Here is a 49,352-nt window from a genome sequence, read left to right on the forward strand (position 1 = left end):
GATGCGGGTCTGCTCAAATACACCGATACGGTCAATGTCGGCGTGCAGAAGAAGCAGGTGCTCTCGGCGCGGGCGGGTATGCCGTTCGAGAAGCAGCTCAAGAGCACCCTGCTGACACTGCGTCTGAGCCGGCGGCTGCGCATTCGCTGACCGGCGCACCGGTACTCGAAGGGCCCGTTCGCCCCCCACGTCGAACGGGCCCTTCGTCTCCCCGCACCTCGCTGTGCCGGGCGTCCTGCGCCGATCGCTCCGGTTTACTTCACGCCGATCGGCTTGCCGAAGAACGACGCGAAGGTCTCACCGAAGGTCGAGGCCAGCATCTGGAAACCGTTGGGGTCCAGCAACAACCATCCGGCATCGGCGGTGTGGCACCCGGGCTGGGCCGGCACGCCGTCGAGCCGGTCGCGCAACCACAGCATCGCTGCCCCGCCGCCGGAGATCTCGGTGGCCACGTGTTCGGCGAAGTGTTCCCTGGTGTATTGCACTGTGGCGGAGGGGTTTCGGCAGTAACTGTCGACGAGGGTGTTCACCTGGCCGACCGGGATGATCTCGTCCGGATTGCCCTGCCAGATGTACATCGGCATATCCGGCACCGATCGACCCATCCGGGTCTCGTCGAGCACGGCGGCCACCGCGGGCTGCTGCATCGGATCACCCGGAACCCGCAGCATCCCTTTCAGATTCAGGAACGGCAGCAGCGCGCTGACATACTGCACGCACAATCCGCTCTGCAGCGTGGTCAGGCCCTTGCCCAGCGGGTCCATATGCTCGTCGACGAAGCGGGCGAACTCCGGATACTCGCGCGTCAGGCCCATCACCGCGGCAAGAACCAGGCCCGACGTCGCTTGTCCGTTGGCCACGTTCAGTGTCATGCCGAGATCCGCGGGCACACCGCCCTCGGCCGCGCCGACGATATTCAGATCCGGGGCGTAGCTGCTTTTCAGTTCGGCGGCGTGGCCGGTCGCGATCGCGCCGCCGGAGTAGCCGTAGAGACCGATCCTGGTCTGCGGGCTCAACCGCATCGGCTCGAAGTCGCGGGCCGCGCGAATGCCGTCGAGGGTGATCCGGCCGGCGAGCGGACCCGCGGCGTAGGCGTTGTTCGGTCCCTCGTGATCGGGAATCACCACCGCCCAGCCCTGCTGCAACGCCCCCTGGGCGATGACGAACTCGGCCGGGGCGACGATCTGGCCCAGGAACGGACCGGCCGAGAAGTGCTGGATCGCGTAGGAGGGTGCGCAGTAGCCGGCCAGGGAGTCCTCGGCGATCTGCATGGAGACAAGTTTGTCCGGCGCCGAACCACGTGGTTTCAGAACTGTCGCCACCGCCGGAATCGGTTGGTCCCGGCTGTCGTTCGACCGGTAGGAGATCTGCCATGCGTCGACGTTGACCGGTATCAGCCCCAGATTGGCCACCCGCACCTGCCGCGCGGCGATGATCTCGCCGGGCTGTTTCGCCGCGACGATCTCCGCCGCGGGGTGATAGAAGCCCGGATCCAGCTCGGGCGGCAGGGGAATCGGGGCCGCGGGTGCGACCGGCGCGGGTTCGGCGGTGGCGCTGGGCGGATGGGCCACCACCGCGGCCAGGACGGTCAGCGCCGTCGCCGCGGCGAGTACGCAGGTCGTCCGGCGGATGCGGCGCGTCCAAGGTTCGGTCACACTCGGCTCCTTCACTAATGCGAGACTGCTCCGTCTCACATATGCAGCGAACTATGGCACAGGTGTGATCGCCGTCGCAAGAATTTCGGTCGTCGGCCGCCGATTGTGTGCGGCTCGACGAGATGCGGTTCGAACGGTCAGGCCGATTCTTCGGTCGGCGCGGGCGCCCAGCGCTCGTCCACCTTCGCCAGCCGCCAGTAGGCGACCGCGACAATCCAGGCGAGGACGAACAATCCGACGATCGCGAATCCCGCGTTGTTGAGGTCGATGCCGGCGATCCACTCCGCCACCGGACCGCCGAATCCGGTGTCGTCGTGCAGCACCTTGATCAGCTCGATCGAGCCGATGAACAGGGCCACCGCGATCGACAGACCGGTGATGGCCAGGTTGTAGAAGATCTTGCGCACCGGATCGGAGAACGCCCAGTCGTAAGCGACGTTCATGAACAGGCCGTCGATCGTGTCCATCACGCTCATCCCGGCGGCGAACAGCAGCGGCAGCACCACGATCGCGTACCAGGGCAGTCCGGCCGCCGCGCCGGACCCGGCGAGTGCGAGCAGCGCCACCTCGGTCGCGGTGTCGAACCCCAGGCCGAACAGCACACCGACCGGATAGACGTGCACCGGCCGCCCCACCATCCGCATCACCGGCGCCAGCAGGCGTGCCAGGAATCCGCGCGAATCGAGCGCCGCCTCCAGTTCCGCGCGATCGTAGTGCCCGCTGTCGCGCAGCCGGCGGAACACGCGCCAGATACCGATCAGCGCAACCACATTGAGCAAACCGATCAGATACAGGAACGAGCCGGAGGCCACGGTCGAGATGGTGCCGAGTGTCTTGCGGGTCGAGGAGTCCTCGTCGACCAGTGTGCCCACCACGTGCGCACCGGCCACCACCAGCGCGGCGAGGACGAACACGATCGTGGAATGTCCCATCGCGAACCAGAATCCGACCGACTTGGGGCGTTTGCCGTCGCTCATCAGCTTGCGCGTGGTGTTGTCGATGGCGGCGATGTGGTCGGCGTCGAAGGCGTGACGCAGCCCGAAGGTGTAGGCGGTGATGCCCAGCCCGATGCCGAAGACCTCGGTGCCGATGTGATAACCGTGCGGGGCGATCGCACCGAACAGCAGGCCGAATCCGATCAGATGCATCAGCGCGACCACGCCGAGCAGCACCCCGGCCTCCAGCCAGTCGCGCCGGGACCAGTCCCGCAGGACATCGCGAAGTAGACGGCGACGAGAGGACATGGGCCCCAACCCTTCTGGGGAACCCGCGTCCCCGTCCGTGCGCAGCGACGAAAGGGGTCTGGCTGACAGCATGGGCTGAACACAGTGGCGCGACCGCACCGGATTGACACCGGTTTCCCGTTCCCATCGCGAGAACTCTGCGGACTATACCAACGACCGGCGCCCGTGCGACCACGGTCATCGCAGGTCGCGACGACGGGGCGAGCGGATCTCCGCGCGATGAAATGTCGGGTATGCGCCCGTAAGCCCAGGAAATAGGGGAGACTCGGCGTAACACAGTCTGTAGTGCGACGGCTGTGTGCCGGGTACCAGTTCCACAGGGTCAGCGTTTCAGCAATGCCGTTTCAGCAATGCCAGGGGAGCCTTCATGTCGCAGTCTTCTGCCGCGTACCCGAGTGTGGTGCCGGTCGGGGTGGATACCGCTCGTGCCAGTATCGCGCGCGTCTACGATGCCGCCCTGAACGGCAAGGACAACTTCGAAGTCGACCGTGAAGTGCTCGCCCAGGTGCGTGCCGTGGCCCCGCAGGTGAACGATCTGGCCTGGGCCAACCGCGACTTCCTGATCAGAGCGTGCCGCTTCCTGGCCGCGCAGGCCGGGATCGACCAGTACCTCGACCTGGGGTCGGGGCTGCCGACGGCGGAGAACACCCATCAGGTGGTGCAGCGGATCCGGCCGGAGGCCCGGGTGGTCTACGTCGACAACGATCCGATGGTGCTGGCGCACGCACGGGCGCTGCTCGAGTCGAATTCGCAGACCAGCATCGTCGCCTGCGACATCTTCCGCCCGCACGAGGTGCTCACCGACCCGACGGTGCGCGACGACCTCGACTTCTCCCGGCCGCTGGCGCTGTTTCAGATCGGGACCCTGCAGCACTATCTCGATGACGACGCCTCGGCCCTGATGCGGACCTATATCGACGCGCTGCCCTCCGGTTCGTACGTGGCGATCGCGCACTTCTACGATCCGGAGGACTCCGGGCCGAGCGAACTGGCCCGCAAGATGGAGGACAGGTTCGTCCACAGTCCGATGGGCAGCGGGCGATTCCGCACCCGGGAGGAGATTCAGGCCCTGTTCGGCGGCTTGAAGATGGTCGAACCGGGGCTCGTACTGTGCGACGACTGGTGGCCGGACGGACCGCGGCTCACACCGCTGTCGGACGTGCGCCGGTGCATCCTGGGCGGCGTCGGCCGCAAGCCGTGAGTCAATACACCCGCGCGGGTGCGCTCGGGGTGATGCCGTGATGGAGTTCGGCGACGTCCGGATGCGCCCGGATGCGTGATTTCCAGGCGTTCTGCCCGTACGTCTCGAAAATCGGATTGTCCGGGTCGGCGGTGACTCCGCGTGCGTCCGCGGCGAGGTTCGGTGGCAGTGGTAGCAGCGGTATGCGGGCGTTCAGCGCCGGATTCAGGAAATACGGGACGGAGATGCGGTCGGTGCCCGGTTCCGGGGCGAGTACGCGGTGCCGGGTGGCACGCAGATAGCCGCCGCTGGCCACCTCGAGCAATTCGCCGATATTCACGATGAAGGCGCCCGGCAGCGGCGGCGCGTCCACCCAATCGCCGGACGACAGCTCCACCTGCAGACCGTGCGAATCCGGTTCCACCAGCAGGAGTGTGAGCACACCGGAATCCTTGTGCGCGCCGACGCCCTGGGGATTGTCCGGGTTACCGGGATAGCGGACCACCTTGATCAGGGTGGCCGGGCGGTCCGCGAACGCGGGATCGAAGATGTTCTCCGGCGCACCGAGTGCCGCGGCCCAGTGCCGCAGCAGGGCACGCCCGACCCGAGCGAGAGATTCGTCCCAATCACGCAGTGCGGGACGTAGTTCCGGAAGTGCCGTCGGCCAGAGATTGGGGCCCTGCAATCGCCAGTACCCCTCCGCCCCGGCGATCGCCTCGGCCTCCGGCCCGATATCGATCTGCTCGCGCCAGTCGACCCGGCCGTTGGTCAGCTCGCCGCCGAGTCGCGAATAGCCGCGGAACTGCGGGCTGCGCAACTGACTGATCTCCTGCTTGGCCGCCTCCGGCAGCGCGAAGAACCGCCGCGCCAAGGCGAGCAGTTCGGCGCCGCGCTCGGGTGCGACGCCGTGACCGACCAGATAGAAGAAACCGAATTCGTGTGTGGCCTCGCGTAATTCGTTGCGGAACCGCAGTGGATCGGAATCCGCGGTCGTCAGATCGAGTACCGGGAGTACGCGGTCGGTCATCGCACATCCTCATCCTCGTTCGCGGGCGGTAATCCCCAGATCTACCGCATTCGCGCAGGTGTCCGAAAGGGTTGGACTCGCCCGGAATGCAATCGCTCCAACCGAATCGTCGTGATTCAAAGGGGAGGCTTCGTAATTCGCACCACCTAGGCTCGGCCGGGCCGACGCGCACCACCGTGCCGCCGTGCGCAGTGTCGAGAGGAATTACCTGATGTCCGGACGTATCCGCACCGCATTATCCATTTTCGCAGCCGGTACGGCTGCCGCTGTGCTGCTCACCGCGTGCGGCAGCGGAGGGTCCGCCCACACCGAGAACGGGGTGACCTCGCTGCGGTATCTGGGCTGGACCGATCAGGTCACGCTTCCGGAGGTCGCGGAGAACCTCGGATTCTTCGACGGCAAGATCAAACTCGACTACGTCGGCAACACCATCAGCGGTCCGCAGGAAATCCAGACCGCCGCGACCGGGCAGATCGACTTCGGCGGGGCATTCGCCGGTGCGGTCGCCAAGCTGGCCGGCGCCGGGGCGCCCATCACCGCGGTGGTCAACTACTACGGGTCGGACGAAAAGTCCTTCCAGGGTTATTACACGCTCGACAACAGCCCGATTCGTACGGCCGCCGATCTGGTCGGCAAGAAGGTCGGCGTGAATACGCTCGGTGGCCAGAACGAGGCCGATATCCACGATGCGTTGAAAAAGGCCGGACTGAGCGTCGACCAGATCAAATCGGTGCAATTGGTGGCGCTGCCGCCGCCGAATATCGAACAGGCGCTGCGTCAGGGACAGATCGACGCCGCGGCATTGAACGGCCAGTTCCAGCAGCGTGCGGTGGCCAACGGCGGGGTGCGTCCGATCTTCACCGAACTCGACGAATACGGCGGCCCGATCAACGGCGGCCCCTACGTCTTCCGCAACGACTTCATCGCGAAGAACCCCGACGTGGTCCGCGCCTTCACCACCGGCGTCGCGAAGGCGATCGAGTGGGAGCGCAGCACGCCGCGCGACCAGGTGATCGCGAAATTCACCGACATCATCAACGCCCGCCACCGCGCCGGTGAGGACACCTCGACGCTGAAATACTGGCTGTCCGTGGGTGTTCCGGCCCGCTACGGCAAACTGTCGGACGGGGACTTCACCCGTTGGCAGAGCTGGCTCGAGGACACCGGGGCCATCGATCACAAGCTGGATCCGAGCAAGTTCTACACGAACAAGTTCAACTCGCTGCTGCAGTCCTCGGACGCGTCCGGGAAGTAGCGCCGCACGCACATCGTGCCCCGGCGGGTCGGTAGCGGCGAGCCGACCCGCCGGTACGGCATCATCGGTGCCCATGAGCGACTCCGCGACCACCGGCGGCGCCCGCGGACCGGCGCACCGCCGCATCCCGATGACCGGCCGCGATCCCGACGAACCCGGACGCGTGTCCTCACCGCTGGAGCTGCTGTTCGATCTGACCTTCGTGGTCGCGGTCGGCACCTCGGCGTCGTATTTCGCCGAGATGGTGGCCGACGGGCACGCGGGCAAGGCGGTGGTCGCCTTCGTGCTGGCGATGTTCGCGATCGTCAACGCCTGGATCAATTTCAGCTGGTTCGCCTCGGCGTTCGACACCGACGACTGGCTGTACCGCGTGCTCACCATGGTGGTGATGATCGGCGTCGTGGTCTTCGCCCTCGGCCTGCCCGCGATGTTCCACTCGGTCGACGTGGGCGATCACCTCGACGTGCGGGTGATGGTCGTCGGCTACATCGTGATGCGGATCGCGATGGTGCTGCAGTGGTGGCGCGCCGGGCGGGAGTCGCCCTCCTTCCGGCACGTCGGCTACGGGAGTATCCGCTGGACGATCATCGCCCAAATCGGTTGGGTGATCATCGCATTCGTCCCCATGCCGCTGCTCGTCGCCGGTGTGGGATGCGTGCTGCTCGGCGTGCTGGAACTGCTCGTACCGGTGCTGACCCAGGGCCGCGCGAGCGGCACCCCGTGGCATCCGCACCACGTCGCCGAACGCTACAGCCTGTTCGCCATCATCGCCCTCGGTGAGGGCGTGGTCGGCACGGTCGCCTCCTCGGGCGGGCTGCTCGGCGGCAGCGACGGTGCGGACTGGAGTGCCGACGCGATCGCGATCGTGGTCGCCGGCGTGGGCCTGACCTTCGGCATGTGGTGGGTGTACTTCACCACCCCGTTCGGCGAGATCCTCGTGCACCGCCGCAACCGCGGCTACCTGTTCGGATACGGCCACATCCCGCTCTACATGGGTATCGCCGGCGCCGGCGCGGGCCTGCACGTCGCGGGCCTGTCACTCGAGCACCACTCCCATATCGGCCCGGTCGCGGTGGTCCTGGCCTTGGCGCTGCCGGTCGGCGTCTACCTGCTGATGGTCTACCTGCTGCACACGCTGCTGCTGTCGGCGCCCGACCCGTTCCACATCCTGCTGCTGACCCTCACGGCCCTGGTGCTGGCCCTCGCGGTGATCCTCGCCGCGTTCGGCGTCTCGATCTCCGTCTGCCTGCTGGTCGTGATGATCTCCCCGTTCATCACCGTGGTCGGCTACGAAACCATCGGGTATCGGCACCAGCGCGAGATGCTCGCGAATCTGGAGTGAGTAGGGCGCGGCCGGCGCCTCGGGCCCTCGCCGGTCTATCGCGGTCCGGACGACCAATACGGCGTCTGCGGCTGCTGAGCCGAACTCTGCTGAGCCGAATTCTGCTGCGGCGGGCTCCACAGCGGGACGTCCTGCTTCTGCGGAGGCGTCCACAGCGGGACATCCTGGTGCTGCGGCGGGGTCCACATCGGCAGATCCTGGTGCTGCGGCGGGGTCCACATCGGCAGATCCTGATTCTGCGGCGCGACCGGCGCCGCACCACCCTGGCGCCGCCCGGACGACTTGACCAGACTGACGACCAACAGAACCGCTCCCGCAATGAGGATGATGATCCCCAGAATCGCCACCAAGCCGATGAGTGCCGCCACGAACAAAGTTGTAGCACAGGGAATTCCGATGGTCCCGGAAATGGGAAGGGAGCTCGCCCGGCGGACGGGTCACCGATGTGTCGGCGCGTGTGCGCCACGTGGCACAGCGTTGTCGTCGAGGTATCGAAGCCGCGTGCGTCAGGGCTCCGGTGCGGGGATGTGGTCGAGTGGTGCGCCGGCGGGGATGAGCGGTTCGCGGGCCAGGGATTCCCGGTAGGCGCCGAGGACGCGAGTCATGTGGGTGACGACCCAGGTGTGGAGGTATCGGTAGTTGAACGGTTCTCGTTCCTGAGGGTCGGTGACCAGGTTGATCAGGTGTGGGCTGGGCAGGTTTTCGACGGCGTCGGTGGAGTATTTCTGTTGCTTGAACACGAGTTTGAAGTTCCGCCATTTGATGCCGTAGAGCTGATCGCCCTGCCAGTAGGGGTAACCGTCGCGGGCTGATTCGTCGTGTCGTGCGGTGAGCCAGGCCAATTGGTCGATGCCGTCGATGACGCGGTCGTCGGGGACCGGTGCGCCGACCGCGGTCAGAAGGGTGGTGAACCAGTCGGTGACGTGCATGACGTCGTCGCTGACCACGCCGGTTGGGATGTGGCCGGGCCAGCGGACGATGCAGGGGGTGCGGAGGTTTCCTTCGCCGCCGGCGAAGTAGGAGCCTTCCCAATAACCGGGGGTACCGCGCCACGGCAGCATTTCCTCCGGTCCGTTGTCTCCGGCGAATACCACCACCGTGTCGCCGCCGATGCCGAGTTCGTCGAGCAGGTCGAGCACCGTACCGAAGTCGGTGTCGAGTTCGAGCAGGGCGTCGGCCCAGTCGCCGTTGCCGGTGCGACCGGCGAAGTCGAGGCGAGGTAGGACGGGCATGTGCATCAGTGAGTGGTTGAAGTAGACGAAGAACGGTTGCCCGGCGGCGGTGGCGGCGCGGATGAATCGTGCTGTGCGAGTGAGGTAGTCGAGGTCGACATCGCGGCGCACGTCGAGGGTGAGTTGTTCGCCCGCTGTGACATCGGAGTCGCCGGCACGGGCGGTGACCATGCGGGAGACGGGATCTCGGTTCGGGTCGTACCAGGGATCCTCGGGCCACAGGGCTTCGTCGTAGGTGCGTGGCGGGCCGGACCATTCGCTGAATCCGTGGTCGGTCGGCCAGCGGCCTCGCCCTTCGCCGACGTGCCATTTGCCGTAGACGGCGCATGCATAACCGTGGTCGGACAAGATGTCGCCGAGCGTGCGCTCCCAGGCGACCAATCCCCACCCCTGGGGCGCGCCCAGGGGGACGGAATGGTTGCCGGTGCGGATGGCGTAGCGGCCGGTCAGCAATGCGGTCCGGGTCGGCGTGCACTGAGCTTCGGGGGCGTAGTTGGTGAGCCGGAAGCCTTCACCGGCGAATCGGTCGATGCGTTCGGTCCACAGGCCGCGAAACGGTCCGCCGCTGTAGCAGGACAATTCCCCCGCACCGAGGTTGTCGACATGGAAGAACACGATGTTCGGTCGGGACGAACGCGGTGAACTCATCTGCGGCCTGCTTTCGTCGACATCCCCTCCGTCGATCGACAGTGTCGGCCTCCCTGCGCGGGTGCGCATTCACCCACCGAGGATGAGATTCGCAGCGGGGTGATCGGCAAAGCAAGAGGCCCTGACCAGTGGATTGGTCAGGGCCTCTGCCGTGTCTCCACACACGAGTCGGGGTGACAGGATTTGAACCTGCGACCTCTTCGTCCCGAACGAAGCGCGCTACCAAGCTGCGCCACACCCCGTGAGTTGAGCCTGTCGTAGCTTACAGCAGGGGGGAGCGGATCATTAAATCCGCAGGTCAGCGGGCAGGCAGGGGGCGGATGGTGGAGAGGATGCGCTTGGCGGTTTCCTTGTCCACGGACTTGTCGACGCCGGTGTCGGCGGCGACGGTCATGACGAAGTTCCCGTTCTCGCTGGGGAAGGCGAAGGTATAGACCGCGAAGGTCGTGGCGCAGCCGGGGGCCGGCGGGGGCGCGCTGCCGGTGGTCTCCACGAAGGCGCCGTGCAGCTGCCCGTCCAGCGAAACCATCGGCTGGGCGGGGGCCGGGGCGGCGACGGTGGCGTTCGACCAGCCGAACTTGGCCATCCGGGCCCCGATATCCGCGGCGGCCGCGGCCGGGTCCGCCTGCGGAGACATGGTGAGGAAGGCGTTGGTCCGCGTGTAGTTCGGGCAGTAGTTCTTGCCGTCCTGTGCCAAGCCGGCGATCTCCAGCGGGTTCGATCCCGAACCCCAGGCGGCGGTACCGATCGGATCGACCTTCCACTCCGCGGGGGCGTCGTAGGCCGCACCCCGATCCAGAATCTGAACGACCTGGTAGCCCGGAACCATCGGCGGGGGCGCGGGGCCGGGCTGCGGTTTCGGCGCAGACTGCTGCGGCGCGGTCTGCTGCGGCCGCGACGGCGGTGGGGGAGGCTGGTTTTCGCTACTGAGCGCACTGACCATGGAGGGCTTGCCGGGACCCGCGGCGGTCGGCGAGTCGGAATGCCGGCTCGCGACCACCGCCACCGTCGCGCCGATCGCCACGACGACCAGCACTCCGATTCCGCTGAGCAGCAGAGTTTTTCGCCGCCGCTGCTGCTCGGGGGCCTGTAGCAGCGCGGTGTGCGGATGCTGGGCTGTCGGCGGTCCCCAGGACGCCTGCTGCGGCGCGGGATGTGATCCGACCCCCAATTGCCAATCCGGCTCGGGGCGCCCGTTACCGTGCGGTGCCGAGAACTGTTGCTGGGAAGCACTATTCGTGCCCGGTATCGCGCTGCCCGGCCACTGCGGCGTCCCGGGTTGGGCCCCGAAGGCGGTGGTGGGCGCATCGGATCCGCCCGGCCCCGACCGTGCGCCCGGCGCACCGGAATTCCACTGCCCGCCGAAGGGATTCGGGTTGTGCGGCGTACCGGGCCCGCCCGGGGCGGCGAAACCGTGCGGCGACGGAGCGAAGCCCGGCGGCATGCCCTGCGATGTCGAAGGAGCGTCGGGATGGTGGGGTCCGGGGCCCGCATTCGTGCCGCGAGAGGCGTCTCCGCTCGCGCCGCCCTGCGGCGACCACGGATGGGCCGGCCCGGATTGTCCTCCGGCAGTGTCGTTCCCGACCAACAGCGATCCAGGGGACCGGCCGGCGTCCGGCGCCGCGGGCTCGGCCGGGGAGCCGGATCGCGCGGGTTCGGACGCGCTGCCGGGAGCGGTAGGGATCGACCCCGGCCGAGCCCACGGAGATCCTTGTGACACAGGGAAAGTCGCGCCCGGCACCCGCCGGATCGCCAGTGTCGGCGGGGTCTCGTTCGAGTCGGGAGTGGGTTCTCGTCGCGCGGTCGGGTCGTCGTTCCGCTCGAACCCACTGTTCACCGTGTACCCCTGCCTGATGTCGTGCCTCGGCACGCCACCCTAGCGCGCCACGGCCTCCGATTCCGAGACGCCATGGCCACTGTCGGCGATGGGGCCTTTCGGCGGGGCAGCCACCAGCGTCAGCAGGGTCGCCTCGGGGCGGCAGCAGAAGCGGTACGGCGCCCACGGCGAGGTGCCCAGACCCGCGGACACGTGCAGCCGCGTGTGCGCACCCCAGCGCGACGGCCCCTTCACCCGGGACCGATCGATACCGCAGTTGGTGACCAGCGCGCCGAATCCTGGCAGACACAGCTGCCCGCCGTGGGTGTGACCGGCCAGCACCAGGTCGTACCCGTCACCGGCGAACCGATCGAGCACCCGCGGTTCGGGCGAATGGGTGAGTCCGATGCTCAGATCGGCCAGGGGGTTCGGCGAGCCGGCGACCGTGTCGTAGCGATCGCGAGCCAGATGCGGGTCGTCGACGCCGGCCGTGGAGATCTTGATTCCGGCGACCTCGAGATCGCGCCGCACATGCGTCAGATCCAGCCAGCCGCGTTCGGTGAACGCCGCGCGCAGATCCTGCCAGGGCAGCGGATCGCCGTGCACGCGCTTGTGGTTCTTGTCGAAGTATTTGAGCGGGTTCTTCGGCACGGGCGCGAAGTAGTCGTTACTGCCGAACACAAAGATGCCCGGACGGGAGAGCAACGCCGTCAGCGACTGCACCACCGCGGGCACAGCCTTCGGATGCGCGAGATTGTCGCCGGTGTTGACGATCAGGTCCGGTTCCAGGGCGGCGAGTTCGCGAACCCAGGCTTGTTTGAGTTTCTGGCCGGGCGTCATGTGCAGGTCGCTGATGTGCAGCACACGCAGGCTCGACGAGCCCGGCTGCAGCACCGGCATCGTGGCCTCGCGCAGGACGAAGGCATTGCGTTCGATCAGCGAGGCATAGCCGATTCCGGCCACTGCGGTACCGGCGGCCGCGGCGGCGACCTTAGCTCCGGAGCCCAGCGCTGCTCGTCGAAGTGTGGGGGACGAGAATACGGGCATCAGCCCAGAATAGGCGACCACTGTGACGAATACCGAGTGTGATTCCGCACAGGCATCCGGTTTGTGGGGCGTCGGCGTGCCCGTCCACCCGGCTCGACACGCGGAAATGCGGTGGGAGGGTCCGCCCGCAACGGCTAGCGTGTGGCGCATGTCGGAACTCAAATCGAAGTTGCGCGCCGATCTGACCGCGGCGATGAAGGCCAAGGACACGTTGCGCCTCAGCACGCTGCGCATGCTGCTGGCAGCCGTGCAGAACGCCGAGGTCGCCGGTACCGAGGCGAAGGAGCTCTCCGATGCCGAGGTCATCGCGGTCCTCGGCAAGGAGGCCAAGAAGCGCAATGAGGCGGCCGTCGTCTACGAACAGAACGGTCGCGGCGAGCTGGCCGCCAACGAGCGCGCCGAGCAGGAGATCATCGACGAATATCTGCCGACCCCGCTCACCGAAGCCGAGGTCGCCGACATCGCCGACACCGCCATCGCCGATGTGGCCGAGCAGCTCGGCGAGCGCCCGGGCGTGAAGCAGATGGGCCAGGTCATGAAGGTCGCGACGGCGCTGGCCGCGGGCCGGGCCGATGGTTCGCGGATCTCGGCCGCGGTCAAAGCCCGGTTGTAGGGCCGCTACCCGGACAAAGCAGGAGGCCGGCGAATGTGTCGCACATTCGCCGGCCTCTCGCGTATCGCTACCGGGGGATCGGAATCGGGATCGGTGGCAGCCTCGGTATCGGCGGCAGACCCGGGAGCATCGGCGGGGCGGGCGCCGGTCCGGGGCGCGGAATCTCCCGCTGGGTGCCGTCGCTGACGAGCACCGTGATCACCGATCCGGGAATGGCCGAGCCGTTCGGCGTGGTCGCGGTGACCGTGCCCTTCGCCGCCGACCCGGGCGTGGTGACCGTCGACACCTGGAAGCCGGCGCCGATGAGTACCGAGCGGGCCTCGGACTCCGACATCCCGTTCACATCCGGAATCTGCGCGTTGTTCGAGCCGCGCACGTATTTGTCGTCCAGCGGCGGCAATCCGGGCGGCGGGAATTTGTCGAGTACCGGTTTGATACCGCCGAACCAGCTGCGAGCCGGTTCGTTACCGCCGTACAGGTTGCCGTCACCGCAGGTACGCAGCGGGAACGAGCAGATCTCGCCGGGCGTCGGGGAGTCGCCGTAGATGTAGGCGGCGCCGGCCATCGCATTGGTGAAGCCGAGGAATGCCGAGGACCGGTGGGTTTCGGTGGTTCCCGTCTTGGCCGAGACCGGGGCGTTCCAGCCCACCGCATGCGCCGAACCGGCTGCGGTACCGCCCACGGCGTCCTGGCTCAGCGCATTGGCCAGCGTATTCGCCAACCCGGGCTCGACGACCTGTTCACAGGCCTGCTGGGTGAGTGGCACCTGCTTACCGTCGCGGTCGATCACCTCGGCGATCGGCGAGGGCGGGCACCACTTTCCGCCGGAGGCCAGCGTCGCTGCGACATTGGACAATTCCAGCGGATTGATCGCGACCGGGCCCAGGGTGAACGAGCCCAGATTCTGCTGTTTGATCATGTCCGCCAGGCTCTGATTGCCGTGGCCGGAGGTGCCCGCTTCCGTGTAGGAGCGCATCCCGAGCCGTACCGCCATATCGACCGTCGGTGTCACGCCGACATCCTGAATGAGCTTGACGAACGCGGTATTCGGTGACTGCGCCAACGCCTCGGTCACCGACTCCGGCGATCGGTAATTGCCGACGTTCTTCACGCAATAAGTGGCGGGCGGACAGCCCGGAGCGCCACCGTTACCCATCCCCTTCGCGGCGAAGAACGAGGGCACGTCCAACTGAGCGCTGGTGCCCAGGCCCTTCTCCATCGCGGCGGCCGTGGTGAAGATCTTGAAAATCGATCCGGCGCCGTCACCGACCATCGAATACGGCTGCGGTTGGACCGTTTGATGTGCGCCCTGATCCAGACCGTAGGTACGGCTCGAGGTCATCGCCAGGATGTGGTGGGAGTCCTGGCCGGGAGCGATGATGCTCATGACCTCGGCGATATTCTCCAGATTCGGATCGGTGTTCGCCGTGACGGCGGCCTTGACCGAATTCTGCACCGCCGGATCCAAGGTGGTGCGGATCAGATATCCGCCCTTGTCCATCTGATCCTTGCTGATACCGGCATTGGCCAGATACTGCAGCGCGTAATCACAGAAATAACCCCGGTCACCTGCGGCGATGCATCCGCGCGGCAGGCCCTTGGGCTCCGGCAGCACACCCAGCGGCTGTTCCTTCGCGGCCCGGAATTCGTCGGCCCGGCTCGGAATGTTCTGGATCAGGGTGTCCAGCACGGTATTACGCCGCTCCAGCACGCCCTTGGGGTTGGTGTAGGGGTTGAGTTTGGAGCTGGACTGGACCATACCGGCGAGCATGGCGGCCTGCGCGACCTTCAAATCCTTGGCATCGACGCCGAAATAGGTCTGCGCGGCGTCCTGAATGCCGTAGGAGCCGTTGCCGAACGGTACGAGATTCAGATAGCGGGTGAGGATCTCGTCCTTGGTGAGTTCTTTCTCCAAGGTCAGCGCCATTCGGATTTCGCGCAGTTTACGGGCCGGCGTGGTTTCGATGGCGGCACGGCGTTCGGCGTCGGTTTTCGCGACCACCAGCAGCTGGAAGTTCTTCACGTACTGCTGGTCGATGGTCGAGGCGCCCTGCTGGACTTCACCGCTCGAGGTGTTGGTCAGGAATGCGCGCAGCGTGCCCTGCCAGTCGACGCCGCCGTGTTCGGCGAAGCGTTTGTCCTCGATGGAGACGATCGCCAACTTCATATCGTTGGCGATCTTGTCGCTCGGGACCTCGAAACGTCTCTGTTCGTACAGCCACGCGATGGGGGCTCCGGTCGCATCGACCATCGTCGACACCGCCGGCGCGGTGCCCGCCACCAATTCCGAGGAAACGTTGTCCACGGCATCGGCTGCGCGGTTCGACATGTACCCGAAGCCGCCGGCGAGCGGGAACAGCAATCCGGCGACGAGTACGGCCGCTAGGACGCAGGCGCCGGCGAGCCTCGCGAGCGTATGTGAGATCGGCACGCGCCCCAGCCTAATTGGCCCGCCGTCACACGCGCGGTGCGCGGTCGGCGGCGCGCCATGACACCTGGTCGCGCGGCCTCCGCAGGGACGGGCGTACCAGAAATTACGGGCACGGTCTTGCGCTGGGCCCATACCTTTACCTAGATTGAGAACCCAGTGTGATAGAGCTAACACTCAAAGTGGAATGTGGTGCGGAGCGCAGCGGGGTTGGGTTGCTGTGGGCTGCACGCGATTCCGGAGCGCCGTTGACCCGGTGTTCGGACTGCAAAGGGGCACACCAAATGCACATGACTACCCCCATCGCTCGATTGGACGTGGAGCAGGCCGAAGCGAGAATCGCCTGGGTGTCCCAGGCCCGATGCAAGGAAGTGGATCCCGACCAGTTGTTCGTGCGTGGTGCCGCCCAGCGCAAGGCGGCCACCATCTGTCGGCACTGCCCGGTGCTCATGGAGTGCGGTGCCGACGCTCTCGACAATCGAGTGGAATTCGGTGTGTGGGGTGGGATGACCGAGCGGCAGCGGCGTGCGCTGCTCAAGCAGCATCCCGAGGTGACCTCCTGGGCGGACTTCTTCCGCGCCCAGCGTCAGCAGAAGGTCGCGATGTAGTCGAATAGTCGTACGGGTCCGAGTCCGCGTGTGCGGGCTCGGATCGTTTTTCGCCCGGTGACGTGCGGAATCGGGGCCGCACGTCATCACCATTGGAGAATTCAGGCCGCGTCGGATCCGGCGAGCTGTTCGCCGACCGCACGCAACGCGTCCAGATCGGACACTTCGAACGGCAGCGCGGTCACCGTCACGATCGGCACCCGCGGATGGGCGCCGGTGAAGCGGTGCAGCAGATGCTGTTCGCGTTTGGCGGTGACCGCGCGATGGGCGTGGATGCGCAGTATGTCGGCGGTCAGCGTCGCGGGATCGGTGGCGGCGTCCGCGGCGGCCACGGCCTCCTTCGAGGTGCCGTCGGAGGCGCTGCCCGGGCCGGGGCTCAGCCGGTCCGCGGCGGCGGTCGCCTGAGCCGACGAGAGGGTGCACAGCACCGGATGGGTGCGATTGAGAACCAGCCCGGCCAGCGGCATTCCGTCGGTGGAGAGCCGATCCACGAAGAACGACGCCTCGCGCAGCGCGTCCGGCTCGGCCGCGGCGACCACCACGAAATGGGTTCCGGGCCGCGAGAGCATGGCGTAGGTGCGTTCGGCGCGGTCCTGGAAGCCACCGAACATCGATTCCAGCGACTGCAGGAACAGCGACGCGTCCTTGAGCATCTGCCCGCCCACGACCGTGGACACCCCGCGCACGGCGAGGCTCATCGCGCCGGTGACGAAGCGGCCCACGCCGCGGCCGGGCGCCATGATGACGCGGATCATCCGGCCGTTGAGGAAATTGCCGAGCCGCTTGGGCGCGTCGAGGAAGTCCAGGGCATTGCGCGAGGGCGGGGTGTCGACGACGACCAGATCCCACTCGCGTTTGGCGACCAGCTGGCCCAGCTTCTCCATCGCCATGTACTCCTGCGTTCCGCCGAAGGAGGAGGCGACGGTCTGATAGAAGGGGTTGGCGAAGATCTGCTCGGCCTTGTCCGGACTGGTGTGCTCGAGCACCATGTCGTCGAAGGTGCGGCGCATGTTGAGCATCATCGCGTACAGCTCACCCTTGGCCGTCTCGGGCAGTTGGACGCGCTGGGGAGCGTTGCCGAGGTCGCTGACGCCCAGGGACTGGGCCAGCCGTCGTGCCGGGTCGATGGTCAGTACCACGACCTTGCGGCCCTGTTCGGCCGCGCGCAAGGCGATCGCCGCGGCGGTGGTGGTCTTGCCGACCCCGCCGGAGCCGCAGCACACCACCACCCGGGCGGTCGGGTCGGCGATGACGGCCCCGACATCCAGCAGCGGAGTCGCCGGCGGGATCAGCGGGCTCGGATGGCTCATCAGCGGACTCCCTGCGCGCTCAGATGTTCGGCCAGTTCGTACAGTCCGCCCAGGTCCATACCGTCGGGCAACGCCGGCAGATACAGGCGGCTGATATCCACCTTCGCCAGTTCGGCGGAGCTGTCGTCCTGGGCCTGCAGGGTGGCCGAATGTTCCACGGCCTCCTGGATCAGGCCCTGGAAGTCGTTGTCGTCCACCGTGATTCCGGCCTCGGCCAGCCCCGCGCGGACGGCGTCCAGATCGAGGTCACCGGTCGCGACGCGGGCACGCACCGGGGCGGGGAGAAAGCCCTCGGTGGCGCGATTGACGATGACCGTGCCGATCCGGAAATCCGATTCGGTCAACTCGGCGATCGCATCCGCGGTCTCCTGCACCGGCAGCGCCTCGAGCAGGGTGACCAGGTGGACGACGGTCTGCTCGGAATGCAGCAGCGCCGCCACGCCCTCGGCCTGCCCGGCGATCGGCCCGCCCTTGGCGACCTCGGCCATGGCCTTGGTGACGTCGAGGAATCCGGCGATGCGACCGGTCGGCGGGGCGTCGACCACGATCTCGTCGTAGACGCGCTTACCGGATTTGTCGGTGCGGACCGCGCATTCCTTGATCTTGCCGGTCAGTATCACGTCGCGCAGCCCCGGAGCGATGGTCGTGACGAATTCGATGGCGCCCATCCGGCGCATCGCCCGGCCCGCGAAGCCGAGGTTGTAGAACATGTCGAGATATTCCAGGAAGGCGTGTTCGATATCGAGGGCCAGCGCCATCACCTCGCCGCCACCGTCGGCGGTGGCGATCTTGGTTTCGGTGGGTGGCAGCGGCGGCAGATCGAACAATTGGGCAATCGACTGGCGGCCCTCCACCTCGACCAGCAGCACCCGGCGCCCGCCGGCGGCCAATGCGAGCGCCAAAGCGCCTGCGACCGTAGATTTTCCGGTCCCGCCCTTGCCGGACACGTAATGCAGCCGCGCTTTGTCGGCTCGGTCCGGCCACCCTAATTTCAGTCCCGGCTCTTGCGAAACGGGTACTGCTGTCGGTACTCCCACGCTCGCGAGCCTATAACCCGTTACGAAACAGCGACCAGAGGATCGCCCTACTGTCTGGTAGGACACAGCGCACTTCCGTGCGAGCCGGAAATGTGCTGATCGGTCCGTGACGAGTCGCTCGGCCGCACAATTCACCGCCGGTTCACCCAGTACGCTTCTGCGACATGAGTGATGTGACGGTCTGGGAATACGCGACGGTGCCGCTGTTGACGCATGCGACCAAACAGATTCTGGATCAGTGGGGCGCCGACGGCTGGGAACTGGTCACGGTGCTGCCGGGGCCGACCGGGGAGCAGCACGTGGCCTACCTGAAGCGGCCCAAGCAGTGACGGCCGGCACCGACTGGCGGGCCAACCTCGAACGGCTGGGTCTCGCCCTGCCGCCGGTCGCGGCTCCGGCGGGCGCCTACATTCCGGCCGTGCGCAGCGGTTCGCTGGTCTACACCGCCGGCCAGCTGCCGTTCGTCGACGGCGCGCTGTCGGCGACCGGCAAGGTCGGCGCCGACGTGAGCGTCGAGGACGCCGCGCGTGCGGCCGGGCTGTGCGCGTTGAACGCGCTGGCCGCGGTCCACGATCTGGTCGGTCTGGACGCGGTCGTGCGAATCGTGAAGGTGGTGGGATTCGTCGCCTCGGCGCCGGGTTTCACCGATCAGCCGCTGGTGATCAACGGCGCGTCCGAGCTGCTGGGCGAGGTCTTCGGCGCGGCGGGAGTGCACGCCCGGTCCGCGGTCGGCGTTTTCGAGTTGCCCAAGAACACTCCGGTTGAGGTGGAGCTGATCGCCGAAGTGCGGTAGGCAAGGGAGATGACCCTCACTCATCCCGCGTACGGACAACTGCGGCCGGTCACCGGGACCGCTTCGGTGTTGTTGGCCGACAATCCGAACCAGATGACCCTGGAGGGTACGAACACCTGGATTCTGCGGGCGCCGAATCGATCCGACTGTGTGGTGATCGATCCGGGGCCCAAGGACAAGGCGCACAGCGAGGCGATCGCCCGCGCCACCGACGGCAATATCGCGCTGACGCTGATCACCCATCACCATCACGACCACACCGGCGGCATCGATCGGCTGGTGAAGCTGACCGGAACGCCGGTACGGGCGATGGATCCGAAATATCTGTCCGGCTCCTCGGCGCCGCTCACCGACGGCGAAGTGGTCGAGGCGGCCGGGCTGCGCCTGACGGTGCTGGGCACCCCGGGGCACACCCAGGATTCGGTCAGCTTGCTGCTCGACGACGCGCTGATCACCGGCGATACCGTGCTCGGCAGCGGTACGACGGTGCTGGAATCGCGGGACGGCGCACTCGGCGACTATCTCGACTCGCTCGCGCTGCTCGCCCGGCACGCCCCCGGCCGTGCGCTGCTCCCGGCGCACGGCCCCGACCACCCGCGGGCCGAGCCGGTGATCGGTTACTACATCGAGCATCGGCATCAGCGCCTGGACCAGGTGCGGGCGGCCTTGCGCGAACTGGGTGAGAACGCGACACCGCTGCAGATCGTGGCGAAGGTCTACGCCGATGTGGACAAACGGCTGTGGCCGGCCGCGCGCAGCTCGGTCAAGGCCCAGCTCGCCTATCTGCGCGGCCGGAACTGAGCCGGATGCGCCGGAGCGCGGTGGGAAATCCCTACCGCGCCCGGCGAGCCAGCCGCTCCGAATCGGAGATCAGCACGCTCTTACCCTCGAGGCGCAGCCACCCGCGGTGGGCGAAATCGGCCAGGGCCTTGTTCACCGTCTCGCGCGAGGCGCCGACCAGCTGGGCGATCTCTTCCTGGGTGAGGTCGTGGGTGACCCGCAGGGCACCGGCCTCCTGAGTGCCGAACCGCTGCGCGAGTTGCAGCAGCGCCTTGGCGACTCGACCCGGGACATCGGTGAAGATCAGGTCGGCCAGGTTGTTGTTGGTACGCCGGAGGCGACGGGCGAGCACCCGCAGCAACTGTTCGGCGATCTCCGGCCGCTGGTCGATCCACGCCTTGAGCGCATCGCGATCCATGGTCACCGCACGCACCTCGGTCACCGTGGTGGCCGTGGAGGTACGCGGGCCCGGGTCGAAGATCGACAGCTCGCCGAACATGTCCGACGGGCCCATGATGGTCAGCAGGTTCTCGCGCCCGTCCGGGGAACGGCGGCCGATCTTCACCTTGCCCGACGTGATGATGTACAGCCGATCGCCGGGCTCGCCCTCGTTGAAAATGACATGGCCACGTGGAAAATCCACAGGCTGAAGCTGTTTGGCGAGAGCAGCCACCGCGGTGGGCTCGACGCCTTGGAAGATGCCTGCTCTGGCGAGGGCCTCGTCCACGAATGTGCTCCTTATGGGAATTGACGGTGCTTACTGCGGCGTCAGCGGGTCCCTACGTGGTACGCAGGCTGCCGCCTGGCTCGGCGTCGCTCGCCACAGTGCTGGACCGAAGCGTTCGGCCGACAGTGCAGTCTACTTGCCATCCACGCAGCGTAGTGACAGACACCACGTAACGTGCGGTTTGTGAACGGGCGCGGCGCCGCGGAAAGTTCCCGGGCTCGGGTATTCGCGGGTCGGGGCGGCGGTATCGCCGGGCGGCGGAATCGGGTCAGCTGGCCTGGGCGACGTCCAATTCGTCGCGATTACGGCGGCGGCCGCCGGAGCCGGCGTGCGCGGGCACGCCCAACTTGGCCAGCTCGTTGACCTCGGCATTGCTAGCCCTGTCCAGATATTGCTGGACCTCTTCACCCGGTTCGAGCAGCTTGCGCAGGCGGTTTTCGACACGTTCCATGAACAGTGCGAAAAGCATCAACACCACCGGGAAGAGCACCACAGCGAGTCCTTGCATACGGGTGAGTAAACACGGAGAAGGTCTCAGATGGAACACGGGGATTGTTCGCGATCGCGCTCACGTCGGTGCGGTTCCGTATGGTGGACGAGTGCGTGAACCCAGATCCACCGCCGTGAACGGGCACGAGACGGCCGCGACGGCCACCGATGCGGCGTCGGTCACATCGACCGAATCGAGTTCAGTGGCTCGAAAAAAATCTCCGCAGAAATCCGCGAGTGCGAACTCGAAACCGGCCGCCCGATTCGCCGACGAAACCCGGCTGGGTCTGGTACGCCGCGCCCGGCGGATGAATCGCACGCTGGCGCTGGCATTTCCCGACGCGCACTGCGAACTGGATTTCACCACCCCGCTCGAATTGGCCGTTGCCACAATCCTTTCCGCGCAATGCACCGACGTCCGGGTGAATCAGACGACCCCGGCATTGTTCGCACGGTACCGCGACGCCGAGGCCTATGCCGCGGCCGACCGCACGGAACTCGAGGAATACATCCGGCCCACCGGCTTCTACCGCAACAAGACGAGTTCGCTGATCGGGCTGGGACAGGCGTTGGTGGAACAGCACGACGGCGTGCTGCCGCACACGATGTCCGAATTGGTGAAATTGCCGGGCATCGGGCGCAAGACCGCCAATGTCATCCTCGGCAATGCCTTCGATGTGCCGGGAATCACTGTCGATACCCATTTCTCGCGACTGGTGCAGCGATGGAAATGGACCACCGAGGACGATCCGGTCAAGATCGAACACGCCGTCGGCGAACTGATCGAGCGCAAGGAATGGACGATGCTCTCGCATCGGGTGATCTTCCACGGCCGCCGCGTCTGCCATTCCCGTAAACCGGCGTGCGGCGCCTGCCTGCTGGCCAAGGATTGCCCCTCGTTCGGAATCGGCCCGACCGACCCCGTGACGGCCGCCGCACTGGTGAAGGGACCCGAGGCCGAGCATCTGCTCGAATTGGTGGGCCGGTGAAATCGGTTCCGACGGCGTGGCGATGGGCGTTCGTCATTCTCATAGCGGTGGTGGCGCTCGCGGTCGCGGTCTGGCCGCGCGGCGACGACCGCGGCCCGTCCGTCACCACCACCGCGGTCCAGGGTGGGCCGGCTGCGGTGTCCGACGGGCAGCGTGCCGCGGCCGCACTGGCCGATTGCCCGCGGCCGGGTGATCCGACGGGGCGGCCACCTACGCCTGCCGCCGGTCCGCTGGCCGGAATCACGCTCGAATGTCTGGCCGACGGGCGTCCGGTCGACCTCGGCGAGGCGTTGGCCGGCCGTCCGGCCCTGGTGAATCTGTGGGCCTACTGGTGTGAGCCGTGCGCGCGGGAACTGCCCGCGCTGCAGCAATTCTCGGCCCGCGCCGGTAGCGCGCTGACCGTGCTGACCGTGCACAGCGATCCCGACGAGGCCAAGGCGATGGCCCGGTTGCGCGACCTCGACGTGCATCTGCCGGGTACGCAGGACGGCGCCGGAAAGGTGCGGACGGCGGTGCGGGCGCCGGCGGTCCTGCCGGTCTCGGTCCTGGTCCGCGCCGACGGTTCGATCGCGAAGGTGGTGGTCCGGCCGTTCGATACCGCCGACGACGTCGCCGCCACGGTCGCGCAGGAATTGGGGGTGCGGGTGTGAACGGGCAGGACGCGAGGACAGGCGAGGGATTGATCCGGCACGACCGGTACGGACCGGACGCGGAGGCAGTGCGCACAACCGTGGAGGACCTCGTCCGTGCCCGATAGATCCGATATGAACGACAATTCGACAGCAGAACACCGGCCGCACCTGCTCGCCACCGACATCCCGGACTGGTTGCGCGGAGTCGCCGAACACGAACCGGCCGATCCGACGGGCGTGAATCAGGTGCTCAATCGCACCGCGGGCAAGCTGGTATCGGCCGCGTTGCGACCCCGGGAGGCCGCGGTACTCGTGTTGTTCGGCGGTTCGCCGGACGCCGATCCGGGAGCTCGTGGCGGCCTGCCCGCCGACGCGGACGTATTGCTGACTCAGCGTGCGGCCACCCTGCGCCAACATCGCGGGCAGGTCGCGTTCCCCGGCGGAGGCGTGGAGCCGGGTGACGACGGTCCCGTCGGCACCGCACTGCGCGAGGCGCGCGAGGAGACCGGTCTCGACCCCGTGGGTGTCGAACCGTTCGCCGTCCTGCCCAAGATCTTCGTCCCACCGTCCCGGTTCGACGTCACGCCCGTGGTCGCGTATTGGCGCACGCCCGGGGAGGTGGGGGTGGTCAGCGAAACCGAAGCCGCCCGCGTGGTGCGGGTGCCGCTGGCGGATCTGATCGACCCGGCGAACCGGTTCGTCGTTCGCCATCCCCTGGGGTACATGGGGCCGGCCTTCGCGGTCGATGGCATGCTCGTCTGGGGTTTCACCGCCGGTGTGCTCGCCGGTCTGCTTGCGGTATCGGGATGGGAGCGGGACTGGGATCACCACGACGTGCGTGATCTGCAGGCTTCGCTCGCGGCAGTGGGGATGACGTTATGAGTAGTTCCGGGTGGCTCGACCTCGCGGTCGTCATCATCGCGCTGCTGGCCGCCACCTCGGGGTGGAGACAGGGTGCGGTGGCCTCGGCGCTCGGATTTCTCGGTGTGGTGCTCGGCGCGGTGGCCGGCATCCTGATCGCGCCGCACATCCTGCAGCACATCAGCGAGGGCCGTAAGCGCGTCCTGGTGGGCGTCGTGCTCATCGTCGCGCTGGTGATCGTCGGCGAGGTGGCGGGCATGGTGCTCGGCCGCGCGGCGCGCAGCGGTATGCGGCATCCGTTCACCCGCAGTATCGACAGCGTGGTGGGTGCGGCGCTGCAGTGCGTGGCCGTGCTGGTCACCGCCTGGCTGCTGGCGTTGCCGCTGGCATCGTCGTCGCAACCGGGTATCGCGGCCGCGGTCAACGGCTCCCGGGTGCTCGCCGACGTGAACGGGGTCGCGCCGAATTGGCTGCGCCGGGTGCCGAACGAATTCTCCAAACTGCTCAACACGTCGGGCCTGCCGGAGGTGATCGGCCCGTTCGGCCGCGCGCCGATCGCCGCGGTCGAGCCGCCGGACCCGAGCGTTCTCGACACGCCCGTCGCGCTGAATCTTCAGCACAGCGTGTTGCGTGTGAACGGGGTCGCGCCGAGTTGCCAGCGCGCGCTGGAGGGCTCCGGATTCGTCGTGGCGCCCGAGCGCATCATGACCAATGCGCACGTGGTCGCGGGCACCTCCACCGTGCAGGTCGACACCGCGCGCGGCCGCCTGGACGCGACGGTCGTGCTGTTCGATCCGTCCAAGGACGTCGCCATCCTGGCCGTTCCCGGACTCAACGCGCCGGTGATCCCGCTCGCGCCGTCGCCCGGAAAGTCCGGCCAGAGTTCGATCGTCCTCGGCTATCCCGGCGGTGGCCCCTACACCGCCAGCGCGGCCCGGGTCCGCGAGACGCTCGAGCTGACCGGTCCCGACATCTACAAGAGCAACACCGTCGAACGGCAGGTCTACACCGTGCGTGGCCGGGTCCGCGCCGGCAATTCCGGTGGCCCCCTGGTCGACACCGACGGTGAGGTGCTGGGCGTGGTCTTCGGCGCGGCGGTCACCGACGACGACACCGGCTATGTCCTCACCTTGAAGGAGGTCGAATCCGATCTGGAGGCCGCGTCGAATTCGACCGCGCCCGTCGGCACCGGTGACTGCGTCCTGAGCTGAGGATCCGCTCGCGTCAGGCGTATTGCGCGGTGGCCGGGTCGCCCAGCAGTTTCGACAGTTCCGTCGTGACGGCGTCCGGATTCTCCTGGTGGGCGAAGTGCCCCGCCGCCGGAATCGTGACCACGCGGCGGCCGGGCGCGAGTTTGCCGGCGCCGCGCACGGTGGATTCGAGCATGTAGTGGTCGGCGTCGCCGCGCAGGATCAGCGTCGGCACACGGACGGGTTCGCGCATCGCCGCCAGGAAGCGGCGGCCGTCCGGACGCCACTGACTGCGGAAGGCCCAGCGCTGATACTCCAGGGCGCAGTGCGCCGCGCCGGGTATCCGGATCGCCGAGCGCATGCGCTGGGCGGTGTCGACGAACTCCGTGGTGCCCGCCCACCGCGGCGCGACCCGCTCGCGCACGAGACGTTCGATTTCGAATCCGTCCTGGCGGGTCAGCCGGCGCTCGCCGTACCGCGGCAGCTGATACCGCAGGAAATTCGGCAGATAGGCCGCGCGCTGGCGACGATCGCGCAGCACGGCCCGCTTCAACGCCACCGGATGCGGTGACGCGATCAACGCGATCGACCGCACCACCCGCGGATGCAGCACCGCGGTCGCCCAGCACACCAGCCCGCCCTCGGCATGGCCGACCAGGGTGGCGTCGGTATGCCCGAGCGCCCGCACCAGGCCGGCGATATCACCGGCCAGCGTCCAGCCGTCGTAGCCGCGCGGAGGCTTGTCGGAATCGCCGTACCCGCGCAGATCGACCGCGACCGCGCGATAGCCGGCCTGGGTGAGGCCGGTCAGCTGATGCCGCCAAGACCACCAGAAATCGCCGAAGCCGTGCAGCAGGACGACCAGCGGCCGCGCGGGATCGCCCACCGCATCGTCGGCGCCGCCCTCGGCGATGTGGAAGCGGATGCCGTTGGCGTGCACGTCGCGATGCGTCCACGGGCCGTCGAAGCGGACGCTGGACGGATCGGGAAGCGGATTCGACGACACGCCGAAAGCGTAATCGCCGGACTATGCCGTCGGCTTGCCGGCCGGGCCGTCGGCGTGTGAGCCGAAGCCGTGCGGCAGCACCGTCCGGGTTTCCTTGAGCGATTCGATCGTCTTCTCCGGCGCGCGCAGTTTGCGGACCTTCCGGTAGCCGAGCAGCCCCAGCACCGCCACCACGACGATCATCAGCACGAAGACGATCAGGAACGCCGCCCACCGGTACAGCCACACATCCAGCAGCTCGGCGAGGAAGAAGAAAAAGAAGAACGACGAGAACAGCAGCACCGTCAGCGCGCCGATGAAGAAGACGCTGCCCTGCAGGCCCTTCTTGATCTCGCCGGTCACCTCGGCCTTGGCCAGCTCCACCTCGGCGCGGACCAGCGTCGACATCTGCTCGGCGGCGTCGCGCACCAGATCCCCGACGCTGGCATTCGCGGTGGTATCGACCTCGGACAGCGGAATCGAGGTGATGGTCCGGTTTCGGCCCGCGTCGTTACCGCCGTTTGTGAAGCTCAATTGCTCGACCCTTCTCCATGTCCCGGTGCTGTCCGGCCTTCACTCGTATTCGGTGGCCGCACTCGCGTCTCGCCGCGCCTGATGCGCCCGCCCACGCCGCAACAGTAGCGCCGAACCGAGCAGAGAGGCCGCCAAGGACGTCATCAACACGGCGGCTTTCGCCAGTTCGGTCGCGGCCCGGTCGGGCAACGCGAGTTCTGCCACCAAGAGGCTAACGGTGAAACCGATCCCGCCCAGTACCGACAGGGCCGACATATCCCGATTGCCGAGACCGGCGGGCCGCCTGGCGATTCCGAACCGTATCGCCAGCCAGCTCGAGCCGAAGATGCCCACGGTTTTGCCGATGAGCAGTCCGGCGATGATCGCCAGGGACAGCCGGGAGGTGAACATTTCGCCGAAAACCTTGGTGGACAACGGAACTCCGGAGGCGAACAGAGCGAACAACGGGACGCACACGCCCGCGGAAATCGGCTGGAACAGATGCTCCAGCCGGGCCGCCGGCGCCTCGTCCTCCTCCGGATCCGGGCGTACCCGGGTCAGCAGCCCGCAGATCACACCCGCCAGCGTGGGATGAATCCCGGCCTCGTGCAGGGCGTACCACGACAGCAGCGCCAGCGGCACATACACCAGCGGGGTACGAATACGCAGTCGTTGCGCCACGGCCCAGCCCGCGAAGCAGGCGGCCGCGCCGGCCAGCCAGCCGACGGCCACCGTGGTCGTGAACAGCACCGCGATCAAGACGATCGCCATCAGATCGTCGACGACGGCCAGGCTGAGCAGAAACACCCTCGCCCCGGCCGGAATTCGCGAGCCGGTCATGGCCAGGACGGCCAGCGCGAAGGCGATATCGGTCGCCACCGGAATCGCCCAGCCGCGATCCATCCCCGGCACACCCCAGCCGATGGTGAAGGCGATCACCGCGGGGGTGATCACCCCGCCCACCGCGGCCACCACCGGGAGCGTGGCCCGTTTGCGATCGGCCAGCTCGCCGACGACGAGTTCGCGTTTGAGCTCGAGCCCGGCGACGAAGAAGAACACCGCGAGCAGACCGTCCTCGGTCCAATCGCCCAGAGTGAGGTCCAGATGCAGCGGCGGGATCGCGAGGGGCGTGTCCACCATCGCGAAATAGCTGTCGCGCCACGGAGAGTTGGCCCACAGCAGCGCCACCGCCGCGGCGACGAGCAGTAATGCGCCGCCGACGGTTTCGGTGCGGAGATAACGAGCGAGCTCGGAGCGCAGCGCGACGATCACGGAGATCCTTTCGGGAGCGGACGGCGACTGCGGCGGGCACTCCCGCAACGGGCTCACCAACCACACGCCGACCAGACTTCCCGGCACTCCTCGACGAATTTTACCGGTTCCGATGTGACCGGCTACCGCCGCCTTCGCGTTCCAGCGGCGCGAACGGGCGAGCCCACGCCCGGTGCGGCACCGGACGTGGGTTCGACAAGCGCGGTCGATCAGGCGTTGGAGGCGCGGATGGCTTCGAACACGTTGGGGTCGACCAGGGTGGAGGTGTCGCCGAGTTCGCGGCCCTCGGCGACGTCGCGCAGCAGGCGGCGCATGATCTTGCCGGAGCGGGTCTTGGGCAGTTCGGGCACGATGTGGATCTCGCGGGGGCGTGCGATGGGGCTGATCTCGCGGGAGACCTCGGCCTTGAGCTCGTCCACCAGTTGTTGTCCGGAGTTGTTCGAGCCGCCGGTGAGGATGACGAAGGCGACGATGCCCTGTCCGGTGGTGGCGTCGCTGGCGCCGACGACCGCGGCCTCGGCGACGCTGTGGTGGCCGACGAGCGCGGATTCGACTTCGGCGGTGGAGATGCGGTGGCCGGAGACGTTCATGACGTCGTCGACGCGGCCCAGGACCCACAGCGCGCCGTCGGCGTCGATCTTGGCGCCGTCGCCGGCGAAGTACCAGCCCTGGGCGGCGAAGCGTTCCCAGTAGGTGGCCTTGTAGCGTTCGTCGTCGCCCCAGATGCCGCGCAGCATCGACGGCCACGGCTGGTCGAGGACGAGGTATCCGACGACCGCGGAGCTTGCGGAGCGGTCCGAAGATTCGGCTTCGGTTCGATTGTTTTCGACCGAATTGCCTTCCTCGTCGACGACTTTCGCTGTGATGCCGGGCAGCGGGGCCATGGCGGCGCCGGGTTTGGCGGGGGTGATGCCGGGCAGCGGGGAGATCATGATGGCGCCGGTTTCGGTCTGCCACCAGGTGTCCACGATGGGTGCGCTGCCCGCGCCGATGACTTCCCGGTACCAGCGCCACGCTTCGGGGTTGATCGGTTCGCCGACCGAGCCGAGCACGCGCAGCGAGGACAGATCGTGGGCGTCGGGGATCTCGCGGCCCCACTTCATGAAGGTGCGGATCAGCGTGGGTGCGGTGTAATAGATTGTGACACCGTACTTTTCGATGATCTGCCAGTGCCGGTGCTCGTCGGGGAAGTTGGGGGTGCCCTCGTAGACGACCTGGGTGGCGCGGTTGGCCAGCGGGCCGTACACGATGTAGGAGTGCCCGGTGACCCAGCCGATGTCGGCGGTGCACCAGTACACGTCGGCGCCGGGTTTGTGGTCGAAGACGTAGTGGTGGGTGTAGGCGACCTGGGTCAGGTAGCCGCCGGAGGTGTGCAGGATGCCCTTGGGTTTTCCGGTGGTGCCGGAGGTGTAGAGGATGTAGAGCGGGTGCTCGGCATCGAAAGGCTGGGCCTCGTGCTCGGGACTGGCCTGGGCGACGGTTTCGTGCCACCACAGGTCGCGGCCCTCGGTCCACGGGATCTCGATATTCGTGCGGCGCACCACCAGTACGTGTTCCACGCTGTGCGGCACGTCGCCGTGGGCGTAGAGCGCCTCGTCGACGGCTTCCTTCAGCGGTGCGGCCTTACCGCGGCGCCACTGTCCGTCGGTGGTGATCACCAGGCGGGCCTCGGCGTCGTCGACGCGCTGGCGCAGGGCGCTGGGGGAGAAGCCGGCGAAGACCACCGAATGGGTCAGGCCCAGCCGCGCGCAGGCCAGCATCGAGACGATGGCCTCGGGAACCATCGGCATGTAGATCGCGACCCGATCGCCGGCGACGAGGCCGAGTTCGGTGAAGTAGTTGGCGGCCTGGCTCACCTCGGCCTGCAGTTGGGCGTAGGTGATCGAGCGGGAATCGCCGGGCTCACCTTCCCAGTGGATGGCGACCTGGTCGCCGTAGCCGTCGGCGACGTGGCGGTCCACGCAGTTGTAGGCGACGTTGAGCTTGCCGCCGGTGAACCAGCGCGCGAACGGCGCGTCGTCCCAGTCCAGCACCCGATCCCACGGTTGATGCCAGTGCAGCCGCTGCGCCTGCTCGGCCCAGAACCCGTCGCGATCCGCCGTCGCCCGCTCGTAGATGGACGCATCGGCATTGGCCGCCGCGGCGAATTCGGCGGTAGGCGGGTACACGTCTCGGTGCTCAGCGGTGGTGTCGGTCATCTCGCCTCCATCGGGCCTGTCCATCGGATACGCGTCGGCCGCAGCGTGACCGCGGCCACGATGTGACCCTAACGGACTGTGACCTGCGCCGCGTACCGGTCCCGAACGGTGGGCCCGGGACGCGGACCCCGGTCGGCCCCGTGATGCGCTCGGCTAGCGTGTGGGTCGTGACCGATGTGCTGCAACCCCTGGTCGAGCTGCCCGGTGTCCGCGATGCGGCCGACCGCGCCCGCGACGCGCTCGCCGAAGTCCACCGGCACAAGGCGAACCGGCGGGGCTGGCCGACCACGGCGGCCGAGGCGGCGGTCCGCGCGGCGCGGTCCTCGGCGGCGATCGACGGCGGGGCCACCGAGCTGCCCGCCGACGGCCGGGTCGGCGACCCGATTCTCGCGGGGGCGCTGCGGGTCGGGCAGGCCCTCGACGGTGACGCGCTGCGCAATCTGGTCGGTGTGTGGCAGCGGGCGCCCCTGCAGGCGCTGGCTCGTCTGCATCTGCTCGCCGCGGCCGATCTGGTCGACGACGAAATCGGTCTCGGCCGCCCGCGACCCGAACCGGGTGTCGCCGAACGGCTCGATCTGCTGGCTCAGACCGTGCTGACCTCGAATGCGCCGGCCCCCGTGCTGGCCGCGGTGGTGCACGGCGAGTTGATGTCGTTGCGCCCCTTCGGTTCCGCCGACGGCGTCGTGGCGCGGGCGGCGTCCCGGCTGGTCGCCGTCGCGAGCGGCCTGGATCCGCACAGCCTCGGCGTGCCCGAGGTCTTCTGGTTGCGGCGCCGTCAGGCTTACGTCGACGCCGCGGCGGGCTTCGCCGAGGGGACGGCCGAGGGTGTGGGCGGTTGGGTGGTGTTCTGCTGCGGCGCGCTGGAGGACGGTGCTCGCGAGGCGCGATCGATCGCCGACGCGGCGGGATGAGCGCGGGGGATGAACGTGGCGGGATGAGTGCTGATCGCAGCGAGGGCGAAAAGGGTCCGCACATCGAAGCGGGCGGCGTAGCCGTCGTCGGCCTCACCGCCCGCTAGCACGGACTACCCGGTTACCAAGCGTGCTTGTCGGGTTGTGTTCTGCGGCCTCGGCGATCATCCGGACTCCGCCGGTTCATCCCCGCAACTTGTGCGAGGCCATTGCCGACGTGAATTCGAATTTCGCAGGCCCACAACGCTTCTGCCCTTGTCGCGGCGCGCTCCGCGTGGGTGCCTGGCGTCCGTGCTGGGAAGTGCGGATGGGAGATCGAACCTTCTCTTCCGTTTCGATCTTGGCCTTCCGCCCCTCCGTGCGTCCATTGTTACTCTGTGAGCCCCCTCACATCAAGGGTCGAGAGGACATTACTCATAATCGGCGTGTGGCCCCCCGAATCGTGGTTACATCGATGGGTTGCGCGTCGTTGACCAGCCTCGATGTGCCAGGAATGCCGCCCTCAGCGGCGCCGGCGCAGCAGCCGGTAACTGAGGGCGCCGGCCAGTACCGCGCTCACCCCGACCACCGCCGTGGCGGCCACCGTCGTGGTCGACGGCGCGGGAATGCGCGACCACAGTGACACCGGATTCGAGAAGGTCAGGATCGGCCATTCCCGGGCTATCGCCTCGCGTCGCAGATTCCGGTCGGGATTGACCGCGGTGGGATGTCCGACCGCCGACAGCATCGGCAGATCGGTGATCGAATCGGAGTAGGCGTAGCAGCGCGAGAGGTCGTAGCGTTCGGTCGCGGCCAGTTTCTCGATCGCCTCGACCTTGCCCTCGCCGTAGCAGTAGAACTCGACTTCGCCTGTGTACTTACCGTTTTCGACCACCATGCGAGTGGCCGCGGTATGGGTGGCGCCCAGCGCGGCGGCGATCGGGGCGACGATCTCCTCGCCCGACGCCGAGACGATCACGACGTCGTGGCCGCGGATCTTGTGGTCGGCGATCAGATCCGAGGCCTCGGCATAGATCAGCGGATCCACCAGTTCGTGCAGTGTTTCGGCGACGATCGAGCGCACCTGCGACACATCCCAGCCGGCCGTCATCTTCGTCAGGTGTTCGCGCATCCGCTCCATCTGGTCGTGGTCGGCGCCGGAGAGCAGGAACAGGAAGTGCGCGTAACTGGACTCCAGCACGGTGCGCCGATCGATCAGCCCCTGGGCGAAGAACGGCCGGCTGAAGACGAACGCACTCGACTTCGCGATGACCGTCTTGTCCAGATCGAAGAAGGCGGCGATCCGGGGTGCGGACGGCGCATCCCTCGTCTCCTGCGCGCGGTTCGCTGCTGCGTCGTTGCGGTGTCGCGGGTGCCCGGTATCCCCGGCGGCCCGATCGTTCGTAGCTGTTTGGTCGCCCTCGGCCGTCACGGCTCCAGGATAGGGAGCTTCCCCGTCGACGGGGCGTTCAGCCCGGCCACACGCCCCGCTCGACGCCCTGGGAGCCGCCCCGCTCCGGGCGAAACTTCGTCATGCGATGGACTTGCATTGCGGCCGGTTTCTGGGTGTAGTATTGCTGGCACCTGGACATGGTCCAGGCGCGTTCAGCCCGACCCCCCGGGGCTGAACCCCGACGGCCCCAGCCTCCTCCCCCCCCGGCTGGGGCCGTCCTCTATTTCCGGACCGTTCAGCTGTTACTCGGCGTGCAGTGTTTATCCACAGCCCGCGAGTTGTCCACATTCGGCGTTCGGACCCTGGTTCGCCGGGCCGAACCGGGTGAGGCTGGCGGACATGAATTCCGTTGCAGCAGTTCCTCCTCCGGCGCTGATGTTGGTGGGCGACCTCCGGTTGCGCGACGAAGTGCGGCGCATCGCGGCCGCTGCCGACCGTGGCCTGGACGAACGCTCGATGCCCGTCGGCAGGCATGCCTGGGCCGCGGCAGCGCTGGTGATCATCGACCTCGCGGCGGCGCGTACCTGCTCCGAGGCCGGATATCCGCGCCGCTCGGGCGTGGTGCTGGTCGGCGCCGGTGAACCGGATCTCGACCATTGGCAGGCCGCCGCGGCGGTCGGCGCCGAGCAGGTCATCGCGCTGCCGGGCAACACCGAGACGCTGATCGAGGCCTTCGCCGCCTATGCCTGGCGCGATCCCGGCGACGGACTCGTCCTGGCCGTCGTCGGCGCAGGGGGTGGTGCCGGGGCCTCGGTCTTCGCCGCGGCACTGGCCTTGACGGCTGCGGCCCGGCGGTTCCGGCCGCAGATCCTGCTCGTCGACGGCGACCCGCTCGGCGGCGGCATCGATCTGCTGCTGGGTATCGAGTCGGTGCCGGGACTGCGCTGGCCCGACCTCTCCGTCGAGGACGGCCGAGTGGCCGCGCAAGCCCTGCACGACGCACTACCCGCCGCCGCACCGGGACTCGGTGTCCTGGCGTGCAGCAGACCGGCCGGTTCCGGACCGGACGACATCGGCACCGGTGCGGCCCGCGCCGTCGTCGAGGCCGGCCGCGGCGCCGGCGATCTGGTGGTGTGCGATATCTCCGGCAGCAGGGGCCCGCATACCGCTCATCTCCTCGATGCCGCCGATCTCGTCATCTTCGTGGCGCCGGCCCGGTTGCGCGCGGTGGCTGCCGCCGGGGCCGTCGTCGCGGATGTTCGTCGTCGAAATCCCAACCAGGCCTTGGTCGTTCGAGGGCCCGCGCCCGGCGGGCTGCGCGGACGAGACATCGCGGAGGCGTTGGGGCTGCCGCTGCTGGCCGCCATGCGCGCTCAACCCGGGCTCGCGGGCACTCTGGAACGCGGCGGCCTGACGCTCGGCCGCGGCCCGCTGTTCGCCGGAGCGGAGTCGGTGCTGTCCGCACTGCCGGACGGTGCTCGATGAGCGGCGTGGTGAGCACCGAACTCCTCGACCGGGTGCGGGAGCGACTGGCCGCCCAGCCCGGTGAACACGATCCGGCACGCCTGGCCGCCGCCATCCGTGCCGAAGCCGGCCGCGTCCTCGGCGATACGGACCTGCTGCGCGCACTGCGTCTGCTGCAGACGGAGATGACCGGCGCCGGCGCGCTGGAACCGCTGCTGCACGATGCCCGGGTCTCCGATGTGCTGGTGACCGCACCCGATGCAGTGTGGATCGACCGCGGGAGCGGTCTGGAACGCACCTCGATCCGCTTCCCGGACGAAGCGGCGGTGCGGCGGCTGGCTCAGCGCCTGGCGCTCGCCGCCGGTCGCAGGCTCGACGATGCGCAGCCATGGGTCGACGGGCGGTTGCCGGAATACGAGCGAGCGCCCGGCGAGAGCTTCGGAGTCCGGTTGCACGCGGTCCTCGCGCCCATCGCACAGGGCGGAACGTGTATCTCGCTGCGCGTCCTGCGTCCGGTCGGGCACAGCCTGCGCGGGCTGACCACCTCCGGCACGCTCACGCCGGATTCGGAACTGCTGCTGGAGAAGATCATTCGCGCGCGGCTCGCGTTTCTGGTGGTCGGCGGCACCGGCGCCGGGAAGACCACGCTGCTGTCGGCTCTGCTGGCGCACGTCGACCCCTCCGAGCGGATCGTGTGCGTCGAGGATGCCGCCGAACTGTCGCCGCCGCATCCGCATGTCGTCCGGCTGGTCGCGCGCATCGCCAATGTGGAGGGCATAGGTGCCATCACGGTTCGGGACCTGGTCCGGCAGGCGTTGCGAATGCGGCCGGATCGGATCGTCATCGGGGAGGTGCGCGGGGCCGAGGTGGTGGACCTGCTCACCGCCCTGAACACCGGACACGACGGGGGCGCCGGAACGGTCCATGCGAACTCGCCCCGCGAGGTGCCCGCCCGGCTGGAAGCCCTTGCGGCACTGGGCGGAATGGGACGTGCGGGGCTGCACAGTCAGCTCGCCGCGGCGGTCCAGGTCGTGCTCGCCATGCGGCGCCGATCCGACGGCCGGCGAGTCCTGCAGGAAATCGGACTGGTGACCCGTGCCGGGGAGGCCGGTGTGCGCATCGAGACCGCCTGGTCGGCGGATGTCGTTGCAACACCGGCGAATACCGCCCTGCATCGGTTGCTGGACGAACGGTCGCGGCAATGACGGTGAGTCTGCTGTGCGGCGCGGGAGCCTTGCTGCTCCTGCCGACCCCGGCCCGGCGGCACCGGCTGGGCGCTCTGTGTGGACGGCCGACTGAGGAGCGAAATATGCGGAGCCGCTGGATCATTCGCGGCGTGACGGCTTCGGCGGTGGTGACGGCGGTCGTCCTCGGTCCCGGGGTCGCGGGTGCGGCCGCGGTGCTCGCCATCACGTTGACCGTGCGCGCGAAGAACCGCCGCGAGGAGCGCCGCCACGACGGCGAATGCCGGAAACTGCTGGACGGGCTGGAAGTGGTGATCGGTGAATTGCGCACAGGAGCGCATCCCAGCGCTGCCGCCGCGGTCGCGGCTGCGGAGATCGGCGGAGCCGTCGGAGCGGCCTTCGCGGTGAGCGCCGCCCGGGCCCGGCTCGGTGGTTCGGCCGCGGACGGATTGCGCGGCCGCCCCTGCGCCGTCACCAGCGAACTCGATCGTGTCGCGGACGCCTGGGAGGTGGCCGAGCGGCACGGCCTGGCATTGGCCGAACTGTTGAGCGCGGCCCGCGACGACCTCGCCGGGCGGATGCGATTCAGCGACCGCACGAACGCCGCGCTGGCGGGTGCGCGTGCCAGCGCCGCGGTGCTGGCCGGACTTCCGCTGCTGGGCATCGCGCTCGGACAGCTGATGGGCGCGCACCCGCTGCACGTGCTGATGAGCCGAGGGGTCGGAACGATCGTCTTTCCCTTGGGCGCCGGACTGATCGGCGTTGGATTGCTGTGGGCGGATGCCATCACGCGGCGGGTATCGGTATGAGCGGCCTTCCGATGGCACTGCTCTGTTCCGGTGCCGCGCTGCTGGCCCTTCCGGGCCGGATCACACCGGTCGCCCGCCTCCGCGCGGCCCGCGGCGCATCACCCACGCCGCGGCAGGACCTGCGCCCGGGCGCAGGTGACCCGCTGGCGGTGGCCTCGGCACTCGACCTGCTCGCCTCGTGTCTGCGGGCAGGTCTGCCGACCGCCACGGCGGCGCGCGCGGTGGCCCCGATCGCCCCGGAACCCTTCGCCTCGGCACTGCGCCGGGCGGCGGATCTGCTGGCGCTGGGCGCGGATCCGGTCACCGCATGGGAGCGAGCGGCCCGGGAAGCGCCCGGGGCGGAGATGTCCGCGCTCGCCCGGCTGGTGCGCCGTTCGGCCCGCTCCGGTGCGGCCCTGACCGGTGCGGTCTCCGAACTCGCCGAGAAGTGCCGCGCCGCGGTCGAGGATGCCGCCGCCGCGCGTGCGGAACGCGCGGGCGTACTCATCAGCGGCCCGCTCGGGCTGTGCTTCCTGCCGGCTTTCGTCTGTCTCGGCATCGTTCCGGTGGTCGCCGGACTGGCCGGTCGAGTACTCGGCGGTGGGTTGTGGTGACCACACGAGAGACTCGGTGCGGATCCGCCGCGCCGACCGTAGAGAAAGGGGAGACCGATGTTGACAGCAACGCAATCGGTTGTGCGAGAACTACGTTCGCGGCTGATCCAGGTAGCGGTCACCGACGACGGGATGAGTACCGCCGAATACGCCATCGGGACGATCGCCGCGGCGGCGTTCGGGGCGGTGCTCTACACCGTGGTGACCGGCGACTCCATCGTCAACGCGCTGACCAAGATCATCGACAGGGCACTGAACACCACCGTATGAGGTCGGCCCGCACGAGCGAGCGGGGTGCGGTCACGGTCGAGGCGGCGATCGCGCTGGCGGCGGTGGTCGTGGTCGTCGTGCTCTGCGTGGAAGCGTTGCTGGCGGCGTCGATGCAGATCCGCTGTATCGACGCCGCTCGGGAAGCGGCTCGTCTCACGGCGCGCGGCGCCGAGGCGGAAGCTCTGCCGGCGGCACAGCGGGTGGCACCGCCCGGCGCCGATATCGAGGTGCGTGCGGAGGGCGACCGGATCGTCGCCGTCGTCCGGGCGCGGGCGCCGCTGCTGCCCATGCTGCGGTTACGGGCCGAGGCGGTCGCCGTGCGTGAACCGGGAGAGCCGCGATGACAGCGGACGGACCGGCGCGGGCCGCGATGGCGCCGGCCGCGTGCCGCTGCCGCGGGTGCGACGGGGGCGCCACGGTCACCGCATGTCTGGCGCTCACCGCACTGTTGGTGGTGACGATCGTGATCGTGCAGTTCGCGGCGGTGGTGTGCGCACGCCACCTGGCGCAGAGTGCCGCCGATTCGGCGGCATTGGCCGCAGCGGGTGCACTGGATTCCGGCGCCGAGGCGGCCTGTGAACAAGCGGATTCGGTAGTGCGGCGAATGCGGATGCGGCTACGTGCGTGTGCGATCCGGGATTGGGATGTGACGGTAACCGTCGATGGTTCGGTGCCGCTCGCTCTTTTGGGCAAGCGATCAGTTGTGGCGGTCGCGCGAGCCGGTCCGGTGAGTGCGGAATAACGATCATGAATACCGGACGGTTGGTGTGAGAAAGAATGGGTGACCCGAGCCACAGTATGGAGCGGTAAGTGTCGTGGATTTCCCATTCGGCCGGCATTCAATTCGGCGGGCACAATTGTGCAAGCATTCGGCGCTGCGGGATTCCGATAAATGCACACATGTGAATGCGCACATGGCCGTTATTCGCTAGGGCAATGCGCCGGTTAACATGATCGACTTCCTCTTTATTCGGGCAGCGGGCAGTCGGCGCCGAATCCGGGGCGCGGCCCGTCGGTCTGGGAGGCGTCCACGTCTACCGGCGGTGTCCGCATCGTCACGAAACGGATTCGAGCAGGTCATGGCCTGCAATGTTGGGCCCCGCCGGTCAGTTCGGCGCCTCGTCGGGCAGATCGGAGAGGACGGCCGTCAGCAGGGCGGCCGCGCCTTGCTTGTCCAACGGGGAATTCCCGTTGCCGCATTTCGGGGATTGGACGCACGAGGGGCAGCCCTGTGGGCACGAACAGGAGGCGATGGCCGCCCGGGTGGCCGCCAACCAGGTCCGCAACCGGGCGAAACCGCGCTCGGCGAATCCGGCTCCGCCGCGATGGCCGTCGTAGACGAAGACGGTCGGCAGCCCGGTATCGGGGTACTCGGCGATGGACACGCCGCCCACATCCCACCGGTCACAGCTCGCGACCAGCGGCAACATCCCGATCGCGGCATGTTCGGCGGCGTGCAGGGCGCCGGCCACGCGGCGTGGCTCGATCCCCGCCGCGGCCAGCAGTCGCGGCGTGACGGTGTAGAACACGGCCTGGGTCGGCAGCGTCTGCTCGGGCATGTCGAGTTCGATCAGGTCGAGGACCTCTCCGCTGGGAAGGGTGCGCAGATAACCGACCACCTGGCGGGTTACCCGGACTCTGGCCAGTGCGGCGGTGACGCGGCCGTATACCTGCTCGTGCGTGCGCTCGTCGATCGCGACCGAGGTGACCATCCGGGCGCTGGTGGTCCAACCGGGCTGCTCGGCGTGGACGAACGCGACTCCGGCCTCGAGGTCCAGTTCGTCGACCACGTAGGTCTCGCCCTGATGCAGATGTACGGCACCGGCGTGCAGTGTCGCGGGCGCCCGCCCGGAATCCGCGCTGCCCAGCAGCCTGCCGCTGGTCGCGTCGACGATCGCGATCTGGGAGCCGATTCCGCCCCGGACATCGACGTCGTCGTGCGGATAGGCGCTCGAGGTGGGATACCAGCGGGCCGGTCCACCGCCGTTCTCCCGGCGCTTGATCAGCCCCTGCGCGGCGAGGTCGGCGGCCACGTCCCGGACGCCGAGGTCGTCCAGCTCGGCGTCGGTCAGGGGATGTTCGCAGGCCGCGCACAGCAGATGTGGTCCGGCGACGTAGGGATTGTGCGGATCGGTGATGGTCGCCTCGACCGGCTTGTCCAGCAGAGCGTGCGGGTGATGGACGAGATAGGTGTCGAGCGGATCGTCGCGGGCCACCAGCAGCACCAGCGAGCCCTGGGTACGACGTCCGGCCCGCCCTGCCTGCTGCCAGAACGAGGCGACGGTCCCCGGAAAACCCGCCATCACCACGGCATCCAGCCCGGCGATGTCGACGCCCAGTTCGAGTGCGGTCGTGGTGGCCGCGCCCAGCAGCGACCCGTCCGCCAGGCCGTTCTCCAGTTCGCGCCGGTCCTCGGCCAGGTATCCGGCCCGGTAGGCCGCCACGCGCCCGGCCAGCGACGGATCCACCTCGGCCAGCATGCGCTGTACGTCGATGGCGACTACCTCGGCGGCCCGGCGGGAACGAACGAAGGTCAACGTCCGCGCACCCTCGACGACCAGGTCGGTCATGATCCGGGCCGCTTCCGTGGTGGCCGCCCGCCGCACCGGGGCGCCGTTCTCACCGCCGAGGTCGCCGAGCAGCGGAGGCTCCCACAGGGCGACCGTCCGCGCGCCCTGCGGCGAACCGTCGTCGGTCACCGCGGTCACCGGCGCACCGATCAGCCGTTCGGCGGCCGCGGCCGGATCCGCGCTGGTCGCCGAGCACAGGACGAAGGTCGGATTCGCGCCGTAATGCGCGGCCAGCCGCCGCAGCCGGCGCAGCACCATCGCGACCTGGGACCCGAATACACCCCGATAGGCGTGGCATTCGTCGACCACCACATAGCGCAGCCGCCGCAGCATCCGAGCCCAGCGCTGGTGGGCCCGCAGGATGCCGATGTGCAGCATGTCGGGATTGGTGAACAGCCACCGCGCGTTCGCCCGCACCCACTGCCTGACCTCGGGCGGAGTATCGCCGTCGTAGGTGGCCGGATGGATATCGCGCAGGCTGCCGGCATGGGTGAGCTGCGCGGCCGCGCGGAATTGATCGGCCCCGAGCGCTTTGGTCGGCGATATATACAGAGCGGTCGCCCGCGGATCTCGCCGCAGGTCGGTCAATACCGGCAGCTGATACCCCAGGGATTTGCCCGACGCCGTCCCGGTGCAGACGACGACGTGGGTGCCCTCCGCGGCCAGTTCCGCGGTGCGGATCTGATGTGCCCACGGTGCTTCGACACCGGATTCCCGCAGCGCGTCGACCACTTCCGGGGCGGCCCACGAAGGCCATCCGCTGGTGCGCGCCGCGCGGGCCGGAAGTTCGGTCACATGGGTGATACGACTTTCCGCATCCGGCACTCCGAAAAGGACACGATTCAGCAACGATCCCCCATAGCTGATCGTCTCGGCGCGGGCGGTGTCCGGTGTCGGGCCTTTCGGATTCATCGGACCGAGACCGTGTGCCGCGAAGAAAGTGTGAACCGTGTGTGCCGTGCTCGCCCGAGCTGCCAATTCACTACCGAGTAGCGACCTGCGTCACAGTCTGTTTGCCTGACGCTCGCTCGGTTATCGCTAAGCAAACCTACTTCAAGTTTGGATTTGGGCATTGTGCCCCTCACCTGCACATTCGCAAGATCATCTTTTTTGCAAATTGTCGGTAACTCGGCTGTCGAATTGCGCGCGGACATGGTTCACTAGTTCTCGGTCGCAAGCTTCTGTGTTCGAGGGAACGGATCAAAGGTCCAAACCATCAGCAGGATCGATGTTGCGAACGGTGTGCTTGAAGCTTCCTGCAGGGGGAACAGAGTACAGCGGTCGGAACGGACCCGGTGGACCAACCTAACTTGTCCGCCGTTCCGGTATGGAAAGAGAAGGAACAGAATGGCACAGGGAACTGTGAAGTGGTTCAACGCGGAGAAGGGGTTCGGCTTCATCGCGCCCGAGGACGGCTCCGCTGACGTCTTCGTCCACTACTCCGAGATTCAGGGTTCGGGCTTCCGCACCCTCGAGGAGAACCAGAAGGTCGAATTCGAGGTCGGCCAGGGCACCAAGGGCCCGCAGGCCACCGGAGTTCGCGCGCTCAGCTGAGCGAGTAACCCAACAAGGTCTGATCTCGTCCCTCACCGCGAGCACGCGGTGAGGGACGAGTCATATGCGGGGGAAGTAGACTCGATCGAAAACCGGGGCTTTTCGATCTGATCGAGTTGCCCACAAGGGGGTTTTTCTGCAGTTCGCAGCCATTTCGGTTCGGACGGTACCCACGGGGATGTGCCGCGCAGAACAGCCGAGACTCCTGGGTCGCGGGTCCGCAGTGCGGACTCCACGACAGCGAAACACGGTATAAACGTCTCTGGCGGGAGACATTCGTCTCTCCCTCTTGCCCCAGCCGCGCGCCGCGCGCCTGCGCCGCGCGGGTCGACAGGAAAGGTGTGTTCGCCGGTGGCAACACGAGACCGCGGTGCATCGCCGACTCCCGATGCGGCCTCCGCCGGGCCCGATGCGGCCGCAGCCGGCCGGGGGCGTCCCCTGCGTCGTCTCGTCATCGTCGAGTCGCCGACCAAGGCCCGCAAGATCGCGCCCTATCTGGGCCGCGGTTATACGGTCGAGGCGTCCGTCGGCCATATCCGCGATCTTCCGCGCGGTGCCGCGGATGTGCCGGCCAAATACAAAGGCCAGTCCTGGGCCCGGCTGGGTGTCGACGTCGACCACGATTTCGAGCCGATCTATGTCGTCAGTCCGGACAAGAAGGCCAAGGTCTCGGAGCTGAAGACGCTGCTGCGCGACGCCGACGAACTCTTTCTGGCCACCGACCCCGACCGCGAGGGCGAGGCCATCGCCTGGCACCTGCTCGAGACGCTGAAGCCCAAGATTCCGGTCCGGCGCATGGTGTTCCACGAAATCACCGAGCCGGCCATTCGCGCCGCCGCGGCCGATACCCGCGAACTCGACAACGACCTGGTCGACGCCCAGGAAACCCGGCGCATCCTCGACCGCCTCTACGGCTACGAGGTCAGCCCCGTGCTGTGGAAGAAGGTCATGCCGCGACTGTCGGCGGGCCGGGTGCAGTCGGTGGCGACCCGGATCGTCGTGCAGCGCGAGCGGGAGCGCATCGCGTTCCGCTCCGCGGAGTACTGGGACATCGCGGCGAAATTCGACGCCGGCGGCCGGGAGAGCGACGAGGCCAACCCGCGGATCTTCGGTGCGCGGCTGGTCACCGTCGACGGTTCCCGCGTCGCGGGCGGCCGGGATTTCGGATCCGACGGTCAGCTCAAGACTCGCAACGGTGCCACCGTCCTCGACGAAGCCGCGGCACGGCGGCTGGCCGCGGGGCTCGAGAATGCGGATTTCCAGGTCACCTCGGTCGAATCCAAGCCGTACACCCGGCGGCCCTATGCCCCCTTCATGACCTCGACGCTGCAGCAGGAGGCCGCGCGCAAACTCCGGTTCGGTTCCGAGCGCACGATGCGCGTGGCGCAGCGGCTGTACGAGAACGGCTACATCACCTATATGCGTACCGACTCCACGACGCTGTCGGAGTCGGCGATCAGCGCGGCGCGCGCGCAGGCGACCCAGCTGTACGGCCCGGAGTTCGTCCATCCGACGCCGCGGCAGTACACCCGCAAGGTCAAGAACGCGCAGGAGGCGCACGAGGCGATCCGGCCCGCCGGTGACACGTTCGCCACGCCGGGCCAGCTGCACGCCCGGCTGGATCAGGACGAATTCCGGCTCTACGAGCTGATCTGGCAGCGCACGGTCGCCTCGCAGATGGCCGACGCGCGCGGCACCACGCTGACGGTCCGGATCACCGGCCGCGCCGGCACCGGCGAGGAATGCGTGTTCTCCGCGTCCGGTCGCACGATCACCTTCGCGGGCTTCCTCAAGGCATATGTGGAAAGTGTCGACGAGGATGCGGGCGGCCAGTCCGACGATGCGGAATCGCGGCTGCCCGCGCTGACCGAGGGCCAGAACGTCAACGCCACCGAGCTGACGCCCGACGGGCACACCACCAATCCGCCCCCGCGCTACAACGAGGCCTCGTTGATCAAGGCGCTCGAGGAGCTGGGTATCGGGCGCCCGTCGACCTATGCCTCGATCATCAAGACCATCCTGGACCGCGGCTACGTCTACAAACGCGGTAGTGCGCTGGTGCCGTCCTGGGTGGCATTCGCGGTGGTCGGGCTGTTGGAGGAGTACTTCGGCCGCTTGGTCGACTTCGACTTCACCGCGGCGATGGAAGACGATCTCGACGCCATCGCCGGCGGTCGCGAGCAGCGCGGAAACTGGCTGACCAGCTTCTACTTCGGTGGTGACCACGGCGCCGAGGGGTCGGTGGCACGCTCCGGCGGTCTGAAGCGGATGGTCGGTGAGCGGCTCGACGATATCGATGCCCGCGAGGTCAACTCGATCAAGATGTTCACCGACGACCAGGACCGCGACATCGTGGTCCGGGTCGGGCGCTTCGGTCCGTATCTGGAGCGCATGGTTCAGAACCCGGACGATCCGGATGGCGATCCGGTTTCCCAGCGCGCGAATCTGCCCGATGATCTGCCGCCGGACGAGTTGACACCCGAGGTCGCGGAGAAGCTGTTCGCGACCCCGCAGGAGGGGCGCTCGCTCGGTGTGGACCCCGAAACCGGGCATCGGATCGTGGCGAAGGAGGGCCGCTTCGGGCCGTATGTCACCGAAATCCTGCCCGAGCCCGAGGCCGACCTCGACGCCAAGAAAGGCGCCAAGAAGGCAGCCGCACCCAAACCGCGGACCGGCTCGCTGCTCAAGTCGATGGATCTGTCGACCATCACCCTCGAGGACGCGCTGAAACTGCTGTCGCTGCCTCGGGTGGTCGGCAAGGATCCCGAATCGGGCGACGAGATCACCGCGCAGAACGGCCGCTACGGCCCGTATCTGAAGAAGGGCACGGACTCTCGCTCCCTGGCCACCGAGGACCAGATCTTCACCGTGACCTTGGACGAGGCATTGAAGATCTACGCCGAACCCAAGCGCCGCGGACGCCAGGCGGCGAGTGCGGCGCCGCTGCGGGAGATGGGCAACGATTCCGCCACCGGCAAGCCGATGGTGATCAAGGACGGGCGGTTCGGTCCGTACGTCACCGACGGCGAAACCAATGCCAGCCTGCGCAAGGGCGACGAGGTGGAGTCGATCACCGATGAGCGGGCCTCCGAACTGCTCGCCGATCGCCGGGCCAAGGGCCCGGTGAAGAAGGCGGCCAAGAAGACCGCGAAGAAGGCGCCCGCCAAGAAGACCGCGGCGAAGTCGACGGCCAAGAAGACCACTGCGGCCGCGAAGAAGACGACCGCGAAGAAGACCGCGGCCAAGAAGGCGCCCGCGAAGAAGGCCGCGGCGAAGTCGACGGCCGAGTCGTAGCGGGCGGCGTCGTAGCGGGCGCGTCGTAGTAGGCGGCTGCTCGGTGCCGGTCGGCTTGTCGGTGCGGCCGATTAGGGTGTAGCGCGTGGCAGGTGTCTTCGATCGGCTCGTGGGCCAGGACTCGGTCGAGTCCGAGTTGACCGCTGCCGCCGTGGCGGCGCGCACCGGGATCGCGTCCTCGGCGATGACGCACTCCTGGCTGTTCACCGGGCCGCCCGGATCCGGCAGATCCGTTGCGGCACTGTGCTTCGCGGCCGCGCTGCAATGTACGGCCGAGGGCACGCCGGGCTGCGGTCACTGCCATGCGTGCACCACCACCATGGCCGGTACCCACGGCGATGTCCGGCGGGTGATTCCGGAGGGGCTGAGCATCGGCACCAAGGAAATGCGGGAGATCGTGCAGGTCGCGGCCCGGCGTCCCAGCACCGGGCGGTGGCAGGTGGTGGTGATCGAGGATGCCGACCGATTGACCGAGGCCGCGGGCAACGTGCTGTTGAAGGTGGTCGAGGAGCCGCCTGAGCGGACCGTATTCCTGCTGTGCGCACCGTCGGTGGACCCGGAGGACATCTCGGTCACGCTGCGATCCCGCTGCCGGCATGTCCACCTGGTGACGCCGTCCGTGGACGCCATCGCGCAGGTGCTGCGCGAGCGCGACGGGCTGAGCCCGGACCAGGCGACGTGGGCGGCCTCGGTGAGCGGCGGTCATGTGGGCCGCGCCCGCCGGCTCGCGACCGATGAGCAGGCCCGCACCCGCCGGACCCGCGCACTGTCGCTGGTCTCGGCGGTCACCCGGCCGGCCGCCGCCTATGCGGCCGGTGACGAACTGGTCAAATCCGCCGAGGAGGAGGCCAAACAGGTCAGCGCGGAACGGGACGAGCGCGAACGCGACGAGTTGGCGACCGCGTTGGGCGCCGGCGGCACCGGGAAGGGCGCCGCCTCGGCGACCCGCGGCTCCGCGGGCGTGCTGAAGGACCTCGAGCGCCGGCAGAAATCCCGCGCCACCCGCACCAGCCGCGACGCCCTCGACCGGGCGCTGATCGATGTCGCGGGCCTGTACCGCGACGCGCTGGCCCTGCGTTTCGGCACCTCCACCACGAATCCGTCCCCGGCGATCACCCTGACCCACCCCGACCTGTCGGATCAGATCCGCGATCTGGCCGACGAGGTGCGACCCGAGGGGCTGCTGCGTTCCATCGAGGCCGTCCTCGCCTGCCGCGAGGCCCTCGATCTGAACGTCAAGCCCCGCTTCGCCATCGCGGCGATGGTCGCGGGCCTCATCGCGGCCCGCTCCGCCTGATCGACCGGCGCGACCGACCTTCCGGCGACCTCGTCGAGAAAAGTGCTCAAAAGATGAGCACTTCGACCGGCAGCATGGAGTTCGACGAAAGGACGAACCGTGGTGCGAAATCTCCCTGCCGCCAACCGCTTTCCCGATGCCGCCGCCTGGGCCGACTGGCTCGACGGTCACCACACCGACGACGGCGCCTGGCTGATGATCGCCCGCAAGGGTTCGTCCGAGTCTCTGATCACCATCGACGAGGCCGCCGAGGTGGCCCTGTGTTACGGCTGGATCGACGGTCACCGGCGCGCTCACGACGACCACTCGTTCCTCCAGCGCTACTCACCCCGGCGTCCCGGCAGCACCTGGTCCCAGGTGAACGTCGCGCGAGCCGAGGCCCTGATCGCCGCGGGCCGGATGCGCCCACCCGGCCTCCGCGCGGTCGAGGCCGCCCGCGCCGACGGTCGCTGGGCCGCCGCTTACGCGCCCCAGCGCTCGGCACCCGTTCCGCCCGAGCTTGCCGAGGCCCTGGCCGCCGATACCACGACGGCCGATCGCTTCGCCGCTCTGGACCGAACGGCCCGCTACCTACTCGTCCTACCTCTGCTGAAGGCCAGGACCCCGACCACCAAGGCCCGCCGCCTGGCCGAGATCATGGCGACGCTGCGGCGATGACCTGCCGTTTTCGTGTTCGGTCACCGAAGACGATAGACTCGCACCGCCGAAAGGCACGCCGCCTTAGCTCAGTCGGTAGAGCGCTTCACTCGTAATGAAAAGGTCGGGGGTTCGATTCCCCCAGGCGGCTCCATACTTCCCGGTAGAGCCGGTTTCCGGTTCCCGTGATTCGGACCCTGAGGCCCTGACTCACAAACTAATTCCCAATTCGGCTGACATCGCAGGTCAGCGCGTTCCACTGTGTGCACCGCCGGGGAACATCCGGGCGCGATAGTCGGTGGGGGACCAGGACCAGCGTGAGCCGCTGGTGCTGGGTCGGAAAGCAAGGAAGCCCGCACCATCGGTGCGGGCTTCACTCTCTGTCGGCTCTAGATGGCGCGGACGCTCTGGGCCTGCGGGCCCTTCTGGCCTTGGCCGACCTCGAACTCGACTCGCTGGCCCTCATCCAGGGACTTGAAGCCGGAGCCGGAAATCTCGGAATAGTGGACGAAAACGTCGGGGCCGCCCCCATCCTGGGCGATGAACCCGAAGCCCTTTTCGCCGTTGAACCACTTCACGGTGCCTTGTGACATGTACTTTTCGTAACTTCCTGTAGCGAGCCGGGCGATCACTGCAACAACCCGTACCCGCCTCCACCATGCCACACCTTGGGACCCGGTGTGATGACCCGCCGAGGCCGACCCAAAAAAGCTGTAGTGGCGACAGTAGACATCCATCGCGTGATGGGGTAACTTCTGTCTCGTCGTAAGGAAAGAAAGTGTCGAGATGGCACGGGAGATGATGAACTGCCCGTGAGAGGGAAGACGGCGGGCGCGGCTGCGGGACCAGCAAGTACGACGGTCTCGCCGCCCGCCGGGCAAGAAATGAAGTGGAACGGAAAGTTGAAGTAACCCGTGAGAAGAAGGGAGGAGTTGCCCGTCGGGTCACTCGGAAGTACATCTGGTCCGTGTGATCGCCGACGCTTCGGTTACATGTCGGAAGACGCAAGTACATTCCCCCTTTCAGCGCCCCGGTGCCGTCTGGCATCGGGGCGCTCCGGCGTATGGAGGCCACAGGATTTCTGAATCACCCACCGCGAACGAGAAGTTCGACGACGACGACTACCCCGCCTACACGATGGGCCGGGCCGCGGACATGCTCGGCACCACCCAGGCGTTTCTGCGCACCCTGGACGAGGCGAAACTGATCACCCCGCAACGCTCGGCCGGCGGGCACCGCCGCTACTCGCGCTACCAGCTGCGTATCGCCGCCCGTGCCCGCGAACTCGTCGACCAGGGCACCCCCCTCGAGGCGGCCTGCCGGATCATCATCCTCGAAGACCAGCTCGCCGAAGCGCGTGAGCTCAACGCCAAACTCACCCAACAAAACTGACACCGGCCGACCCGACTGCATCGTCCAAGGCTGTGGCGGTACCCGAGTACAGCCCAGGCCGACAGCATGGGCTGGCATCCGGTGGAATAGTTCGCCGACCTTCCAAGTTGTATGCGCTGTCGGCGTCCGGACAGCCCCGGGCCGCACCCCATTCGTCGCTTCGAGCGACCACTCGCCGAGAGGCGCATGTTGGACGTCGGCTCACCAACACGAACGCCGCCAGGTATCACCTGGCGGCGTTTCGACTTGTCCCCGTAGGACAGGCGGGCAGGCCGCGGCCCGATCGTCTTCACCGCGTGGCGGGCTTCGGACCCGGTTGGGGGCCGGTGTTCAGCTGTTCGGGTAACACGGTGAAGTGGCGGACGAAACCGGACAGGACGGGGAGGTCCTTCGGTGTGGTCCACTCGCCGAGCAGGTCGTCGGTGACGGTGTCGCTGTACAGATAGTGACCGTGCGTGGGTTCGTCGAGGTCGTAGGCATCCAGGTAGATCCGCCATCGGCCGTCGGGGAGCGGGATCACGCACTGTCCCTCGCGCGGTTCTCCCGGGCCCGGTCCGCCCCAGCGCGCCCAGTTCCCGGTTCGCGCGAACGTGTACGGGCCGACCAGGCGGTCGGCCACCGCGACCTCGACGTTCTTGGTCGATTCGTTCTTGACGAAGGCGTAGTAGCGTCCCTGCGACAACTTGACCGTGGTGTCGATGTAGCCGAGGCCGCCCGGTGCGGGAATGACGCCTGCCAGCGGTATGGGCGTGGTCCAATGCAGCCGGCTCAGCGATGAGGTGGTCGCGGTCATGACGTAGGGCCGGAAGACCGTGCCGTCGTTGATGTTCACCAGGACGCTGACCGTGCCGTCACCGTCGACGAACCATTCCGGCGCCCAGGTATGGGTGACACCGCCGAACGGAATCGTGTACTCGTACAGGAACTCCCAGTGGATCCGGTCGCGGCTGCGAGCGAACCCGATGGTGTCGCCGTCCCATGCGGTCGTGTACGTCACGTAGTACTCGCCGTCGATGTGACGAAAGACGCTGGGGTCGCGGCACAAGCCCTTCTCGGTCGTGACCGCCGCTGCCGGGGTGTCGGTGGGGTCGGCGTCCGGTGGACGGTAGGCGTCGGCCTGGACGAGCCGGAAATTCGTTGCGTCGGTGGATTCGTAGACCCACATATCGGTCTGACTGTCGTTGGTGAACGCCGTCATCGTGTATCGGATCGGCGGGGCGGCGGCCCCTGCGCGCCGGGATGCCACAACGCTCAACGGTACGCACGCGGCCAGGGCGAGCATCGCTCTGCGGGGCAGCCCGATCGACGTCATATGCGGATTATTCAGCCCGTGAACGCTGAATGATTGCTGACACACCGCGCGTGGTGAGGAGGTCGATGCTGCTGTTGTGGTGGCAGCACAGGCGCCGACGCCGGCCGTCCCGGTTCCAGTGCCTTGTGGTCGACGTGGAAGACGCGTAGCGCGGTCACGGCTGTGGGAAAAATATGGGCTGTGTCGGAATTCCGGCGCCAATGAATCAATGGGAATATTCAGCTGCGAGATTTGTTCGGGTTCGATCGAATTGGTATTTCCGAGCTCGTCACGGTGATTTCCGCGGCTGGTTCGGTCGGGTGTCGGTGCAGCGGCCGCACTGCCTCGTCAGCGGCTGCCGGGTGGTGGTGGCTCTCCACTCGCCGGTCGTTCTCGCTGGTCAGCGCGGTTCAGGGCCGCGCGAAAATGGAGCAGAGCGGAACCTGCCAGGGAAGTCCCGGTGGCCGGTTTTGCGGCGGCAGGGCGTTTCGAGTCGTATACTCCCGTTATGGCGGATGATCAGTCCTCCACAGAATTTCCCGAGGCGCCCGTTCTTGTGGTGCAGACGCGAGAGCGCGTTTATCGGCTGCACGCGGGAGGTTCATACAATGTCGGCCGAGATCTGGCGGCCGACATCGTGGTGACCGATCCGCGGGTATCTTCCGTGCACGCCGTCTTGGAGCGCGGGTCGGACGGTTGGGAAATCGAGGACGCGCACAGCCTCAACGGCACCTTTTTCGACGGTCAGCGCGTCGATCGGATGCTGATCGATCATGACGAGACGTTCCAGCTCGGTCACGCCGTGAACGGCGAGCAGTTGGCCTGTTCGGTGGAGGGGCGAGAA

At 67.9% G+C, this 49,352-nt stretch carries 46 protein-coding genes and 2 tRNA genes; 27 read left to right on the plus strand and 21 right to left on the minus strand.

The window, feature by feature from the left end:
* Positions 1-254: 254 nt before the first annotated feature.
* Positions 255-1,655, minus strand: coding sequence for a lipase family protein (locus RJ03_RS01635; protein ID WP_051024140.1), 1,401 nt, complete (start codon positions 1,653-1,655; stop codon positions 255-257).
* A 137-nt stretch (positions 1,656-1,792) separates the two neighbouring features.
* Positions 1,793-2,899: a Nickel transporter NicT gene (gene nicT / locus RJ03_RS01640; protein ID WP_051024126.1), complete on the minus strand. Its 1,107-nt coding sequence runs from the start codon at positions 2,897-2,899 to the stop codon at positions 1,793-1,795.
* Positions 2,900-3,266: 367 nt separating this feature from the next.
* Between nicT and RJ03_RS01645 the strand changes: the two genes are divergently transcribed.
* Positions 3,267-4,100, plus strand: a complete 834-nt coding sequence (locus tag RJ03_RS01645) for an SAM-dependent methyltransferase (RefSeq protein ID WP_036497360.1) — start codon at positions 3,267-3,269, stop codon at positions 4,098-4,100.
* A 1-nt stretch (position 4,101) separates the two neighbouring features.
* Here RJ03_RS01645 and RJ03_RS01650 read toward each other — a convergent pair whose 3' ends face one another.
* Positions 4,102-5,106 (minus strand): isopenicillin N synthase family dioxygenase, encoded by a 1,005-nt coding sequence (locus RJ03_RS01650; protein ID WP_036497362.1) that lies wholly within the window; start codon positions 5,104-5,106, stop codon positions 4,102-4,104.
* Between the two features lie 211 nt (positions 5,107-5,317).
* Here RJ03_RS01650 and RJ03_RS01655 point away from each other — a divergent pair, with 211 nt between their 5' ends.
* Both RJ03_RS01655 and RJ03_RS01660 read left to right on the plus strand, forming a co-directional pair.
* Entirely contained in the window at positions 5,318-6,361 is a 1,044-nt protein-coding gene (locus RJ03_RS01655; protein WP_051024128.1) for an ABC transporter substrate-binding protein, read from the plus strand.
* Between the two features lie 73 nt (positions 6,362-6,434).
* Positions 6,435-7,703, plus strand: a complete 1,269-nt coding sequence (locus RJ03_RS01660) for a low temperature requirement protein A (RefSeq protein WP_036497364.1) — start codon at positions 6,435-6,437, stop codon at positions 7,701-7,703.
* Positions 7,704-7,738: 35 nt separating this feature from the next.
* Here the strand turns inward: RJ03_RS01660 and RJ03_RS01665 are convergent, their stop codons facing one another.
* The 5 genes from RJ03_RS01665 to RJ03_RS01685 all read right to left on the minus strand — a co-directional run bounded on the left by RJ03_RS01665 (position 7,739) and on the right by RJ03_RS01685 (position 12,446).
* Positions 7,739-8,071 (minus strand): hypothetical protein, encoded by a 333-nt coding sequence (locus tag RJ03_RS01665; RefSeq protein ID WP_157163318.1) that lies wholly within the window; start codon positions 8,069-8,071, stop codon positions 7,739-7,741.
* A gap of 138 nt (positions 8,072-8,209) precedes the next feature.
* Positions 8,210-9,583, minus strand: coding sequence for a sulfatase-like hydrolase/transferase (locus RJ03_RS01670; protein WP_036497367.1), 1,374 nt, complete (start codon positions 9,581-9,583; stop codon positions 8,210-8,212).
* A 168-nt stretch (positions 9,584-9,751) separates the two neighbouring features.
* Positions 9,752-9,825: transfer RNA gene (locus tag RJ03_RS01675), tRNA-Pro, on the minus strand.
* A 56-nt stretch (positions 9,826-9,881) separates the two neighbouring features.
* On the minus strand, positions 9,882-11,027 hold the full coding sequence (locus tag RJ03_RS01680) for a DUF8017 domain-containing protein (RefSeq protein WP_036497368.1): 1,146 nt from the start codon (positions 11,025-11,027) through the stop codon (positions 9,882-9,884).
* A 432-nt stretch (positions 11,028-11,459) separates the two neighbouring features.
* The gene (locus RJ03_RS01685) at positions 11,460-12,446 is read right to left on the minus strand and encodes a metallophosphoesterase (protein WP_036497369.1); all 987 of its coding nucleotides are present in this window, start codon (positions 12,444-12,446) and stop codon (positions 11,460-11,462) included.
* A gap of 148 nt (positions 12,447-12,594) precedes the next feature.
* On the opposite strand from RJ03_RS01685, the gene RJ03_RS01690 reads away from it, so the two are divergent.
* The gene (locus RJ03_RS01690; protein WP_036497370.1) at positions 12,595-13,059 is read left to right on the plus strand and encodes a GatB/YqeY domain-containing protein; all 465 of its coding nucleotides are present in this window, start codon (positions 12,595-12,597) and stop codon (positions 13,057-13,059) included.
* 67 nt (positions 13,060-13,126) lie between these two features.
* On the opposite strand, the gene RJ03_RS01695 is transcribed toward RJ03_RS01690, so the two are convergent.
* Positions 13,127-15,490: a penicillin-binding protein gene (locus tag RJ03_RS01695; protein ID WP_036497371.1), complete on the minus strand. Its 2,364-nt coding sequence runs from the start codon at positions 15,488-15,490 to the stop codon at positions 13,127-13,129.
* A 281-nt stretch (positions 15,491-15,771) separates the two neighbouring features.
* Here RJ03_RS01695 and RJ03_RS01700 point away from each other — a divergent pair, with 281 nt between their 5' ends.
* On the plus strand, positions 15,772-16,095 hold the full coding sequence (locus RJ03_RS01700) for a WhiB family transcriptional regulator (protein ID WP_030516437.1): 324 nt from the start codon (positions 15,772-15,774) through the stop codon (positions 16,093-16,095).
* A 101-nt stretch (positions 16,096-16,196) separates the two neighbouring features.
* On the opposite strand, the gene bagB is transcribed toward RJ03_RS01700, so the two are convergent.
* Together bagB and bagA are read right to left on the minus strand one after the other, a co-directional pair.
* Positions 16,197-17,405, minus strand: a complete 1,209-nt coding sequence (gene bagB / locus RJ03_RS01705; RefSeq protein ID WP_051024130.1) for an ATPase BagB — start codon at positions 17,403-17,405, stop codon at positions 16,197-16,199.
* Entirely contained in the window at positions 17,405-18,442 is a 1,038-nt protein-coding gene (bagA, locus tag RJ03_RS01710; RefSeq protein WP_051024132.1) for an ATPase BagA, read from the minus strand. Before bagA ends, bagB begins: the two co-directional genes overlap by 1 nt.
* Positions 18,443-18,606: 164 nt before the next feature.
* Here bagA and sp36 point away from each other — a divergent pair, with 164 nt between their 5' ends.
* From sp36 to RJ03_RS01720, 3 genes are read left to right on the plus strand one after another with little or no spacing between them, the layout of a single operon-like run.
* Entirely contained in the window at positions 18,607-18,771 is a 165-nt protein-coding gene (sp36, locus tag RJ03_RS36655; RefSeq protein ID WP_085997207.1) for a Sp36 family protein, read from the plus strand.
* A complete protein-coding gene (locus tag RJ03_RS01715; RefSeq protein ID WP_036497372.1) occupies positions 18,768-19,235 on the plus strand; it encodes a RidA family protein in 468 nt (155 codons plus the stop codon). The genes sp36 and RJ03_RS01715 overlap by 4 nt, the downstream gene beginning before the upstream one ends.
* A gap of 9 nt (positions 19,236-19,244) precedes the next feature.
* A complete protein-coding gene (locus RJ03_RS01720; RefSeq protein WP_036497374.1) occupies positions 19,245-20,036 on the plus strand; it encodes an MBL fold metallo-hydrolase in 792 nt (263 codons plus the stop codon).
* 31 nt (positions 20,037-20,067) lie between these two features.
* Here RJ03_RS01720 and RJ03_RS01725 read toward each other — a convergent pair whose 3' ends face one another.
* On the minus strand, positions 20,068-20,742 hold the full coding sequence (locus RJ03_RS01725) for a Crp/Fnr family transcriptional regulator (RefSeq protein ID WP_019044571.1): 675 nt from the start codon (positions 20,740-20,742) through the stop codon (positions 20,068-20,070).
* 268 nt (positions 20,743-21,010) lie between these two features.
* The gene (locus RJ03_RS01730; protein WP_030516432.1) at positions 21,011-21,250 is read right to left on the minus strand and encodes a hypothetical protein; all 240 of its coding nucleotides are present in this window, start codon (positions 21,248-21,250) and stop codon (positions 21,011-21,013) included.
* Between the two features lie 262 nt (positions 21,251-21,512).
* Between RJ03_RS01730 and nth the strand changes: the two genes are divergently transcribed.
* From nth to RJ03_RS01750, 4 genes are all read left to right on the plus strand, one after another.
* Complete coding sequence (gene nth, locus RJ03_RS01735) at positions 21,513-22,220, plus strand: endonuclease III (RefSeq protein WP_244970159.1); 708 nt, start codon at positions 21,513-21,515, stop codon at positions 22,218-22,220.
* A complete protein-coding gene (locus tag RJ03_RS01740; protein ID WP_036497376.1) occupies positions 22,217-22,870 on the plus strand; it encodes a TlpA family protein disulfide reductase in 654 nt (217 codons plus the stop codon). The genes nth and RJ03_RS01740 overlap by 4 nt, the downstream gene beginning before the upstream one ends.
* A 114-nt stretch (positions 22,871-22,984) precedes the next feature.
* Positions 22,985-23,734, plus strand: coding sequence for an NUDIX hydrolase (locus RJ03_RS01745; RefSeq protein ID WP_051024135.1), 750 nt, complete (start codon positions 22,985-22,987; stop codon positions 23,732-23,734).
* Positions 23,731-24,924, plus strand: a complete 1,194-nt coding sequence (locus RJ03_RS01750; protein ID WP_036497378.1) for a MarP family serine protease — start codon at positions 23,731-23,733, stop codon at positions 24,922-24,924. The genes RJ03_RS01745 and RJ03_RS01750 overlap by 4 nt, the downstream gene beginning before the upstream one ends.
* 13 nt (positions 24,925-24,937) lie before the next feature.
* Here RJ03_RS01750 and RJ03_RS01755 read toward each other — a convergent pair whose 3' ends face one another.
* The 4 genes from RJ03_RS01755 to acs form a co-directional block, all read right to left on the minus strand.
* Positions 24,938-25,909, minus strand: coding sequence for an alpha/beta fold hydrolase (locus RJ03_RS01755; protein ID WP_036497380.1), 972 nt, complete (start codon positions 25,907-25,909; stop codon positions 24,938-24,940).
* A gap of 21 nt (positions 25,910-25,930) precedes the next feature.
* Entirely contained in the window at positions 25,931-26,422 is a 492-nt protein-coding gene (locus RJ03_RS01760) for a phage holin family protein (protein ID WP_036497381.1), read from the minus strand.
* A 39-nt stretch (positions 26,423-26,461) separates the two neighbouring features.
* Positions 26,462-27,673 (minus strand): Na+/H+ antiporter NhaA, encoded by a 1,212-nt coding sequence (gene nhaA, locus RJ03_RS01765; RefSeq protein WP_036497382.1) that lies wholly within the window; start codon positions 27,671-27,673, stop codon positions 26,462-26,464.
* 209 nt (positions 27,674-27,882) lie between these two features.
* Complete coding sequence (gene acs, locus RJ03_RS01770) at positions 27,883-29,871, minus strand: acetate--CoA ligase (RefSeq protein WP_036497383.1); 1,989 nt, start codon at positions 29,869-29,871, stop codon at positions 27,883-27,885.
* Positions 29,872-30,038: 167 nt separating this feature from the next.
* Between acs and RJ03_RS01775 the strand changes: the two genes are divergently transcribed.
* The gene (locus RJ03_RS01775) at positions 30,039-30,782 is read left to right on the plus strand and encodes a Fic family protein (RefSeq protein WP_036497407.1); all 744 of its coding nucleotides are present in this window, start codon (positions 30,039-30,041) and stop codon (positions 30,780-30,782) included.
* Positions 30,783-31,284: 502 nt separating this feature from the next.
* On the opposite strand, the gene RJ03_RS01780 is transcribed toward RJ03_RS01775, so the two are convergent.
* Complete coding sequence (locus RJ03_RS01780; RefSeq protein ID WP_036497409.1) at positions 31,285-32,064, minus strand: HAD-IB family hydrolase; 780 nt, start codon at positions 32,062-32,064, stop codon at positions 31,285-31,287.
* A gap of 489 nt (positions 32,065-32,553) precedes the next feature.
* On the opposite strand from RJ03_RS01780, the gene ssd reads away from it, so the two are divergent.
* The 7 genes from ssd to RJ03_RS01815 all read left to right on the plus strand — a co-directional run bounded on the left by ssd (position 32,554) and on the right by RJ03_RS01815 (position 37,216).
* Positions 32,554-33,639: a septum site-determining protein Ssd gene (ssd, locus tag RJ03_RS01785; protein ID WP_036497385.1), complete on the plus strand. Its 1,086-nt coding sequence runs from the start codon at positions 32,554-32,556 to the stop codon at positions 33,637-33,639.
* Positions 33,636-34,823 (plus strand): TadA family conjugal transfer-associated ATPase, encoded by a 1,188-nt coding sequence (locus RJ03_RS01790; RefSeq protein ID WP_036497386.1) that lies wholly within the window; start codon positions 33,636-33,638, stop codon positions 34,821-34,823. The genes ssd and RJ03_RS01790 overlap by 4 nt, the downstream gene beginning before the upstream one ends.
* Before the next feature lie 104 nt (positions 34,824-34,927).
* Positions 34,928-35,611, plus strand: coding sequence for a type II secretion system F family protein (locus tag RJ03_RS01795; protein ID WP_306304656.1), 684 nt, complete (start codon positions 34,928-34,930; stop codon positions 35,609-35,611).
* Positions 35,608-36,204: a type II secretion system F family protein gene (locus RJ03_RS01800; protein ID WP_036497389.1), complete on the plus strand. Its 597-nt coding sequence runs from the start codon at positions 35,608-35,610 to the stop codon at positions 36,202-36,204. Before RJ03_RS01795 ends, RJ03_RS01800 begins: the two co-directional genes overlap by 4 nt.
* Positions 36,205-36,261: 57 nt before the next feature.
* Positions 36,262-36,474: a DUF4244 domain-containing protein gene (locus RJ03_RS01805; RefSeq protein ID WP_036497391.1), complete on the plus strand. Its 213-nt coding sequence runs from the start codon at positions 36,262-36,264 to the stop codon at positions 36,472-36,474.
* The gene (locus RJ03_RS01810) at positions 36,471-36,818 is read left to right on the plus strand and encodes a TadE family type IV pilus minor pilin (RefSeq protein WP_036497392.1); all 348 of its coding nucleotides are present in this window, start codon (positions 36,471-36,473) and stop codon (positions 36,816-36,818) included. The genes RJ03_RS01805 and RJ03_RS01810 overlap by 4 nt, the downstream gene beginning before the upstream one ends.
* Complete coding sequence (locus RJ03_RS01815; RefSeq protein ID WP_306304657.1) at positions 36,815-37,216, plus strand: Rv3654c family TadE-like protein; 402 nt, start codon at positions 36,815-36,817, stop codon at positions 37,214-37,216. The genes RJ03_RS01810 and RJ03_RS01815 overlap by 4 nt, the downstream gene beginning before the upstream one ends.
* A gap of 364 nt (positions 37,217-37,580) precedes the next feature.
* On the opposite strand, the gene sftH is transcribed toward RJ03_RS01815, so the two are convergent.
* Entirely contained in the window at positions 37,581-39,956 is a 2,376-nt protein-coding gene (gene sftH, locus RJ03_RS01820; RefSeq protein ID WP_051024136.1) for a DEAD/DEAH box helicase, read from the minus strand.
* 435 nt (positions 39,957-40,391) lie between these two features.
* On the opposite strand from sftH, the gene RJ03_RS01825 reads away from it, so the two are divergent.
* The 5 genes from RJ03_RS01825 (at position 40,392) to RJ03_RS01845 (ending at position 45,979) form a co-directional block, all read left to right on the plus strand.
* Positions 40,392-40,598 (plus strand): cold-shock protein, encoded by a 207-nt coding sequence (locus RJ03_RS01825; protein WP_011206895.1) that lies wholly within the window; start codon positions 40,392-40,394, stop codon positions 40,596-40,598.
* Positions 40,599-41,036: 438 nt separating this feature from the next.
* Complete coding sequence (gene topA / locus RJ03_RS01830; protein WP_036497413.1) at positions 41,037-43,892, plus strand: type I DNA topoisomerase; 2,856 nt, start codon at positions 41,037-41,039, stop codon at positions 43,890-43,892.
* 85 nt (positions 43,893-43,977) lie between these two features.
* Positions 43,978-45,189: a DNA polymerase III subunit delta' gene (locus RJ03_RS01835; protein WP_036497393.1), complete on the plus strand. Its 1,212-nt coding sequence runs from the start codon at positions 43,978-43,980 to the stop codon at positions 45,187-45,189.
* Between the two features lie 99 nt (positions 45,190-45,288).
* Complete coding sequence (locus RJ03_RS01840; RefSeq protein WP_036497394.1) at positions 45,289-45,846, plus strand: YdeI/OmpD-associated family protein; 558 nt, start codon at positions 45,289-45,291, stop codon at positions 45,844-45,846.
* Between the two features lie 57 nt (positions 45,847-45,903).
* Positions 45,904-45,979 (plus strand) — tRNA-Thr (locus RJ03_RS01845).
* A 235-nt stretch (positions 45,980-46,214) separates the two neighbouring features.
* Here the strand turns inward: RJ03_RS01845 and RJ03_RS01850 are convergent.
* Positions 46,215-46,418, minus strand: coding sequence for a cold-shock protein (locus tag RJ03_RS01850; protein WP_036497396.1), 204 nt, complete (start codon positions 46,416-46,418; stop codon positions 46,215-46,217).
* 544 nt (positions 46,419-46,962) lie between these two features.
* On the opposite strand from RJ03_RS01850, the gene RJ03_RS01855 reads away from it, so the two are divergent.
* Entirely contained in the window at positions 46,963-47,217 is a 255-nt protein-coding gene (locus RJ03_RS01855; RefSeq protein WP_051024138.1) for a MerR family transcriptional regulator, read from the plus strand.
* Positions 47,218-47,506: 289 nt separating this feature from the next.
* On the opposite strand, the gene RJ03_RS01860 is transcribed toward RJ03_RS01855, so the two are convergent.
* A complete protein-coding gene (locus tag RJ03_RS01860) occupies positions 47,507-48,529 on the minus strand; it encodes a glycoside hydrolase family protein (RefSeq protein WP_167331948.1) in 1,023 nt (340 codons plus the stop codon).
* A gap of 487 nt (positions 48,530-49,016) precedes the next feature.
* On the opposite strand from RJ03_RS01860, the gene RJ03_RS01865 reads away from it, so the two are divergent.
* Positions 49,017-49,352: FHA domain-containing protein (locus RJ03_RS01865; RefSeq protein ID WP_036497397.1), on the plus strand; the 336-nt coding region annotated here is incomplete at its 3' end.

Source organism: Nocardia aobensis NBRC 100429, assembly GCF_000308375.1.
GTDB classification, from domain to species: Bacteria; Actinomycetota; Actinomycetes; order Mycobacteriales; family Mycobacteriaceae; genus Nocardia; species Nocardia aobensis.

Bases quoted from the DNA above. Each gene is read 5' to 3' on its own strand.
- RJ03_RS01660 (WP_036497364.1), top strand. From the start codon at position 6,435: ATGAGCGACTCCGCGACCACCGGCGGCGCCCGCGGACCGGCGCACCGC.
- RJ03_RS01730 (WP_030516432.1), bottom strand. From the start codon at position 21,250: ATGCAAGGACTCGCTGTGGTGCTCTTCCCGGTGGTGTTGATGCTTTTC.
- ssd (WP_036497385.1), top strand. From the start codon at position 32,554: ATGAATTCCGTTGCAGCAGTTCCTCCTCCGGCGCTGATGTTGGTGGGC.
- RJ03_RS01800 (WP_036497389.1), top strand. From the start codon at position 35,608: ATGAGCGGCCTTCCGATGGCACTGCTCTGTTCCGGTGCCGCGCTGCTG.
- RJ03_RS01860 (WP_167331948.1), bottom strand. From the start codon at position 48,529: ATGACGTCGATCGGGCTGCCCCGCAGAGCGATGCTCGCCCTGGCCGCG.
- RJ03_RS01750 (WP_036497378.1), top strand. From the start codon at position 23,731: ATGAGTAGTTCCGGGTGGCTCGACCTCGCGGTCGTCATCATCGCGCTG.
- RJ03_RS01690 (WP_036497370.1), top strand. From the start codon at position 12,595: ATGTCGGAACTCAAATCGAAGTTGCGCGCCGATCTGACCGCGGCGATG.
- sftH (WP_051024136.1), bottom strand. From the start codon at position 39,956: ATGAATCCGAAAGGCCCGACACCGGACACCGCCCGCGCCGAGACGATC.
- RJ03_RS01700 (WP_030516437.1), top strand. From the start codon at position 15,772: ATGCACATGACTACCCCCATCGCTCGATTGGACGTGGAGCAGGCCGAA.
- RJ03_RS01655 (WP_051024128.1), top strand. From the start codon at position 5,318: ATGTCCGGACGTATCCGCACCGCATTATCCATTTTCGCAGCCGGTACG.
- RJ03_RS01825 (WP_011206895.1), top strand. From the start codon at position 40,392: ATGGCACAGGGAACTGTGAAGTGGTTCAACGCGGAGAAGGGGTTCGGC.
- RJ03_RS01855 (WP_051024138.1), top strand. From the start codon at position 46,963: ATGGGCCGGGCCGCGGACATGCTCGGCACCACCCAGGCGTTTCTGCGC.
- RJ03_RS01680 (WP_036497368.1), bottom strand. From the start codon at position 11,027: ATGCCGCCGGGCTTCGCTCCGTCGCCGCACGGTTTCGCCGCCCCGGGC.
- RJ03_RS01745 (WP_051024135.1), top strand. From the start codon at position 22,985: ATGAACGACAATTCGACAGCAGAACACCGGCCGCACCTGCTCGCCACC.
- RJ03_RS01720 (WP_036497374.1), top strand. From the start codon at position 19,245: ATGACCCTCACTCATCCCGCGTACGGACAACTGCGGCCGGTCACCGGG.
- bagB (WP_051024130.1), bottom strand. From the start codon at position 17,405: ATGAGCCATCCGAGCCCGCTGATCCCGCCGGCGACTCCGCTGCTGGAT.
- RJ03_RS01790 (WP_036497386.1), top strand. From the start codon at position 33,636: ATGAGCGGCGTGGTGAGCACCGAACTCCTCGACCGGGTGCGGGAGCGA.
- RJ03_RS01650 (WP_036497362.1), bottom strand. From the start codon at position 5,106: ATGACCGACCGCGTACTCCCGGTACTCGATCTGACGACCGCGGATTCC.
- sp36 (WP_085997207.1), top strand. From the start codon at position 18,607: ATGAGTGATGTGACGGTCTGGGAATACGCGACGGTGCCGCTGTTGACG.
- RJ03_RS01795 (WP_306304656.1), top strand. From the start codon at position 34,928: ATGCGGAGCCGCTGGATCATTCGCGGCGTGACGGCTTCGGCGGTGGTG.
- RJ03_RS01645 (WP_036497360.1), top strand. From the start codon at position 3,267: ATGTCGCAGTCTTCTGCCGCGTACCCGAGTGTGGTGCCGGTCGGGGTG.
- RJ03_RS01685 (WP_036497369.1), bottom strand. From the start codon at position 12,446: ATGCCCGTATTCTCGTCCCCCACACTTCGACGAGCAGCGCTGGGCTCC.
- RJ03_RS01815 (WP_306304657.1), top strand. From the start codon at position 36,815: ATGACAGCGGACGGACCGGCGCGGGCCGCGATGGCGCCGGCCGCGTGC.
- nicT (WP_051024126.1), bottom strand. From the start codon at position 2,899: ATGTCCTCTCGTCGCCGTCTACTTCGCGATGTCCTGCGGGACTGGTCC.
- RJ03_RS01850 (WP_036497396.1), bottom strand. From the start codon at position 46,418: ATGTCACAAGGCACCGTGAAGTGGTTCAACGGCGAAAAGGGCTTCGGG.
- RJ03_RS01805 (WP_036497391.1), top strand. From the start codon at position 36,262: ATGTTGACAGCAACGCAATCGGTTGTGCGAGAACTACGTTCGCGGCTG.
- RJ03_RS01670 (WP_036497367.1), bottom strand. From the start codon at position 9,583: ATGAGTTCACCGCGTTCGTCCCGACCGAACATCGTGTTCTTCCATGTC.
- acs (WP_036497383.1), bottom strand. From the start codon at position 29,871: ATGACCGACACCACCGCTGAGCACCGAGACGTGTACCCGCCTACCGCC.
- RJ03_RS01810 (WP_036497392.1), top strand. From the start codon at position 36,471: ATGAGGTCGGCCCGCACGAGCGAGCGGGGTGCGGTCACGGTCGAGGCG.